This is a genomic window from Pseudomonas antarctica (assembly GCF_900624995.1).
GTDB lineage: Bacteria > Pseudomonadota > Gammaproteobacteria > Pseudomonadales > Pseudomonadaceae > Aquipseudomonas > Aquipseudomonas antarctica.
On the sequence record NZ_UYXQ01000006.1, the window covers coordinates 112954 to 168237 of the forward strand.

Genomic DNA, 55284 nt, shown 5'->3' on the forward strand with positions numbered 1-55284 from the left:
GCCCAATTCCTGGCCGCGCCCTTCAATCAACAAAGCGCATAGGCGTTCGAGCAAGGTCTGGTGCGCTTCGCCGAGGCTGGCCAAGCAAAACAGGCCGTTGAGGGGCTGGCCGAGGTAGCGCATCGGCTTGTCCGGCGTCACGAACGCAAGGCCCGGGCGCTTCACCGTCTGCTCGCTGTGCAGCCACCACAGGCCGTCGCCCAGGGGCAGCGCGTCAACTTGCTGCAATACGGCGGCAAAGCCGTTGCTCACACAGTCGGCTTGGCGCAGCAAACGCGCACCGCGCCATACCAGCTCTTCAAAATCATCGGCGGACACGCCCAGGCTGATCATCTGCGCATCCAGCGCCAGTTCCTGCGGCGCACCTTGCAGCAGTTTCAGCAACGCTTCGGCGGAGCTGGCACGGCGCAGGGCCTGGCCCAGGTCGGTCTCACCGAGGGCACGGGTGAGCAGTTGCAACAGGCGCAGGTGTTCATCGGATTTGGCCGCAATGCCGATCGCCAGGTAGACGATCTGGCCGTCGCCCCAGTCCACCCCTTCGGGGAACTGCAACAGGCGCACGCCGGTGGAAAAAACCTGGTCACGGGTTTCTGGGGTGCCATGAGGGATAGCAATACCTTGGCCGAGAAAGGTCGAGCCTTGGGCTTCACGGGCTTGCAAGCCACTGAGGTAGCCTTCGGCAACCAGGCCGTCAGCCGCCAGTTTGTCAGCGAGCAGGTGCAAGGCAGCAGATTTATCCACAGCCCTCTGGCCCATGGATATCTGCTCTACAGTGAGCTCAAGCATGCCGTTCTCCTAGTTAGTGCGGTGTGTGCACTAGGTATTGTTTTGAATAAATCAGCGCAGGATGTTCAAAAATACTGACTGAGCGGTCAATTGGCAGTAGTCACTCAGCGCCGAACATCGCAAAAATACGCCTGCTGAAACGTTTAATCTAGAATTTATGGCAGATTACGCGCTAATTATGCAAGCTTGAAGGGCCACTCGGCGCTTGAGCTCAGACAATAGTCGCGCGCAGGAATCGGTTACGATTGGACAAAATGTCGGGGCAAGCTCGAAAAAACAAGGAAATCCCGGTTTGAAACTCAGTGATATCGCACGTCTGGCCGGTGTGTCCGTGACCACCGCAAGCTACGTCATCAATGGCAAGGCCGCACAGCAACGCATCAGCCAGGCAACCGTCGAGCGGGTGCGTGCGGTGGTCGAAGCCCATGGTTTTACCCCAAACCCCCAGGCGGCCGGGCTGCGCAGTCGGCATACGCGCACGTTGGGTTTCATCCTGCCAGACCTGGAAAACCCCAGTTACGCACGAATCGCCAAGCTGTTGGAACAAGGTGCGCGAGCACGCGGCTATCAGCTACTGATCGCCAGTTCTGACGATGAGGCGAACAGCGAGCGCCAGTTGTTGCAACTGTTCCGCGCACGGCGCTGCGATGCACTGTTTGTCGCCAGTTGCCTGCCGGCCAGCGATGACAGCTACCGCGAGCTGCACGCCAAGGGCCTGCCGGTAATTGCCATTGACCGGGTGATGGAGCCTGCGCAGTTCTGCTCAGTGGTCAGCGACGACCGCCAGGCCTGCCAGCAACTGACCAGCAGCCTGCTGCAACCGGTGCCCAAGCAGATCGCACTGATAGGGGCACGCCCCGAGCTGAGCATCAGCCAGGAGCGTGCTGCCGGTTTCCGCGAAGCCCTGCAAGGGTTCACCGGTGACGTCATCATCGAAGAGGGTGAAGCCTTCAGCCGTGACTGCGGCCGACAACTGATGGAGCAACTTCTGCAGCAACTGGGGCATTTGCCCGACGCACTGGTGACCACCTCCTACGTGCTGCTGCAAGGCGTGTTTGACGCGCTGCACGATTTCCCACTTAAGTCGCGACCGTTGCGCCTGGGTACCTTTGGTGACACCCAATTGCTGGACTTCCTGCCGTTGCCGGTCAATGCAATGGCCCAGCAACATCAGTTGATTGCCGATACCGCCTTGCGCCTGGCCCTGGCCGCCATCGAAGAAGAACAGTACCAACCGGGCGTGCACGCCATCGGTCGAACCTTCAAGCAGCGTATTCACGAGGCTTAAGCGTGGAACTGATCGACACCCACACCCACCTGGACTTCCCGGACTTCGACATTGATCGTCGGGAAGTGCTGGCGCACAGTCGCCAACTCGGCGTGCAGCGCATGGTGGTGTTGGGGGTGTATCAGCAAAATTGGCAACGGTTGTGGGATCTGGTGCAGACCGATGAAGGCTTGTTCGCCGCCTTCGGCCTGCATCCGGTGTACCTCGATGAGCATCGCCCCGCCGATCTGACGGAGTTGGGCGATTGGCTTTCGCGCCTGCACGGTCACCGCCAACTGTGCGCCGTCGGCGAAATCGGCCTGGACTACTTTCTCGAACAGCTGGACCGTGAGCACCAGCAACGTCTGTTTGAGGCCCAGTTGAAACTGGCGGTGGACGTCCAACTCCCGGCACTGCTGCACGTGCGCCGCAGCCACGCGGCGGTGATCGCCACACTCAAGCGCATTCGACTGCCGCGCGGCGGCATCATCCATGCGTTCGCCGGCAGCCTTGAGGAGGCGCGCGAGTACATCAAGCTCGGGTTCAAACTGGGCCTGGGCGGTGCGGCCACCTGGCCTCAGGCACTGCGCATGCACAAGGTGCTCGCCCAATTGCCCCTTGAGGCGGTAGTGCTGGAAACCGACTCGCCGGATATGGCGCCCGTCATGTACCCAGGCCAGCGCAACAGCCCGCAACACCTGCCGGACATCTGCAGCGCCTTGGCCGAACGCATGGGCATCAGCCCCTTGTTATTGGCCGAGGCGAGCACACGCAATGCGTGCGATGTGTTCAATTGGTAGTGGGTTGACTGCTTGCAAGTTCAACGTCAGCCGCTGCCGGTAACGGGCATAACGCAACACCAGGAAGTGCACCAGCACCACCACCAGTGAAACATTGAGTTGCCCGATCACGCTGAGCAGCCCGAGCCACTCGGCCACCATCGCCACGATCAGCACCGCACAGGTCATGACCATCATGCTCGGGCGCACCATGCCCCAGTGATCCAGCGACTTGAATTGGCGTAGCTGCCTGGGGCAGCTCAACTGCAGGATTTGCTGGCAGTACGGGCAATCAAAGGGCTCATGGATGGCGATGGCGTTCAGTTGCCAAGGCTTGAGTTCAAACGTGATGTCGCAATAGGCGCAATGCCCTTTGATGCCGATAAAAACGCTCATCGTTGTGCCTCCTTGGACCGGGACGAGTTGAAACAAATTCTCACCCATTCCGGCACGGAAAAAAGACACACACGCAAATCAAGACAGGCACCACGCCCAACAAAGACCAAATCCTACGCACCGACCCTACACACGAAACGCCCCGATCAATTGCTTCAACTCGATGACCTGCGTCGACAGCAGCCGGCTGGCCGCTTCGGTCTGATACGCGCCTTGGGCCGCATGCTCGCCGGCACGGTTGATGGCGACGATATTCTGGTCGATATCGTGGGCGACGGCAGTTTGCTGCTCCACGGCAGCGGCGATCTGCTGGTTCTGATCGACGATCATGCCGACCGCACCGAGGATATTTTCCAGCGCCTGCTGGACCTTTTCCGACTGCCCCACGGTGCCATTCGCCACGGCATGGCTGGTGCCCATGGCCTTTACCGCGGCACCGACGCCACTGTGCAATCGGCTGATCATCTGTTCGATTTCTTCGGTGGAATGCTGGGTACGCCGGGCCAGGGTGCGCACCTCATCAGCGACCACCGCAAAACCACGGCCCTGCTCACCGGCACGTGCCGCCTCAATCGCTGCATTCAGCGCCAGTAGGTTGGTTTGTTCGGCGATGCTCTTGATCACTTCCAGCACGCGACTGATCGACTGGCTGTCGGTGGCCAACTGGTTGATGACCCGCACCGACTCATCGATTTCCGAGGCCAGGCGCGCAATGCTGCCTTGCTGGGATTGCACCAGGCCACGGCCGCTGGCGGTTTCATCATTGACGCTATGGGCACTGCTGACCGCTGCCGCCGCGCTACGCGCCACTTCCTGGGCCGTGGAAGACATCTGGTTCATCGCCGTGGCCACCTGCTCGATCTGACTGCGCTGCCCGCAAACCGCCTGATTGCTGTGGGCCGACACCGCCTGCACCTGGTCGGCTTGCAACTCGACCTGACTGACGGTGTGGCCGACGCGCTCGATCAGGTCGTGAATTTTGGCTACGGTGGCGTTGAACACTTGCCCCAAATCCCCCAGTTCATCGCGGCTTTGCGCAACGAAGGTGACGGTCATGTCACCGGCCGCGACCTTGTCCATCATCGCCCCCAGGCGGCGCAAGGTTGTGCGGGTCGAAGCATAGAAACCCGCGTACAAGTAGAAGATCAGTAAAAACACCGCCGCCAGGGCCGAGACCAGCACCACCATGTGCGTACGGTTTTGGGCCAGGCGCTGCTCAAGTTGCTGCTCGAGGAAGGTCAAGGTGGCTTCATTGAGCTGGTAGGTCTGGGCCATCAGCGTGCTGACGTCTTCATAGAAAGCCTGCCAGGGAGCATCCAGGGTTTGCGCCATGACGACCTGCTCTTCAAACACGTCACTGCCTTGCTTGAGGCTCGCATTGCTGGCCTTGGCCAGGTTATCGAGCGCCGTATGCGCGGCGTTGCTGGTGCCCAGAGCATCCTGCAATTTCAACGCGTACTCAGCCTGGAGTTTTTCCAACTGCTGCAGCAGTTCGTCAAAGCGTGTGCTGGAGGATGAATTGAGAAAGCCTTGGCCCAGGGAATACGCCCCCATGGCGCGCCCTTCGCCCAAGGTTTGAGTGACGTGCGGGGTTACGCGGGTGACCAGCTCACTGAGTTGGCGTAAATCAGTCTGGGCATCGCGGCTCAAACCGGACTGGCTGGCGATGATCAGGCTAAGCATCTGGGCTTGATTGAGCAACTTGCCGATCAGCGCGCTTTTACTTAGCAGCGAGGTTTCCTGTTGCTGAGCCTTGAACGCAGCGATCATTTCGTCGCGCTTGCCGTCAAACGCGCTGACCTGCTCAGGGTCGAGGGCCATGGCGTTGAGCCCTTGTAGACGACTTAGCACGCTCTGCTCCAAGGCGCTGATCTTGCTTTCCAGGTCACCGGCCTTACCGGACTGACCAAGTACCGCGTTGATCTGTACTTGGTTGTTGAGGGTTTCCAGGTCACGGCGCAGCGCCACACTGCTGCCGAGCAGATCAAGGCTTTGCAGTTCGACCCGTGTGCCCTGGAATTCAGACCAGGAATCACGCACCAGGAAATAATTGGTCGCCAGCATCGGCAGCAGGAACAGCACGCTGATCAGGCTGAATTTCATACCGAAACTCAGGCGGTTCATCAGCGCGACGGCGGGATAGAGCAAGCTCTTCACAGGTGAACTCCCTTTCTATTATTTTTATTGAGGCGCAAGGGGCGCGGCAGAAAGCCACTATTTGGCGCTCTGTCTGTATAGCTCAATTCGAAAGGGAGTTTTGTAACGTAAGGTTAATGACCGGTGGTGAGCAGGCTTGTTGTGGCGAAGGAGCTTGCTTGCGCTGGGGCGCGAAGCGTCCTAAAAAGCTGGCGACTGCTACGCTGTCGAGCGGGAGCAAGCTCCCTCGCCCAAAAAAACCAAACGCATTACTTGCTACGGCAACACCGTCCAAATCGCAAACCCGGCATACCACAGCACCGCCGCACGCAGCAGCAGTTCCCACAGGCGATCCAGGCTGTTAATACCATCCGCCCCCACCACCGGCGGTGGTATCTCAGCCGCCGCAAGACCTACTTTTTCCATCAACTGTGCAGCGCTAATCTCCCAGCTCAACAGCTCATGCAGCATCACTCGGCTGACCGCGACAAAGTTACCCACCAAGGCAAAACTCGCCGCCAGCAGGCGTACCGGTAGCCAGTCAAACGCATGGCGCATCTGCCCGGCACGCTCGGCAACCAACGGGTTCTGGCTATGCTCGCTGGCCAACGCCAACAGGCGATAAGCCAGCGCAGCGACCGGGCCCAGCAGGAAGTACCAGAAAATCACCGCGAAAAAGCTTTGGTAAGCCTGCCAGAGCAGATGGCCTTGCACGCGCTCCAGCAACTGCTCGCCACTGTCGGTCGCAATCTTCAGATCGCGCTCGGCCACGTGTTCCGCCGCTTGCAGGTCACCGCGCCGCCAGGCATCGCGAAACGGCCCGAGCCCAGCCAACAAGTCGCCACGCCCCAGGCTATAGATCACCACCAGCAAGTGCACCGGTAGCGCCAACAGGCCATAAGCCACCGGTTCCAACACCATCAGCAACAGGGCCAGCAAGGCCACCGGCAACAACACCAGCAGTACCAGAATCAACCAGGGCTGCTTGCCCATGCGCGGGCTCGATTCCAGCTTGGCCAGCTCATGCAACCATCCACCGTCACGCTGCAACCGCCGACGCAGGGCCGAAAATTTCTCGATCCAGACCGCTAGCACTAACACCAGAAAACTCATCGTGCGTGTCCTCCATCCTGCAGGGCGCTGCGAAAGCGCGTCCAATCAAAAGCCGGGCCCGGGTCAGTCTTGCGTCCCGGGGCGATATCACTGTGGCCACAAATACGCTGCTGGGTAATGTCCGGATAAGCCGCCAGCAGCTGGCGAGTCAGGTCGATCAGCGATGCATATTGGGCCGCGGTAAACGGTAGCTCGTCCGTCCCTTCCAGCTCGATGCCCAGCGAAAAGTCGTTGCAGACCTCGCGCCCCTCGAAACGGGATATCCCGGCGTGCCAGGCGCGGTCCAGGCACGATACAAACTGCGTCACAGTGCCGTCACGCTCAATCAGAAAATGCGCAGACACGCGTAGGTCGGCAATGCCTTCATAGTAGGGATGTTCCGTGACATCCAGGCGATTCTGAAAGAACTCATGCACCTTGCCAGTGGCAAACTGCGCCGGGGGCAAACTGATGTTATGCACCACCAACAGTGAGATTTCGCCTGCGGGGCGCTCGTTATGGTTGGGCGAAGGGCAATGACGAATGCCCTGGCACCAACCGCTGGTGGGGTCCAACTGCATACAGGTTCCTTGAATGAGACGAGGTGTTACCAGTATGCCGCGTTCAGCCCTGCGGTTGCGATCACTTGCCGCGATTGAGTTCACGCAGGTTGCCAACCACACACGCCAGCGCACGGTCGAACAACAGCCTATCGTCCAAGGTGCGCAGCGCGCCGTGCTTGAACGCCATCGCTAATTGGTCAGCCGTTTTCTCCAGGACTTTGAGCCCTGTGCGGTTGACAAAAATATAGCTATTGGCTGGCGCCATGATCGCCGTCAGTTTGCACCGCAGGCGGGTGCCTTCGTCTGGACGGAATTCAAACCAGCCGCCGATGCGCAGTTGGTGAGCCTTGAGCAGGTCCGGGTCATCGCTCGGCAGGCTTTCCATGGAATCAGGTAACCCGGCACTGAATGAAAAGGGCTCGCGCACCTTGATCGGCGTGTCGGTGCTCTCGCCTTCGGCAGACTGAACATGCATCGCCTGCAAGCGCACAAAAAACTCACGCATGCTGAAGGAGTCGAACGCCGCACTGGTCAAGCCGTTGCGCAATGCAGTGAGCAGCCCAGGCAGTTGCTCCAGCAAGTGTCGGCCAGCTTCTGTGTCTTTCTGCAGGCCCACGCTCCAGATCAACTCGTCCATGGTGCGCACCGCCGCCTGCGACTGCACCGACTGTTCGCCGTGCTTGAGGCTGGCCAACAACAGCACCTGGCTCCAGGCCTGCTGCAGGAACTGCACCACCGATTGCGGTAATACCTTGCCCAGTAACCGTCGGTTGAGCAGGTCGGCCACACGCTCACGAGCGGCTTGCGTACGCACCCGCCCTTCTTCGGCCTCACGGGTGTGCTGCTCAAGCAGCTCGCTACGGCGACGTTCATCGCCGGTAAACGCAGTGAACTGCGCCAGCAATTGGGAAAAAATCGTCGGGTCTTCGACGAAGTCATTCAGCAAACATTGCACCACCTGCTCAATCTGCAGGTACAGGCTGTCACGCTGGTAGTCAGCGTGTGGGCTCCAGCCCATGGCGGCAGCGGCGATTTCATTGAGCAGTCGCCGCGCCGGATGGTGGGTACGGCTGAAAAAACTCTTGTCCAGCAACGCGACTTTCACCAGCGGGATCTGCAAGCGGGCGATCAACCCCTTAAAGGCGTCCGGCACGGTGCAGTCGTCGAGGATGAACTCGAACAGCAGGGCAATCAGGTTGATCGCATCCTCATCAGCGTCTTCCACCACGCGGGATTTTCCGCTCTTGACGCTGACTCGGGTCAACAGCTGCCCAAGCTGGTTGCGCAGGTCGAAATCGTCTTCAACCTCAGGCTCCGGCACGTATTGCTGCAAGTGGGAGAGCAAACGCAGCAGGTCACGGGGGGCGATGGATTGCGGCTCGGCGCTGGCCTCCAGGGTGGGCGCTACGCTGCCACGCTCGCCAGCGAGCAACTTTTGCAACGCGGCGAAGGCTTCCTGGCCGTTTTCATCCAACGGCTGGTCGACGCTGGCCAAGCGGCCTTCGTGCTGTTGCTCGCGCGCCGCACGCCCGCCAAGGCGACGTGACGGTACGGCCTTGAGTTCAGGCAATACCCCGGTGGCAACCAGTAACTGGTTGGCCTCGCCGAACAGCTGATCAGCGTCACTTAGCACATACTTTTCAAAGAGCTTGAGCATGATCAGCTTGACGCGGATCTCTACCCCCAGGCTGCGCCCTGCGCGCAAAAAGAACTCACACAGCAGTGCCGGCCCCAACGGGTTATCGCGCTCATCCAGGGGCTTGCCCAGCAATGCACTCAAGCGCGCGGTCAATTGCCCCAGCGCCAGGCCATCGCGATGCCGCACCCGGCCGAGCATGGCCTCCAGCGCAACGGCTTTTTCCAGATCGTCTTTGGAAGTGCCAGGCGCCGCTTCGTAGGACACCACCGGTACCAAGTGCGGATCACCGTGCCCGGTGCGGCCCAGGTTGGCGAACGCTGCGAACAGTTGCTCCATAAACACGCGCTCGAAATTCTTGCGCTTGAGGCGCAGATCACGCATGGCTTCAAAGAAAATGTGATGGTCCGCATTGCTGCGGGCTTTGTCGGCCATTTCGAACAAGGTGTCGTCGGCGTTATCGAACAGCTCCTGCAGACCTTGCTGCAGTTGTTGGGCAACCTTGTCGCGAACCTGCAGCAACACCACCGGCAGGCGCGCGAGCGGCGATGGCGTGGTCTGTGCCTTATTGATGGGCACCACCTTTTCGTCAATGTGCATCCTGGCCTCCAGAAACGGCGGTGTTGAAGTGGGCAATAACGGCTACAGGCCAAAAGGGTGGCTGCAAAAACCGATCATCACCAGGACGTCAAAGCTATGACGCCAATTGCAAGGCGCGAGATTATCTTGCAAATGAGGGGAGTTGCGCCAGCAAACTCTGCCGTTGTGCTGTAAATGAATAGGGAGCCTGGGTTCAAAGGCGCACACCCCCTATAATCGAGGCACTTTGTTTGTGGAGCCTGTTATGCCGAATCTCCGTCTTGCCGACCTCACCGCCGAAATCGAAGCCAACGTGCGCCGCGCACTGCTGGAAGACATCGGCAGCGGCGACATCACCGCGCAATTGATCCCGGCCGAACGGCTGGCCAAAGCCACGATCATTACTCGCGAGGCGGCGGTTATCGCCGGAACCGCCTGGGTGGACGCGGTATTCCGCCAGCTCGACCCCAGGGTTGCGGTGCATTGGCAGGTAGCCGACGGTGAGCGCGTCAGCCCTGACCAAGTGCTGTTCCACCTCGAAGGCCCAGCCCGTTCACTGCTGAGCGGCGAACGCTGCGCGCTGAATTTTCTGCAAATGCTGTCAGGCGTCGCCACGCGCGCTCAGTCGCTGGCAGACTTTGTCGCCACGACTCAGGTCAAGCTGCTGGACACCCGTAAAACTCTGCCGGGCCTGCGCCTGGCGCAAAAATACGCGGTGACCTGCGGCGGTTGCCATAACCATCGCATCGGTTTGTATGACGCATTTCTGATCAAGGAAAACCATATCGCCGCGTGTGGCGGCATTGCCCAGGCGATTAAGGCCGCCCACCAGATCGCCCCGGGCAAGCCCGTAGAAATCGAAGTGGAAAGCCTGGATGAACTGCGCGAAGCACTGGCGGCGGGTGCCGACATCATCATGCTCGACGAGTTGAGCCTGGAGGACATGCGTGAGGCCGTGCGCCTGAACGCCGGCAAAGCCAAGCTGGAAGCCAGCGGCGGGATCAATGAAACCACCCTGCTGCCCATCGCAGAAACCGGAGTGAACTACATCTCCATCGGCGCGATGACCAAGGATGTGAAAGCGGTGGATTTGTCGATGCGCCTGAGTATCTGAGGCACATAACCAAAAGCCTTGGTGAAATGCTTGTTGTGGCGAGCGTGCTGGCCACAACAAGCTCGCTGCAGGCTTAGCGCCTAGACCACCAGGTCATTCATCTCGCAATACTCTTCCCATTCGACACCCAGCACCTCGGCGGCCTCTTTGTGCAAGGCTAGCCGTGCGGCTTCGAACGCTTCGGGTGTCGAGGTGTACTTGAGGGTCAGTTCCCAAGGCTGATAGCCCTGGCTTTCGGCCTCATCCTCAAATGCCCACTGAATCTGATCGCGCTGATCATCAGCACTCAGGTCCTTGATCTCGTCTTTAAGCTGCGGCGACTCTTCGAGGTATTTTTCGAGCGCTGCTTGGTGCCGAACTTCCTGGGTCATTTCAGTCGTGGTCATGTTGTTCTCTTAGATCGAGGAATGGGGATGCATCTGGGTCATCAAGGTTGCGCAGATACAAAAGAGCAGGCATGAATACCGGCTCGTCTGGCCTTCAGAACCATTCTGGGATCATCTGAAAACGTTACCTTTGAAACAGTGTTGCCTTTGTGCCCGAGACAGGAATCGAACCTGCGACCTTCGCGTTACGAGTGCGCTGCTCTACCAACTGAGCTACACGGGCGATGGGCTAAAGCTAGCACCGCATTAGGCATGCGGCAACTAACTCGCCTATCGCCCAGCGGCCGTTATGCCCCGTCGGCGCCGCAGCCCTTGGCCACGTATTGCGCGTCGGCGTTGGTTGCGCACTTCCAGCCAGCGGTGGCGCTGCGCGTCAACGTGATGGTTTTGCCCAAGACGGGTGCAGGTGCATCCAGAATTTCACAGCTTATGGAGCCGGCGCCGGTAGCCACATCGCCAGCCACGTCGATCTTGCAATTGGCGGTGGGGCTGGTGCCACCGATCAAGGCCAGGGTCGGCACGGTGCCCTGGTTGAGGGTGTCTTCGAAACCGGCCTTCAACGCGGCGATTTCTGCCAACCCCGCGGTGAACTTGGCCTTGGCCTGGTGCTTGGTGTACAGCGGCAAACACACAGTGGCCAAAATGCCGATGATTGCCACGACGATCAACAACTCGATCAAGGTAAAGCCTTTCTGACGCATCACATTCACTCTCCAGAGATAGAACCCGTAACAAGGCGCGTCCTGCGCCCCGCATTATGCAACGGCGCCAGTGTACTCATCCGCGAGCGGCCAATCGCGTGCAAGACGCACAATCTGACATTTTAACGCCCGCCGCCGACCAGCCCGAATCCGGCACCAGACTAAGCTATAAATCTTCAACGACCTGTGTGCGAAAACGTGAGATGAATGACGCTGCAACGATCTACGCCTGGGAAGGCATCAACCGCAAAGGGCGTAGGGTGTCCGGGCAAACCGTCGGCCATGATCTGGCGCTGATCAAGGCGCAGTTGCGCCAGCAAGGGATCTGCCCCGGCCGCGTGCGCAAAAAAACCACTCACCTGCCAAGCTTCGCCATACCGATAAAACCCGCCGATATTGCCTTGTTCACCCGCCAGTTGGCGACATTGCTGAAGGCTGGCATACCCTTGTTGCAAGCCTTCGACATTATCCGCGAAGGCTTCGACAGCCGACTGATGCGCGAGCTGGTAAAAGGCTTGAAGCAGGAAATCGCCGCCGGCAATAACCTGGCGGCAGCACTGCGCAAGCATCCGCGCTACTTCGATGACCTGTATTGCAACTTGGTCGCTGCCGGCGAACAGGCTGGCGCCTTGGAAACCCTGCTGGAGCGGGTGGCGGTGCACCTGGAAAAAAGCCAGCAGCTCAAAGCGCGAATCAAGAAGGCCATGACCTACCCCCTCGCCGTGATCGTGATCGCATGCCTGGTCAGCAGCGTCCTGCTGATCCATGTGGTGCCGCAGTTCCAGAGCCTGTTTGCCGGCGTCGACGGCAAACTGCCCGGCTTTACCTTGAAGGTGATTGCCTTATCCGAATTCCTGCAACAGGCCTGGTGGATGGTCGCGCTTGGGGCAGGCGCCACAATTGTCGGGGTGCGCCAGGCCTACCGGACATTGCCTGGTTTTCGCCACTGGCTGGACGCCGGTTTGTTGAACGCGCCTCTGGCAGGCACACTGCTGAAAAAATCCGCCGTCGCCCGCTATGCACGCACACTCTCGACGACCTTTGCTGCAGGCGTGCCCTTAGTGCAGGCTCTCGATTCCGTGGCAGGCGCGGTAGGTAATGGGTTGTTCAAACAGGCGATCGAGCATATGCGTCACGATGTATCCACAGGCATGCAGTTGCATCAATCCATGGCCAGTAAGGGGCTGTTTCCCGGCATGGCGATCCAGATGACGGCGATCGGCGAAGAATCGGGCACCCTGGACACCATGCTGGAAAAAGTCGCCAACCACTATGAGGCCGACGTGGACAACCTGGTCGATAACCTCACCAGCCTTATGGAGCCGCTGATTATGGTGGTGTTAGGCGGCATCGTCGGCGCCTTGGTCATCGCTATGTACCTGCCGGTGTTCCAGTTGGGGTCCGCATTTTGAGCCTGCTGCTTCAAGAAGAACCCTGGGTGTTTGTCGGGATCGCGCTGTCACTCGGCCTGATCATCGGCAGCTTCATCAACGTGCTGGTGTGGCGCCTGCCGACGATGCTGCAGCGCGAATGGCGCGCCCAGGCCCAGGAGGTGCTCGGTTTGCCTGCAGACCCTGCGGGCCCCGCCTACACCTTGATGCGGCCCAATTCGTGCTGCCCGCGGTGCAACCAGCCGATTCGCCCGCGGGAAAATATCCCGCTGCTCAGCTACCTGCTGCTCAGAGGGCGCTGCGCTCAATGTCGTGAACCGATCAGCGCGCGCTACCCGTTCACGGAGCTTGCCTGCGCGCTGATCTCGGCGACCGTTGCCTGGCATTTCGGCTTCGGCTGGCAAGCTGGCGCAGTGATGTTGCTGAGCTGGGGGTTGCTGGCAATGAGCCTGATCGATGTCGACCATCAATTGCTGCCCGACGTTCTGGTGCTGCCGCTGCTATGGCTGGGGTTGATCCTAAACAGTGCCGACGTGTTGGCGACACTGCCCGATGCGTTATGGGGCGCCGTCATTGGTTACACGAGCCTGTGGACAGTGTTCTGGCTGTTCAAGGTGGTCACCGGCAAGGACGGCATGGGCTATGGCGACTTCAAGTTATTAGCCCTGCTGGGGGCTTGGGGTGGCTGGCAAATTCTGCCGATGACCCTGCTGATGTCGTCGCTGCTCGGCGTGCTTGCCGGGCTGGTCCTGATGCGTTTGCGTAAGCCCCAGGCTTCGATACCCATGCCGTTTGGTCCATGCCTGGCGATTGCCGGCTGGATTGCATTGCTCTGGGGTGGTCAAATAACCGACTTCTATTTGCAGTCTGTCGGTTTCAAATGACCACTTCTGTTGCAGCACCTTGGATTCTTGGCCTCACCGGCGGCATCGGCAGCGGTAAAAGCGCGGCTGCCCAGCACTTTATCGACCTGGGCATCGACCTGGTAGACGCCGACCATGCTGCCCGCTGGGTGGTCGAGCCCGGGCGGGCGGCCTTGGCGCAGATCGCCGAGCATTTCGGTACTGGCGTATTGCAGCCCGATGGCCAGTTGGACCGCGCCGCGTTGCGCAAGCTCATCTTTGAAGTACCCGAAGAGCGCCGATGGCTCGAGGCTCTGCTGCACCCGCTGATCGGTGAGGAAATTCGCAGCCACCTGGCGCGCGCGCGGTCGCCCTACGCGATTCTGGTGTCGCCGCTGCTGATTGAGTCCGGCCAGTACAGCATGACCCAGCGCATCCTGGTGATCGACGTGCCGCAATCACTGCAGATTCAGCGTACCCTGCAGCGCGACGGCATCAGCGAACAGCAGGTGCAGGCGATTCTGAAGGCTCAGTCCAGCCGCGAAGACCGCCTGAACCATGCCGATGACGTGCTGGTCAATGACCAGGACCTCGCCTGGCTGCACAGCGAGGTCGAGCGACTGCACCACTTTTACCTTACTTTGCGTGGAGGCCGATCATGAGCCAACCTATGACCGTCGACTGCCCAACCTGCGGTGCGCCCGTGGAATGGAAAGCGACCAACCCAAACCGGCCGTTCTGCTCGGACCGTTGCAAACTTATCGACCTGGGCGCCTGGGCGTCGGAAGAACATAAAATCCCGGTCAGCCCGGATGCGGAGGACGACCTGTTCTCCGAAGACCTGCCACCGCGTCACTAAGGCCGCATAAAGGCGTATTCCTGCTGGTCGTCGAGGTTTTCTGCAAGGTATTGCAGCTCGTCGGCCAGGTCTTCGAAACTGCGTACGCCTTTGCTCTGCTGCACTACCGCGCTGAGCATGGCGCGCAGGGTCAGGCCTGGGTCAAAACCGATTTCCTGCGCGGCGTCCTGGCTCCTGCGCAACTCCTGCCTCGCCCATTCGTACACACTCATAATCCAAGCTCCTGGAAGAATTTCGCAGAGCATGGGCCTGTGCCGCTACCTGAGATTTGATATGGATCAACGCTGCGAATCGTCATCCTTCCAGGGGGCCGATAGATAACGCGTGCGGTTGAAGGTTTCAAGCCATTCAGGGCAGAACACCACCAGGGCGCTGACGACCATGCCGTTGATGAACGCCTCGGGGAAGATGATCAGCCATAGATAACCGACAAAATCCTCCAGCCATTCCGGCATTGCAAAACGGCCGTCGAACCACAGCAGGCCCAATGCAGCCAACAGGCAGAGCAGCGCCGACAGCGCGGCGGCAAAAAAGCCCGAGCAGAAGATATACACAAAGGGATTGCGTGGTTGCGCCCGCTCGACCAGCACCGCGCAGGCCTCAGTGACCAGCACAGGCAACACGATCAGCAGCAGGCCGTTGACGCCGACGGCGGCCAAATCCTGGCGCCCCAGCAGAACCAGCCCGAATTGAGCAGCCAACCCGCCGACGATTGCCAAAGGCCAATCGAGCAGCAGGGTGACGGCTGTCATGCCGATAAAGTGGTAGGAAACCCCCGTATCGAAATCTCGCCTTACCAGCCACAGCATGAACAGGGCGAACACCGTACCGAACAACAAATGCTGGCGCCGTCGGTCGGCGAACAGCTCGACCCACGGCGAGCGCAAGATTGCCCATATTACTACTGGCACATACAGCAACCAGCCGATGCTGAGGGTTTCCGGCGCCAGCACCGCGGCGCTGATCACGGCTTAACTTGCTCCAAGGCTTGGCGCAACTCGGCGGCTGAGCTGTATTCGGATTGCGCGACCAGCGTGCCGTTATCGAGTTGCAGCCACAGCACTTTATCCACAGCCCCCGGATAACGCGGGGCGATACGCGCGTCGCGGTCGAGCATGACCCGGTAGTTGTAGGCTCGCATGGCCGGCACGGCAAACAGCTTGGCGATCAGCCGGGGCATGCGCTGGATATCCGCAACAAACACTGTATGCCGCGCTTGGAGGTAGCCCTTGGGCTGACCTTGCAACGCCGCATCGACCAACTTGGCAGCGTCCATACTGCGCGCCACCAACAGAATCTGCGCCTGATCATCCAGGGTGTAGGCCTGATCGAACTGGTCGAGTAAGGTCCACGGCGCGACGCGCTCCCCCACTTCGATGGCGTGGGCCCACAAGGGTAAAAGGCTCAAAAACAGCACCACGAAAAACTTCACCGCAGACTCCTTGGTTTGGATGTTGGTCGAGTGGCCAGTCTACACCGGCGTTTTAAAGCAAGACTTCCTGCCGTCATCATTTGAACGCTAAGCTACCCCTATGGATGACTCAGATTACTTGCGCCTGCTCACGGTAGCGGCCGAACAAGCCAACGCGTTCCTGTCCAATGCCCGCAAATGGGAGCGTGAGCGTTGGGTCTGCCAGCGCCTGCTGCAAGGCTTGAATGTGCCCTATCGGGCCGAAGAGTTTCATGCCGCCGGTCAAGAGCCGCCTGATGTACTGTTTCGCGATGCGAGCTTCGAGGTATTTTTCGTACTGGATGAGGGCCGACGTCTGAACGACGAATGGCGCGATGAGTTGCTGCGCCGGCGCAGTGCATTTTCTCTGAGCCAGTTGGTGCGGCGCGAGGCCAAGCCGCGGCGCATTCCGGCCCATGAATTCCTGCTGCGCCTGGCACCGACGCTGCGCAAAAAAGCGCATAACTATAAAGAGCGCGGCATGGACCTGGGCGAACTGGACCTCATCGCTTTCACCAGCCTCAAGCGCGAGGTGCTGGACCTCAACAGCCATTTCCCGCCCCCCACTGAATACCTGCGCCAGGGCTGGCGCTCGCTGTCCCTGGTAGGGCCGACCTTTGCCCGGGTGCTGTTCGCCCACCCCGACGCACCAGACTTCTTGCGCAACAACCTGGGGCGCAGCATAGTATTCGACGTGGGCATCAGCCTGTGACGCGGGCACAGGCTACGCTTGTGGCAATGCCGCCAATCTCCTGACTGTAACGTGGCGCCCTTTTGCTACGTCTACCTGACGAGGCCTTTATGACCAGCCGCCTGAACCCCGATGACCAACAGCATGTCGAAGAGTACCTGCAACTCTCCCAGAACCAAGTCGAGCGCAAGCCTTTCCGGCCGTGGCTGCTCCTTGGTGTGGTGCTGGTAGTGGTGATCGGGCTGGGTCTGCTGAGCCGCCTTCTGAGTTATCTGACGCTATGAGCTGCCTGGCGCTCGCGAGGGTAACTGCTCCAATTTCTTTTAGCCTTGCGAGATATCCCCATGACCCATCGTATTATTATCGTCGGCGGCGGCGCCGGCGGCTTGGAGTTGGCTACCCGCCTGGGTAAGACTCTGGGCAAGCGCGGCACCGCCAGCATCACGCTGGTGGACACCAACCTGACCCATATCTGGAAACCGCTGCTGCACGAGGTGGCGGCCGGTTCGCTGAATTCTTCGGAGGACGAACTCAATTATGTCGCCCAGGCCAAATGGAACCACTTCGAGTTCCAACTGGGGCGCATGAGCGGGCTTGACCGTGAACAGAAGAAAATCCAGCTGGCCGCCACACTCGATGAAGAAGGCCGAGAGCTGGTGCCTGCACGCGTGCTGGGCTACGACAGCCTGGTGATTGCGGTCGGCAGCACCACCAACGATTTCGGAACCGAAGGCGCGGCGCAGCACTGCCTGTTCCTAGACACGCGCAAGCAGGCCGAGCGTTTTCACCAGCAGTTGCTCAACCACTACCTGCGCGCCCATGCCGGGCAGACCGATACCATTGAGCAAATCAGCGTCGCCATCGTCGGTGCCGGTGCCACCGGTGTTGAACTCGCCGCCGAACTGCATAACGCCGCCCATGAGCTGGCAGCGTATGGCCTGGACCGGATCAAGCCAGAAAACATGCACATCACCCTGATCGAAGCCGGCCCACGGGTATTGCCTGCGCTGCCGGAGCGGATTGGCGGGCCTGTGCATAAAACACTGGAGAAACTCGGTGTCACCGTGCTGACCAATTCAGCGGTCAGCGAAGTGACCGCTGACGCGCTGATCACCAGCAGCGGCCAGGTCATCCCAGCCAGCCTGAAGGTGTGGGCCGCCGGAATTCGCGCGCCAGGTTTCCTCAAGGACATCGATGGCCTGGAAACCAACCGCATCAACCAGCTCCAAGTGCTCCCAACGCTGCAGACCACTCGCGATGAAAACATCTTCGCCTTTGGCGACTGCGCCGCCTGCCCGCAACCAGGCACGGACCGCAATGTGCCGCCACGTGCCCAGGCCGCTCACCAGCAGGCTTCGTTGTTGGCCAAGTCGCTGAAGCTGCGCATTGAGGGCAAGGACCTGCCGTCCTACAAGTACACCGACTACGGTTCGCTGATCTCGCTGTCGCGGTTCTCCGCGGTGGGTAACTTGATGGGCAACTTGACGGGCAGCGTGATGCTCGAAGGTTGGCTGGCGCGAATGTTTTATGTGTCGCTGTATCGCATGCACCAGATGGCGCTGTACGGTTTTTTCCGCACGGCGATGCTGATGCTCGGGAGCAAGATTGGGCGCGGGACTGAGCCTCGGCTCAAGCTGCACTGATCGACTGAACGGCCACAAAAAAATCCCCCTATCGCACGATAGGGGGATTTTTTATTGGGCTAACTCTGCTGGTAGAACTCGGCCATATAGTCGACAAACGCCCGCACCTTTGGTGCCAGGTGCCGAGACTGTGGATAAAGAGCGTAGTAGTGCCGCTCGCCCAATGAGTAATTGGGCAGAATGCGCACCAGTTGGCCCTGCGCCAAGTCATTGTGCACGGTGGCCTGGGTGAAGCACGCAATGCCCGCCCCGGCCAACGTGGCCGCGTGCAGCGCGCTAATGGTGTTGGTGCTGAACCGCCCCGACGGCGTGACGCTGACTACACCGCCACGTGCCGCGCTCAGTTGCCAATCCGAAGATGCCCCCACGAAGCTCAGCAAGTGATGTTTGTCGAGCTCCTGGGCCGAACGCGGTAAACCATGGCGGCCGATGTAGCCCGGCGAAGCCACCAGCACCTGACTGGAAACCGTCAACGTGCGTGCAATCAGCGAGGTGTCCGCCAGCGCGCTGGCGATGCGTATCGCGACATCAAACCCGTCAGCAACCAAATCGACGAATTGATCATCGCAACACAGTTGCAGCTCAATATCAGGATAGCGCCGCTGAAAACCCGGCAGCCAGTGCGGCAGATCCAAGGTGCCCACCACCAGCGGCACACTGACTCTCAGCACGCCTTCAGGGCGTTGGTGCCCGTGGGCGATGGCCTGGGATGCGGCGTCGAGACGGTCGAGGATATCCACGCACGCCGCGTAGTACTGCTCCCCGGCCGCCGTCAGACTGAAGCGCCGCGTGTTGCGGTTGATCAGCTGGGCGCCCAGCTCAATCTCCAACTGCTGCAACTGCCGGGAAATCGTCGAGTGCGTGGTGTCCAGGCGCTCTGCTGCGGCAGAAAACCCTTTGGCGTCAACGATGCACCGAAAGGCGCGCATGGCGGATAACTGGTTCATGCAACAGGCGGTCCCTGCGGGTTTTGGGGAATCAGTTAACCGGCAACGCAATAATTTGCGCGGTGGTCAGCACCGAGCCGAAAGTGTCTTCAATTTCCGCCAGCGCCGAGTTGTGCAACTCATCCTTGGTTACCGAATGGCCATCGGCGCGGGTAATCGCCCGGGTGGCACTGGCATCGGATGCTACCACAACGTCATAACCCAACGGCGCGGCGTCCCGGGCGGCGCCGGCGACACAGGCGTGGGTCATCAGGCCACTGATAATCAGAGTCTTGACGCCGGCCTTCTTTAATTGCGCATCCAGGTCGGTGCTGGCGAATACGCTGACGGTGGTCTTCTGCACGAGCGTGTCTTGCGCACGCGGCTTCATCAGCGGGTGAAAATCAACGGTCTTGCCGTTCTTGGCGAATACCGCCGCGTCATCCGGGGCGATGTGCTGCACGTGAATGACCTGGATTTTTTCTTTGTCAGCGAATTTGATCAGGCGCTGGGTGTTTTCCAGAGCCTTCATGCCGTCCGGGATCGGCATGCGGCCGGTGAAGTATTCATTCTGGAAGTCGATTACCAGCAGGGCGGTGGTTTTCGGGTCCAGGCGTTCTGTGGGTTTGGCACCCAACATGGCGCGAATGGTGGGCTGCTGATTCGCGGCGGTGTCGGCGGCGACCGCGTAGTGGCCGAACCCCATCATCATGCCGAGGCCCACCAGTGTGGACTTGAGCATGGCAGGTAATGAGCGGACGGGATGAGTGGCAATAGCAAGGGTCATGGTGCGAGTTCCTGAGGTGAGTAAATTGACGAGGCCCAGTCTAGGAGACCGTCATCACCGCACCAACGCACTAATCAGCACAATATTTGTTTGGAATTCGCACAAGCAGGCTAACCAACGGGCAAAAAAAATCCCCGTATCTTTCGATACGAGGACTTTTAATATGGTCGGGGTAAGGGGATTCGAACTCCTGACATCCTGCTCCCAAAGCAGGCGCGCTACCGGACTGCGCTATACCCCGGTAAAAAAAAGGCGACCTTTCAGTCGCCTTCTTCGATCAGTGCTTTTGGCCTCTGATCTTAAGATTCGATTCCAGCGTTAACTGGTCTCAAAAATGGTGGGTCGTGTGGGATTCGAACCTACGACCAATTGGTTAAAAGCCAACTGCTCTACCAACTGAGCTAACGACCCAAAAATGGTCGGGGTAAGGGGATTCGAACTCCTGACATCCTGCTCCCAAAGCAGGCGCGCTACCGGACTGCGCTATACCCCGGTTTTGAAATTGGCTCCGTGACCAGGACTCGAACCTGGGACCCAATGATTAACAGTCATTTGCTCTACCGACTGAGCTATCACGGAACTGCATATTTCAAATGTACAACTTTTACTGCTTTGTAACCTTCTCTTCGACCCGTCCGTATCGCTACGTTCATGTCTCTGAGGCGCGCTATTCTACAATCTTAAAAACCCCTGTCAACCCTTTAAATTGCTTTTAAGACAATGATTTGCGCTTCTTTCTGATTTCTTCTTGGGGAGAAGAAACCCGTGGGCTGACGTTGCTGCGGGGCGCACTTTACAAGCCTTTGCCTTACAGTTCAACGCCCTATCGAAAAAAAAGGCCCCGCAATGCGAGGCCTCCTCTTATAACCATACAGTCTGGGCTTAGTGGAAGACGATTTCGTCGTTTTCCACCGTGGCCGCGACGCTGGTCCCCGGCATGAAGCTGCCCGACAGGATCAACTGCGCCAATGGGTTCTCGATCCAGCGCTGGATCGCACGTTTGAGAGGCCGTGCGCCATACACCGGGTCGTAACCCACCGCGATCAGCTTGTCCAACGCCTCGCTGCTCAGTTCCAAGTCCAGCTCGCGTTCGGCCAGGCGGCTGCGCAGGCGGCCCAACTGGATCTCGGTGATGCCCGCTATCTGATCCCGCGCCAAAGGCTCGAAGATCACCACTTCATCGACCCGGTTGATAAATTCCGGGCGGAAGTGCGAGGTCAGCGCATCCATGACGGCAGCACGCTGCGCCTCACGATCACCGACCAGTTCCTGGATTTGCGAGGAGCCCAGGTTGGAGGTCATCACGATCACCGTGTTGCGAAAATCCACCGTACGCCCGTGGCTGTCCGTCAAGCGGCCATCTTCCAGCACCTGCAGCAAGATGTTGAACACATCCGGGTGGGCCTTCTCGACCTCGTCCAGCAAGATCACCGAGTAAGGCTTGCGCCGCACGGCTTCGGTCAGGTAACCGCCCTCCTCGTAGCCCACATAGCCTGGTGGGGCGCCAATCAAGCGCGCCACGGAGTGTTTCTCCATGAATTCGGACATATCGATCCGCACCATGGCCTCTTCGGTATCAAAGAGGAACTCAGCCAAGGCCTTGCACAGCTCGGTCTTACCCACGCCGGTCGGGCCAAGGAACATGAACGAGCCGCTCGGACGGTTCGGGTCGGACAAGCCGGCCCGGGAACGGCGTACCGCGTTGGACACCGCCACCACCGCCTCTTCCTGGCCAATAACGCGCTGGTGCAACAGGCTTTCCATTTTCAGCAGCTTGTCGCGCTCACCTTCGAGCATTTTCGACACGGGGATGCCGGTCCACTTCGAGACGACTTCGGCGATTTCTTCCTCCGTCACCTTGCTGCGCAGCAACTGGTTCTCACTTTTACCGTGCTGATCGACCATTTGCAGGCTGCGCTCCAGGTCCGGGATCACCCCGTACTGCAACTCGGCCATGCGGTTCAGGTCGCCTTTACGCCGCGCGGCTTCAAGTTCCTGACGGGACTGCTCGATCTTTTGCTGGATCTGCGCAGAACCCTGCACCTCGGCTTTCTCCGACGTCCAGATTTCCTCGAGGTCCGAATATTCACGCTCCAGGCGCAGGATTTCTTCCTGGAGTTTTTCCAAGCGTTTCTTCGCCGCCTCATCCTCTTCCTTCTTCAGCGCCTGGGATTCGACTTTCAGTTGAATCAGGCGCCGATCCAGGCGGTCGAGCACTTCCGGCTTGGAGTCGATCTCCATGCGAATGCGGCTGGCCGCTTCGTCGATCAGGTCAATGGCCTTGTCCGGCAACTGACGGTCAGTGATATAGCGATGGCTCAATTTGGCCGCCGCAATGATCGCGCCGTCAGTGATCGCCACCTTGTGGTGGACCTCATAGCGCTCTTTCAGGCCACGCAGGATCGCGATGGTGTCTTCTTCACTCGGTTCTTCCACCAGTACTTTCTGGAAACGACGCTCAAGGGCTGCGTCCTTTTCAATGTACTGGCGGTATTCGTTGAGCGTGGTCGCACCAACGCAATGCAACTCACCCCGAGCCAGGGCTGGCTTGAGCATGTTGCCCGCGTCCATCGAGCCTTCGCCTTTACCGGCGCCGACCATGGTGTGCAGTTCGTCGATAAACAGAATGATCTGCCCGTCCTGCTTCGACAGCTCATTGAGCAGGGATTTCAGGCGCTCTTCGAACTCGCCACGGAACTTGGCACCGGCGATCAGCGAGCCCATGTCCAAAGACAACAGGCGCTTGCCTTTAAGGCCGTCTGGCACTTCACCATTAATGATGCGTTGGGCCAAGCCTTCGGCAATCGCGGTTTTACCCACGCCAGGTTCACCGATCAGCACCGGGTTGTTCTTGGTGCGGCGTTGCAGCACTTGGATAGTGCGACGAATTTCGTCGTCACGGCCGATCACCGGGTCAAGTTTGCCTTCTTCAGCGCGCTTGGTCAGGTCAACCGTGTATTTATCCAGAGCCTGGCGCGACTCCTCATGGTTGGGGTCATTCACCGCTTCGCCGCCGCGCAGGTTGTTGATGGCGTTTTCCAAGGCTTTCTTACTCACGCCCTGGCCCAGCAACAATTTGCCAAGCTTGCTGTTGTCGTCCATTGCGGCGAGCAGCACCAGTTCGCTGGAAATGAACTGGTCACCTTTCTGCTGGGCCAGGCGATCCGCCTGGTTGAGCAGGCGCGCCAAGTCCTGCGACATGTTCACGTCGCCGGTAGGGTTTTGGATTTTCGGCAGTTGGTCGAGCTCTTTGCTCAACTCCTTGCGCAGGCTGTTGACGTCAAAGCCCACTTGCATCAGCAAGGGCTTGATAGAACCCCCTTGCTGCTCCAGAAGCGCCTGCATCAAGTGCGCAGGCTCGATGGCCGGGTGGTCAAGGCCCACCGCCAAGGATTGAGAGTCAGATAAGGCCAATTGCAATTTGCTGGTTAAACGATCAATACGCATTAGTCACCTTCCTTTTGAGCAGGCCGGAGCTATTACGAGCGAGCTCGCTCGCGAGAACACATCCTGAATGAAGAAACCTGCCAGATACCCCTATAGATGGGGTGGATTCTGCAAGATTCAAGCGATCAATGGTCGATATGGACCAGGGTTGACCCAGATCAAGAGAGTCTAGCGGTCAAGCCAGATCAGGGAGGCAAACCGACCGGTGCGAGGGCTGCGGCGGTAAGAAAAGAAGCGCGGATCAGTCACGGTGCAGAAACCGCCACCATATACAGCGGTGACACCGCGCGCGGCCAGGCGCAGGCGTGCCAACTGGTAGATGTCGGCCAAGTACTTGCCGGAGTTGTGGCTTGGAACGAAGGCTTCGGCGGTAATCGGCAGTGGCTGCATGAAGGCTTCACGCACTTCCGGGCCAACTTCAAAGGCTTGCGCGCCGATTGCAGGGCCCAGCCAGACCAACACTTCGCCGGGTTCGGTGTTCAAGCTTTCAAAGGCTGCGTCCAATACGCCTGCTGCCAGCCCGCGCCAACCGGCATGGGCGGCCGCCACGCGAGTACCGGCACGGTTGCAGAACAACGCGGGCAGGCAATCGGCGGTCATTGATGTGCAGGCAATCCCAGGCGTGCTGGTCCAGCTGCCATCGGCTTCGGCGATGCGCGACGGGTCAGCCTCGACCACGGTTGTCCCGTGGACTTGGCGCAGCCACGCAGGCTGAATATCAAAGGCATCGGTCAGACGACGGCGATTCTCAAGGACGGCCTCAAGGCTGTCCTCGACATGATCGCCCAGGTTAAGGCTGTCGAACGGCGCCAGACTGACGCCGCCCGCACGGGTGGTAACGCAGGCTTTCACCCCGGCCGGCGCGGGCCAGTCAGGAATCAGCCAGTCACTCATCCGATAAACGCCTCGCGATCCTGCTTGAGCAGCGACAACAACCAGACCAGATCGTCCGGAAGAGGCGATTCCCAGCTCATCCGCTTACCACTCGTCGGATGATCCAGCTCCAGGAAACGGGCATGCAGTGCCTGGCGCGGGAAAGACTTCAGCGATTCAACCATGGTCTGGCTTGCCGCCGGCGGGATACGGAAGCGACCGCCGTAGGCCGGATCTCCGACCAACGGGAAGTTAATGTGCGCCATGTGCACGCGAATCTGGTGCGTACGACCGGTTTCCAGCTTAACCCGCACGTGAGTGTGGGAGCGGAAACGCTCGAGTACACGGTAGTGGCTGACGGCCTGCTTGCCGCCCTCCATTACCGCCATACGCTGGCGCTGCTGGCCGTGGCGGCCGATAGGGGCGTTGATCTTGCCACCTGCCACCACCACGCCGATCACGATGCACTCGTAGATCCGGCTGACGCTACGGCTTTGCAATTGTGTGACCAACTGCGTCTGGGCCTGGATAGTCTTGGCCACCACCATCAAACCGGTGGTGTCCTTGTCCAGGCGGTGCACGATGCCGCAGCGCGGAACATTGATGATGTCCGGCACGTGGTGCAACAGGGCATTGAGCAAGGTGCCATCAGCGTGCCCGGCTGCCGGGTGAACTACCAGGCCTGCGGGTTTATTGATGACCAGGATGTCGTCGTCTTCATAGACGATATCCAGCTCGATGTCCTGGGCGACCCATTCTCCCTGGGCTTCCTGCTCGGCAGTCAGCTCAAGAATCGCACCGCCATGGACTATGTCTCGCGGGCGGATAACCGCTCCATCCACAGTCAGGCGGCCGTCTTTGATCCAGGCGGAAAGGCGCGAGCGCGAGTGCTCAGCGAATAATTGTGCGGCGACTTGATCGAGGCGTTGGCCGCCCAATTCGGACGGCACCTCTGCGCGAAGTTCAATTTTATCGGACATGCTCAGACTAGGCGTGGCACAGCCTTTGGTTTCGGCTGCGCGCTTGTGGTTAAATACGGCGTCTTTTGCCCCGAGGCTTTCAACGGGGCGCTCATCATAACAGGACGGCCCCGCCCAAGACAGCGGCCGTCATAGGGACGCAAGCCGCCATGCAAGTGAAACACCTGCTGCTGATCGCCATCCTCGCCATGACTGCTGCTTGCTCGTCAACAAAGGAAGTCGTCGACGAAAACCTGAGCGAAGTCGAGCTGTACCAACAAGCTCAAAAAGACTTGGACAATAATAGCTACACCAGCGCCACAGCGAAGCTGAAGGCCCTGGAGTCGCGCTATCCGTTCGGGCGCTACGCCGACCAGGCACAGCTCGAGCTGATTTACGCCAACTACAAGAACGCCGAGCCTGAGGCTGCCAAGTCTGCCGCCGAGCGTTTTATCCGGTTGCACCCGCAGCACCCGAACGTGGACTACGCCTACTACATGAAGGGCCTGACCTCGTTCGACCAGGACGTTGGCCTGCTGGCGCGCTTCCTGCCGCTGGACATGACCAAGCGTGACCCGGGTGCTGCCCGCGACTCCTACAATGAGTTCGCCCAGCTGACCAGCCGCTACCCCAACAGCCGCTACGCGCCGGACGCCAAGCAGCGCATGATCTACCTGCGCAACCTGCTGGCTTCCTACGAAATTCACGTAGCCCACTACTACCTGACCCGTCAGGCGTACGTCGCTGCCGCCAACCGTGGCCGCTATGTCGTGGAAAACTTCCAGGAAACCCCATCCGTGGGTGATGGCCTGGCAGTGATGACCGAGGCTTACCAGCGCCTGCACCTGGACGCCCTGGCGACCACCAGCCTGGAAACCCTGAAACTCAACTACCCGGATCACCCAAGCCTGAAGGACGGCCAGTTCGTGCCTCAGGTTGCTGAAGCGGACAACCGTTCGTGGCTGAGCAAGTACACCTTGGGCCTGATTGAATCCCGTCCACCGCTGCCGCCGGGCGAAACCCGCGCCAACCAGGACGTGATGAAGCAGTACCAGGACGCCAAGGACGCTATTCCTTCGGACCTCAAGCCACATGACGAAAACGGCGATGTGATCGAAGAGCAGGAGCCACAGGCCCTGGGCAACAACCAGGACCGCTCGTGGTTCAGCTACATGACGTTCGGCGTGTTTGACTGATTGCATCCGGCGTCATCAAGAAGGAGCCTCTCGAGGCTCCTTTTTTATTGCCGAGTATTATTGCGCTGTGCGCCTGCTGCCACCTTGGCTAAACTGGCGCATTCCTTGTCGAGAAACTGCCCATCATGCTTCGTCTACTGTTCTGGATTGCCGTTATTGCTGCCGCGGTATGGTTCTGGCGCAAATTCAAAAGCCCGGCCGCCAAGCAGCAACGCGCCAGCGAACCCGACGCCGCTTTGATGGTGCGCTGCGCCCACTGCGGCGTACACCTGCCGCAGGATCGCGCACTGAGCTCACGCCAAGAGTGGTATTGCACCCAGGCGCACCTGGAGCAAGGGCCGAAGTCTATTCAGCGGTGATCCGACCGGCGGGCGCATAGGCCGCCGGATCAATGATCGGTGTACGCCCCAGCAACAAGTCGACAAACAACTGGCAGGATGCCGGTGCGAGTACCAAGCCATTGCGGTAATGCCCGCAATTGAGCCACAACCCTTTTACGCCTGGAACCTCGCCGATGTAAGGGATACCTTCCGGCGAGCCGGGCCGCAAACCAGCCCAGTGACCCACAACCTCGGCGCCCGCCAACGCGGGAATCAACTCCACAGCTGACGCTTTGAGGCTTTCCAACGCCGATTCGGTCGGGGTCTTGTCGAACCCTTCATGCTCCAGCGTACTGCCGATCAGAATGTGCCCATCACGCCGAGGGATCGCATAGCGTCCTTTGGCCAGCACCATGCTCGACAAGAAATCAGACGCACATTTGTACAAAATCATTTGACCTTTGACCGGTTCCACAGGGAGCGACAAGCCCAACTTGCCCAGCAGTTCCCCGCTCCAGGCTCCAGCGGCCAACACGACCTGATCTCCGAGGATCGGCCCCACAGCTGTATTCACGCCCACGACATCTGCGCCCTCATGAACAAACCCGTGCACCTCGCACTGCTCATGAATAGTCACGCCAGGTAACGCCAACAGCGCCGCCTTAAGGGATTTAACCAGGCGCGGGTTGCGTACATTGGCCACGTCCGCCATGTAGATCGCCTGGGAATACCCGCCTCCCAGCGCCGGCACCGCATCGTGGGCAGCCGACACATCCACTTTACTCAATGGCCGGCCTTCACGGGCAGCCCAGGCGAGTGCCTCGGCCTCATCCTCCAGGTCCAGCCAGTACAAACCCGTGGTATGAACCTCCGGATCAACACCCGTGGCGGTAAACAACCGCTGCGCCAGTTGCGGATAAAAATCCTGGGACCAATGCGCCAGCGCAGTGACCGCCGGGCTGTAGCGCCACGGATACAGCGGCGACACGATGCCGCCGCCCGCCCAGGACGACTCCTGCCCAAGCCCCGAGCGCTCCAGCAGAATGACTGCCTGCCCCTGGATGGCCAGGTTGTAGGCCGTCAACAACCCGATTACTCCGCCACCGACAATCACCACTTGCTGTTGCTTAGCCATCATTTGATCCAGCCGATAAAAAGGGAAAAGCGTAACCGGCGCCCATTCATCCAGCACCCTCATCATTGCCCCCAGCACGCCTTGCGCGACATCTCAGGTGATGCGCCGGGATTGCTACGCACGCCGGAGCTGGTCAGGCTGAAGGCAACGCAAGGGTCATCCGCCATGACTGAGCCAACGACAGGCGTGGCCAGCAGGCTGAATGCCTGAGGGTTCAATGCAGCGCTGATTCTATAGCGATCATTGCCCTCACTGACGCCGCTTGCATCAATAAAAGTACCGTTGCGCGTGTAAAAGCGTTCCAGGTAGTGGACTTGCTCGGCCAACAACGCAGCGATTTCTGCGCGATAGACTTTTTTTACATAACCGGTATACGCGGGGTAAGCGATCCCGGCCAGAAACGTGATGATCGCTACAGCGATCAGTAACTCGACCAGGGTAAACCCTTGGCAATCCTTGCCCATTGTTACGCTCCTCATTGAAGTTGCCGCCATAAAACCCGACGAAATCCCGCGCCTACCTCTTCGCTCACCTGTGCATACACCGCCTCCAGAACCGTACGCGATTGGCCACTGAGCCCCACTGCTGTCACGCGGTACAACGAGGCTGGTGTTGCTGGTGGCAAACCCGCCAGCCCCGCTCCCTGCCCCAGCGATTGGACCGCATACAGGCCACCCTTCAAGGCAATCCAGTTGACTGTTGAAGCAGGGTTCGACCCGGCGCCCACCACCGAAAACGATTCCTGTGGCGGTGCGCAGGCGCTGATTGATCGGCACAACGGCAGCCCGGCCCCGGCGTGCAGGGCTGTCGACTCCCCCAGCGTCAGGCCGCTTTCGGCACTTTGAAATGATTGATTGCGATGCCAGACGCCGCCGGCAATCTTTTGCTGGGACACAGCACCTTGCATCGAGGCCATGCCGATCAGTGATAACACCAACAAAAACACCAGGCTGATCAGCAGGACCATGCCCTTCTGCCGCAGGTAAAACCCGTGAAAACTCAGCATAATTACCCTACCCCAACCGATTACGCAGCGCGGCCACGACACTGTAGGCCTGGTCCTTGACGCGCCCGGTCGGGTCTCGCAGTGTCATCTGGATACGCACACTGCGTATCAGCGACTCATCCACCGGGCTGACGTCATAGCGCACCACGCGAGTCGAACCGGTGTTGGCCGCCACGCCAAAACTGATCTCGAACACCTGTACGTTATCCACCAGCACCGTCTTGGCTGGCGCTGCAGGCGTACTGACCTTCAACTGACCGGCTTCAAAGGTGTAGGTGAGCTGGCGTATCGCGAACCGAATCTGGCCAGGCGCCGGTGGCGGCGAGTTCCCCAAATAGGCTTGGGCTGTGCCAATGCAATCAGAGAGCACCGTCCAGTCAGGTTTGCCACCCTCGGCTCCCGAATCGGCCGTGACCACCGTGAGTGACTTGGAACTGCCCGTGGCACTCCAGCCAATCGGTCGATCAAAGGCTGGCGGTGCGTTTTCGATATAGGCCGTCGCCAGGCAACCGAACATACCCGCCTGGCGAACATCCTGAATCATCTTACCCAGCACAAACCGCGCATCATCCTGCAGCAACATAGCGGCCTGCTGGCTGGCGTGAGTGGTTCGAGCGCTGACGACGACCTGGCTGACTCCGAGGATCAACACCAGCCCGACCGCCAGCGCCAGCAACAACTCCACCAGGCTGAAACCCTGTGCGTAGCGATTCATTGCGCCACCGCCAAATCACCGGCAATGCGACTGGTGAGGGTGAAGGTTTCCCGCGCACCGCGGGCGTTCGCTCCCCTGGCGTCATCCCAACTGACACTGACGGTCACTACGCTGCCACTGACCACCACGGAGCCTTTGCCGCTCGTACCGGCAAAACCGACGATATTGGCTTCAAAATCATGCAGGTCCAGGTCACGCACGCTGGCGCTGGCCGTATTGAGTGGCGGGCCTTCGGTTCGACCCCATGAGTAATCCGCGCCAGCGTTGGCACGAACTCGGTCCAGCATGTCGTAGGCAATGAAACTGGCCTGGCTGATCATCCTTGAACTGTCGGTGTACTTGAGTGCATTGAGCTGGATTACCGCAGCGCCCAGCAGGCCAACCGCGAGAATAAGCACCGCTACCAGCACCTCGATCAGGGTCATGCCGACTTGGTGCCGGGGCAAAGCGCAGACAGGGTGTGTATTGGGGCGAGCAAGCATTACCGTCGTCATCCGTGTCGAAGGCCGGAAAAAAGCAGGAGAAACCTGCTGTGCGGCCCAAGACTAGCGCCAGTTTTTGACTGGCGCTGCTCCCGGAACAAAGGGAAATACTTTGGACATAAAAGCCATCATTCAGCGCCAGAAGCAGCGCGCTATACCTATGCCTGTCACCTGAAACATTGAACACGTCCACGGAGGGACGGCCTATGAAACAGCGCGGCTTCACCCTGATCGAACTGCTGCTCAGCCTGGCGCTGAGCGGCATCCTGGCGAACCTGGCGGTACCGAGTTTCAGAGGTTTGCTTGAATCGCAGCAACGACAAACAGCGGCGCAGTCGCTGGCCAGCGGCCTGCGCTACGCACGTACCGAGGCTATCGCACGCAATCGCGCGGTGGTCATTCATGCCCGGGAAGAGGACTGGGGCCTGGGTTGGAGAGTGATCGTGGACGAAAGCGGGCGCGGCCACCAGGACGACAAAAACCCCGTGCTGCTGGAACGACAGGGCAGCGGGCAAATACCGATAGTAGGGAATGGGCCGGTCAAGAGCCAGGTACGCTTCAGCGGGTTGGGCGAACCGATATTTTCAGCAGGTGGTTTCCGCGCAGGCACTGTGCATGTGTGCGACACGGGCCAGGCGCAAAGCCTGTTTCAGGTAGTTCTTGCCCCCAGCGGGCGCATCAGCCTGCGCAGTGACCCAACCGAGCAGGCGTTGTGCCGGAGTGCCTCCGGCACCTTGGGGCTTAAAGCAGCGAGCGAACCCGCAGCTCCTTCGGCATCGAGAACGTGATGTTCTCTTCACGGCCGGCCAACTCATCGGCACCGGTTGCCCCCCAGGCCTGCAGCTGTTGGATCACACCGCGTACCAGGACTTCCGGTGCTGAAGCGCCCGCCGTAATGCCGATGCGCTCGACACCGTCGAACCAGCTGCGCTGCATGTCTTCGGCACCGTCAATCAGGTACGCCGGGGTGGCCATGCGCTCTGCCAATTCGCGCAAGCGGTTGGAGTTGGAGCTGTTCGGGCTGCCGACCACCAGCACTACATCGCACTCATCGGCCAATTGCTTGACCGCGTCCTGGCGGTTTTGCGTGGCATAGCAGATGTCGTCTTTGCGCGGGCCGCCGATGGCCGGGAAGCGCGTGCGCAGGGCATCGATTACCCGGCTGGTGTCGTCCATCGACAAGGTGGTCTGCGTGACAAAGGCCAGCCGCTCAGGGTTTTGCACCTGCAGGTTGGCGACGTCTTTTTCGTCTTCCACCAGGTAGATGGCGCCGCCATTGCTGGCGTCGTATTGGCCCATGGTGCCTTCGACTTCCGGGTGACCGGCATGGCCGATCAGGATGCATTCACGGCCGTCGCGACTGTAACGCGCAACTTCGATGTGCACCTTGGTCACCAGTGGGCAGGTAGCGTCGAATACTTTCAGGCCACGGCCGGCAGCTTCAGTACGCACGGCTTGGGAAACGCCGTGGGCGCTGAAGATGACAATAACGTCGTCTGGCACTTGGTCGAGTTCTTCGACAAAGATAGCGCCGCGCGCGCGCAGGTCTTCAACCACAAATTTGTTGTGGACGACTTCATGGCGCACGTAAATCGGCGGCCCGAAGACTTCCAGGGCGCGATTGACGATTTCGATCGCCCGGTCCACACCGGCGCAAAAGCCACGGGGGTTGGCGAGTTTGATTTGCATGCTGTGCCTCGTGTCTTGCAGGGCAAGAAATTGGATCATTGCAACCGCAGGCGCGGCTGGTCTCTATTTAACAACACGAATCAAATGTGGGAGCGGGCTTGCTCGCGAAAGCGGTGTGTCAGCCAACATATTTACTGAATGTGCCTCAGCATTCGCGAGCAAGCCCGCTCCCACACTTGCTATGTTTCGTCAGTTAGAGCGCTTTAACGTCGAAGATTTCAACGTCAAACGTCAAGGTTTTACCGGACAACGGGTGGTTGAAGTCGATGGTCACTTGCGCGTCATCGAAGGTTTTCACCACACCGGGCAGCTCGGTATTCGCCGCATCGTTGAAGATCACCAGCAAGCCTTCCGACAGGTCCATGTCCTGGAACTGCGAACGCGGGATGATCTGCACGTTTTGCGGGTTGGGTTGGCCAAAGGCATTTTCCGGCAAGATCTGCAGGGTACGCTTGTCGCCAGCCTTGAAACCGAACAAGGCCGCTTCAAAACCCGGCAGCAGGTTGCCGTCGCCGACCTTGAAGGTCGCCGGGGCTTTATCGAACGTGCTGTCGACCGTGTCGCCATTCTCCAGGCGCAGTGCGAAATGCAAAGTGACTTCCGTGTTCTGGCCGATGCGTTGCTCAGCCAATACCTGATCAGTCATTGACGGTCTCTCCGGTTTTCTTACTTTTGAACATGTCCAACGCCAGCATGATTGCACCGACGGTGATGGCGCTGTCGGCAAAGTTGAACGCCGGGAAATACCAACGGTTCTGCCAATGCACCAGGATAAAGTCGATCACATGGCCCAGGGCAATGCGGTCGTAAAGGTTGCCCAACGCGCCACCCAGCACCAAGGCCAGGGCGATGGCCAACCAGGTGTCATCGCGGCCCAGGCGTTTAAGCCAAACCACCAGTACGGCGCTGACCACCACGGCGATCAGGGCGAACAGCCAGCGCTGCCAGCCGCCACCATCAGCGAGGAAGCTGAAGGCGGCGCCGGTGTTGTAAGCCAGGGTCCAGCTGAAGTAGTCGGGAATAACCACGATCTGCTGGTACATCTGTAAGGCGCCTTCGAAGTGAGCCTTGCTGAGCTGGTCAATGACCAGCACCAGCACGCTCAGTACGAGCCAGCCCAGACGTCCGAAACGACCGGCTGCATTAGGCATAGTGGCGAACCTCACCGGCACCGCTGATGTTGTCGACGCAACGACCGCAGATTTCCGGATGCTCAGGGTTCACGCCAACGTCTTCACGGCAGTGCCAGCAACGCGCGCACTTAGGAAAGGCCGACTTAACCACTTTGAGCTTGAGACCCGGTACTTCGGTAGCTAAGGCATCCGCTGGCGCCTGGGCAAACGGTGCCAGGCTTGCGGTCGAGGTGATCAACACAAAGCGCAGTTCGTTGCTCAGCTTGGCCAGGTCGGCGCTCAGGCCTTCCTCGGCAAACAGGGTGACTTCGGCCTGCAAGTTGCCGCCAACGGCCTTGGCCGCGCGCTGCACTTCCAGCTCCTTGTTCACCGCAACTTTGACGGCCATCACGCCTTCCCAGTACTCGCGGCCCAGTTCGAAGTCTGCTGGCAATTCGGTCAAACCTTCGTACCAGGTGTTGAGCATCACCGACTCGTTACGCTCGCCCGGCAGGTACTCCCACAGCTCGTCGGCGGTGAAGGCCAGGATCGGTGCGATCCAGCGCACCAGCGCTTCAGAGATGTGATACAGCGCGGTCTGCGCCGAACGGCGCGCCTTGCTGTTGGCGCCGGTGGTGTACTGGCGGTCCTTGATGATGTCGAGGTAGAAACCACCCAGCTCCTGCACGCAGAAGTTGTGGATCTTGGAGTACACGTTCCAGAAGCGGTATTCGCCGTAGTGCTCCTGCAACTCGCGCTGCAGCAACAGGGTACGGTCCACGGCCCAACGGTCCAGAGCGAGCATGTCCTCGGCCGGGAGGATGTCGGTGGCCGGGTTAAAACCGGTCAGGTTCGACAGCAGGAAGCGTGCGGTATTGCGGATACGGCGGTAGGCATCGGCGCTACGGGCCAGGATCTGATCCGACACAGCGATTTCGCCCGAGTAATCGGTCGAGGCCACCCACAGACGCATGATGTCGGCGCCCAAGGTGTCGTTAATTTTTTTCGGCTCGATCACGTTCTTCAGCGACTTGGACATCTTGCGACCCGTCTCGTCGACGGTGAAGCCGTGGGTCAGCAGTTCGCGGTACGGCGCGTGGTTGTCGATGGCGCAACCGGTCAGCAACGACGAGTGGAACCAGCCACGGTGTTGGTCCGAGCCTTCCAGGTACAGGTCGGCGCGTGGGCCGGTCTCGTGCCCCATCGGGTGCGAGCCGCGCAGCACGTGCCAGTGGGTGGTGCCGGAGTCGAACCACACGTCGAGGGTGTCGCTGATCTTGTCATACAGCGGCGCCTCGTCGCCCAGCAGTTCGGCGGCGTCGAGCTTGAACCAGGCTTCAATGCCTTCCTGCTCAACGCGCAGGGCCACTGCCTCCATCAGTTCGACGGTGCGTGGGTGAAGTTCGCCGCTTTCCTTGTTCAGGAAGAACGGGATTGGCACGCCCCAGTTACGCTGGCGGGAGATGCACCAGTCCGGACGGTTGGCGATCATCGAGTGCAGGCGCGCCTGGCCCCAGGCCGGGACGAACGTGGTGTCTTCGATGGCTTTGAGCGAGCGCACACGCAGGGTGTCGCCGCTGACCGGCTCTTTGTCCATGCCGATGAACCACTGCGCGGTGGCGCGGTAGATCAGCGGGGTTTTGTGGCGCCAGCAGTGCATGTAGCTGTGCTTGATGGTTTCGGTGTGCAGCAGTGCACCGACTTCACGCAGTTTGTCGATGATCGGCTCGTTAGCCTTGAAGATGAACTGGCCGCCGAAGAACTCCAGCGATGGCGCGTATACGCCATTGCTCTGCACCGGGTTGAGGATGTCATCGTTGACCATGCCGTAGGCTTTGCAGGTCACAAAGTCGTCAACGCCGTAGGCCGGTGCGGAGTGAACCACACCAGTACCCGAACCCAGCTCAACGTAGTCAGCCAGGTACACCGGCGACAGACGGTCATAGAACGGGTGACGGAAGTTGATCAGCTCCAGCGCGGTGCCGGTGGTGGTGGCGATCACCGAACCTTGCAGTTCGTAGCGAGCCAGGCAGGCCTCGACCATTTCCTCGGCCAGCACCAGCAGGCGATCACCCACATCCACCAGGGCGTAGGTGAATTCCGGGTGCACGTTCAGCGCCTGGTTGGCCGGGATGGTCCACGGGGTGGTGGTCCAGATCACGATGGCAGCCGGTTTGCTCAGGCTTGCCAGGCCAAAGGCCTCGGCCAGCTTGGCGTCGTCAGCGATCGGGAAGGCCACGTCGATGGTCGAGGACTTCTTGTCTTCGTACTCCACTTCCGCTTCAGCCAGGGCCGAACCGCAGTCGAAGCACCAGTTCACAGGCTTGAGGCCCTTGAACACAAAACCGCCTTCGACGATTTCAGCCAAGGCACGGATTTCACCGGCCTCGTTCTTGAAGTTCATGGTTTTGTACGGATTGTCCCACTCGCCCAACACACCCAGGCGGATGAATTCGGACTTCTGACCTTCGATCTGCTCAGTGGCGTAGGCACGGCACAGTTCGCGAGTTTTATCCGCGCCCAGGTTCTTGCCGTACGTCACTTCGACTTTGTGCTCGATCGGCAGGCCATGACAGTCCCAGCCCGGAACATAAGGCGCGTCGAAACCCGACAGGGTTTTCGAGCGCAGGATCATGTCCTTGAGAATTTTGTTCAGCGCATGACCGATGTGAATCGTGCCGTTGGCATAAGGAGGGCCGTCGTGCAGGACGAACTTCGGACGATCCTTGCCAATTTCGCGCAACTTTCCGTACAGGCCAATACTGTCCCAGCGCTGCAGGATCTGCGGTTCGCGCTGTGGCAGGCCGGCCTTCATTGGGAAGGCGGTGTCCGGAAGGTTTAGCGTGGCTTTATAGTCGGTCATTTAAGGCTCTTCGGTTAGCGATGGGCGCTAGGTGCGGCTAGTGCACGGGCGGCGGCGACATCCGCATTGATCGCCGTTTTCAACGCCTCAAGCGAGGCGAAACGCTGCTCTTCACGCAGCTTCTGGTGGAAAACCACCGTCAAACGCCGGTCATACAAATCACCGGCAAAATCTAAAAGATGAACTTCCAGGTGGGCCTTGCCATCACCCGCAACCGTGGGTCTGACGCCTATATTGGCGACTCCCGGCCACGATTGGCCGTCGATGTCGACACTCACCAGATAAACCCCGGTAAGCGGCACACGACGGCGCTTGAGTTGCACGTTGGCGGTTGGCGTGCCCAGTTGGCGCGCCAGCTTCTGGCCGTGCAGTACCCGCCCGGCAATGCGGAACGGGCGACCGAGCAAACGCTCGGCCAGGGCGAAGTCGGCAGCGGCCAGGGCGTTACGCACCTGGGTACTGCTCACGCGCAGGCCGTCCAGTTCGACGGTTTGCGCGGCTTCGACGGTAAAACCTTGATTCACGCCGGCGTGCTGCAGGAAGTCGAAATCGCCGACGCGGTCGCAACCGAAGCGGAAGTCGTCGCCGACCTCCAGGTGCTGCACGCCCAGGCCATCCACCAGGATACGGTCGACGAACTCGGCAGCGCTGAGGCTTTGCAAGCGCTGGTTGAAAGCCAGGCAAAGCACACGGTCCACACCCTCTTCGGCCAGCAGCTGCAGCTTATCGCGCAAGCGGGCCAGACGTGCCGGCGCCGTTTGCGGGGTAAAGAATTCCCGCGGCTGTGGCTCAAAAATCACCACGCAGCTGGGCACGCCCAACTCGACCGCACGTTCACGCAGCCGGCCCAGGATAGCCTGGTGGCCACGGTGAACACCGTCAAAGTTGCCAATAGTGGCGACGCAGCCCCGATGCTCGGGGCGCAGGTTGTGGAGACCTCGAACCAGCTGCATAACGCGCTTCTTGCTCATAAAGTGGTCGATTATAACCACACCCGGCCCCGGACGACAGGCAACAGCGCAGGCCAAGTGGATCGAATCGATAAAACAACCGTTTTATCGCAGCAAAGTCTCTAGCTTAGCGACCTGCGATTGAAATCCCGCAGGCGGAAGCCCTGCAGCAACAACATCCCGAAGTACACCACCACACCGGCCACCACCAATACGCCCAAGCGCAGGAACCGCTCCAGCATATGGCCTTGGTCCCAGGCCGGCATAAAGTGCATCAGACCAAGCAATACTGCCGACATGGCTGCCACCGCCACCACCAGCTTGAGCGCAAACATGCCCCAACCTGGCAGCGGCTGGAACATCTGCTGCTTGCGCAGTTGATAAAACAACAGGCCGGCATTGATGCAGGCACCGGCACTGATGGCCAGGGCCAAACCGGCATGGGCCAGCGGGCCGATAAACGCCAGGTTGAGCAGTTGCGTGACGATCAGGGTGAAAATCGCGATTTTGACCGGCGTGCGGATGTTTTGCTGGGCATAGAAGCCTGGGGCCAGCACCTTAATCACGATAATGCCGAGCAAGCCGACGGAATAAGCCACCAGCGCGTGCTGGGTCATCAATGCGTCATGTGCGTCGAATTGGCCGTATTGGAACAACGCGACCGTCAGCGGCTCGGCCAGAATCCCCAGCGCCAGCGAGCACGGCAGCACCAGCATAAAGCACAGGCGCAAGCCCCAATCGAGGATGCGCGAGTACTCTTGGCGGTCCTTGCTGGCATAGGTGCGCGCCAGGGTCGGCAACAAAATCGTGCCCAAGGCTACGCCAAGCACGCCGGACGGCAGCTCCATCAGACGATCGGCGTAATACATCCACGAAACCGAGCCCGAGACCAGCAACGAGGCGAATGCGGTATTGATGATCAGGGAAATCTGGCTGACCGAAACGCCAAGGATCGCCGGCAGCATATTGCGCATCACGCGCCATACGCCCGTGTCCTTGAGGTTGAGGCGCGGCAGTACGAGCATGCCGATCTTTTTCAGGTGCGGCAGTTGGTAGAGCAATTGCGCCAGGCCACCAGCCAGTACGGCCCAACCCAGCGCCATTACCGGCGGGTCGAAGTACGGCGTGAGGAACAGCGCGAAAATAATCATGCTGACGTTCAGCAGCGTCGGCACGAAGGCCGGCACCGAGAAGCGGTTCCAGGTGTTGAGGATCGCCCCGGCCAGGGATGACAGGGAAATCAGCAATATATAAGGAAAGGTCACCCGCAGCAGGTCAGTGGTCAGCGCGAATTTTTCCGGCGTGTTGGCAAAACCAGGCGCCGTGGCCCAGATCACCCAGGGCGCAGCGAGCATGCCGGCGATGGTCACCAGCATCAGTACCAAGGTCAGCAGGCCTGAGACATAAGCAATAAATGTGCGGGTCGCTTCCTCGCCCTGCTGAGTTTTGTATTCGGCCAGGATGGGTACGAACGCTTGGGAAAAAGCCCCCTCAGCGAAGATCCGCCGCAGCAGGTTGGGCAGCTTAAAGGCAATAAAGAACGCATCAGTGGCCATGCTGGCGCCAAAAATGCGCGCCAGCAGGGTGTCACGTACGAACCCCAAAACCCGGGAGATCATCGTGATAGAGCTGACGGCAGCCAACGATTTGAGCAGATTCATTGAAAGAGTTTGCGCCTATAGATAAAGAGCAGGCGAACAAAGCGCCCACTTATGCGATACTGCGCGCCTGCAACAGCACAGAGCCAAAGCTCGCGAGTTTACAGGTCAAGCGCCGGAAATAAATCACCCGCCTCTTCAGATCGACCACTCAGCAGTTCGCATCAGCCGCCCTTGACAACCCATCAAGTCATCGGCATGATTCGCGGCCTATTTTGTTTGCTATTTCCTAAAAAGTCTTTCGAGGAGCTCGACGGTGGCCAACACACCTTCCGCCAAAAAACGTGCAAAACAGGCTGAGAAGCGTCGCAGCCACAACGCCAGCCTGCGTTCCATGGTTCGTACCTACATCAAGAATGTAGTTAAAGCCATCGACACCAAAGACGCTGAAAAAGCCCAAGCTGCTTACGTTCTGGCCGTGCCAGTTATCGACCGTATGGCCGATAAAGGCATCATCCACAAGAACAAGGCCGCTCGTCATAAGAGCCGCCTGAATGGCCACATCAAGGCTCTGAACGTCGCTGCAGCAGCCTAAGTGGTAACAACTGCCACGTGACCCAGGTTACGTAACAGTTAAGAAATGCCCCGTACCGAAAGGTCCGGGGCATTTTTGTTTGCGCTTAGAAAGCCACCTTCGAGTGAGCGGGCTTATTGTGGCGAGCTCGATTTACTTTTCAGGCACCCAAAAAAACGCCCCGAACCAGTCGGGGCGTTTTTGCGAGCAACTGATTAAACCATCAATCAGTGCTGATGACCGCCTTCACCGTGAACGTGGCCGTGGGCCACTTCTTCTTGGGAAGCGTCACGGATGGCAACGATCTTCACTTGGAAGTTCAGGCGCTGGCCAGCCAGTGGGTGATTACCGTCGACCGTCACGTCGTCGCCGTCCAGATCACGGATGGTGACGATCTGCATTTGGCCGTCCGGCGCGGAGGCGTGGAACTGCATGCCCACCTCCAGCTCGTCAACGCCTTCGAACATGCTGCGGCTCAGGGTGCTGACCAGTTCGGCGGAGTATTCGCCGTAGGCATCTTCAGGTTCTACGGCGACGGTCAGTTCGTCACCGACGTTCTTGCCTTCCAGAGCCTTTTCCAGGCCAGGGATGATGTTACCTGCGCCTTGCAGGTAGACCAGCGGCGCGCCGCCGGCGGAGCTGTCGATGACCTCACCAGCGTCGTTGGTCAGGGTATAGTCGATGGAGACAGCCTTGTTAGCGGCGATCGTCATGGGGCGAGACCTTTTGCATAAGAATGAAGAACGGACAAGTCTAAACAAGGATTTGCCCGAAAGCGAACACAACCCGGACAGACGGGGTCGATCAACGGCATCCTTCATCATTGGGTTCCACCAGGACGAAGACCAACACTGGGTCGCCGAGCTGTCCTGCGGCCACACCCAACACCTGCGCCATCAGCCGCCCTGGCAGTCCCGCGCCTGGGTACTCGACCCCGCGCAACGCCTGGAAAAAATAGGTCAACCCTTTGCGTGCGGCTGGTGTGCGCAAGAGCGCGAATAACGATAACCTTGGTGCCTGATTCCCGGTAGGTGCTCAAGCATAGAGCGCCACCGAAGCCATGCACCTCCAGAGAATTCGCATGCAGACTTTTTTTATCGCGCCCACCGATTTTGGTGTGGGTCTGACCTCCATCAGCCTTGGGCTGGTGCGTACCCTTGAGCGGGCCGGGCTGAAAGTCGGCTTTTTCAAACCGATTGCCCAGCCACACCCTGGCGATACCGGCCCCGAGCGTTCCACCGAGCTGGTGGCGCGCACCCACGGGCTGAAACCGCCACAACCGCTGGGCCTGGCCCATGTGGAGCGAATGCTCGGCGACGGCCAGCTCGACGAATTGCTCGAAGAAATCATCACCCTGTATCAGCAAGCCGCCGTGGGCAAGGACGTGCTTATTGTCGAAGGCATGGTGCCGACTCGCAGCGCCAGCTATGCGGCGCGGGTCAACCTGCACTTGGCCAAGAGCCTCGACGCGGAAGTAATCCTGGTGTCGGCGCCGGAAAACGAAGTGCTCACCGAGCTCTCCGGCCGCGTGGAATTGCAGGCCCAATTGTTCGGCGGCCCGAAAGATCCGAAAGTGCTGGGCGTGATCCTCAATAAAGTGCGCACCGACGAAAGCATGGAAGCGTTCTCGGCGCGCCTCAAAGAACATTCGCCACTGTTGCGCAGCGGCGATTTCCGCCTGCTCGGCTGCATCCCCTACCAGCCGGAACTGAACGCGCCGCGCACCCGCGACGTGGCCGACCTGATGGGCGCGCAGATCCTCAACGCCGGCGACTATGAAAGCCGACGCATGACCAAGATCATCATCTGCGCGCGCACCATGCGTAACACCGTGGAACTGCTCAAGCCCGGCGTGCTGGTGGTAACCCCCGGCGACCGCGATGACATCATCCTCGCCGTGAGCCTGGCCGCAATCAACGGCGTGCCGCTGGCGGGGCTGCTGCTGACCAGCGACACCCTGCCCGACCCGCGCATCATGGATTTGTGCCGTGGCGCCTTTCAGGCCGGGCTGCCGGTGCTGTCGGTGAGCACCGGCTCCTACGACACCGCCAACCAGCTCAACAGCCTGAACAAGGAAATCCCGATTGATGACCGCGAGCGTGCGGAGATCATCACCGATTTCGTCGCCAGCCACCTTGATGCACGCTGGCTGCACCAACGCTGCGGCACGCCACGGGAGATGCGCCTGTCGCCAGCCGTGTTCCGTTACCAACTGATCCAGCGCGCACAGGTCGCCAACAAACGCATCGTGTTGCCCGAAGGCAGCGAGCCGCTGACCGTGCAAGCCGCCGCCATCTGTCAGGCGCGCGGCATCGCCCGTTGCGTGCTGCTGGCCAAACCCGCGGATGTGGAAGCAGTGGCCCGCGCCCACGGCATCGAACTGCCCGAAGGCCTGGAGATTCTTGACCCGGACCTGATTCGCCAGCGCTATGTCGAACCGATGGTCGCGCTGCGCAAGAGCAAAAGCCTTAACGCGCCAATGGCCGAACAGCAACTGGAAGACACCGTGGTGATCGCCACCATGATGCTCGCACTGGATGAAGTGGACGGCCTGGTTTCCGGGGTTATCCATTCCACCGCCAACACCATCCGCCCTGCCCTGCAGTTGATTAAGACCGCGCCCGGCTGCACCTTGGTGTCGTCGGTATTCTTCATGCTGTTCCCGGAGCAGGTGCTGGTGTATGGCGATTGCGTGATGAACCCGCACCCAAGCGCAGTGGAATTGGCGGAAATCGCCTTGCAAAGCGCCGACTCGGCCGCCGCGTTCGGTATTACGCCGCGCGTGGCGATGATCAGTTACTCCAGTGGCGACTCGGCCAGCGGCGAAGAAGTGGAAAAAGTCCGCGAAGCCACCCTGCTCGCCCACGAGCAGCAAAGCTCGCTGTTGATCGACGGGCCTCTGCAGTACGACGCCGCCGCCAACGAAACCGTGGCCCGGCAGTTGGCGCCCAACAGCCAGGTCGCCGGCAAAGCCACGGTGTTTGTGTTCCCCGACCTGAACACCGGCAATACCACGCACAAAGCCGTGCAACGCAGTGCCGATTGCGTGAGCCTGGGCCCCATGCTGCAAGGCCTGCGCAAGCCGGTAAACGACCTGCCGCGCGGTGCCCAGGTCGACGACATCGTGTACACCATCGCGCTGACTGCGATTCAAGCCGCCAACCGACCTATGGATATCTAAATGCTGGATTTTCTACCTGCTGCCGTGCGCGGGGTGATCGCGTCTTTGTTGTTGGCGTTGAACACGATCCTGCTGTGCTCGTTCCTGTTTATCGTCGCGCTGTTCAAGGCGCTGCCCTTTGCCAAGCGCTTCAGCGAATGGCTGATGAACCACACCCACGAAGCCTGGGTGACCAACAACAAAGGCTGGATGAACCTGGTACGGCGCACGCGCTGGCACCTGACCGGCCTTGAAGGGCTGGACTATGAGCACTCCTATCTGGTGACCAGCAACCACCAGAGCTGGGTCGACATCATGGTGTTGCAGTACGTGCTCAATCGGCGGATTCGCCCGCTGAAGTTCTTCCTCAAGCAAGAGCTGATCTGGGTGCCGGTAATTGGCCTGGCGTGGTGGGCGCTGGGTTTCCCGTTCATGAAGCGCTACACCAAGGCCTACCTGGAGAAGCACCCGGAGAAGAAAGGCAAAGACCTGGAAACCACCCGCAAGACCTGTGCAAAGTTTCGTGACAACCCCGTGGGCATTTTCAACTTTGCCGAAGGCACGCGTTTTACACCGGGCAAACATGCCCAGCAGAAATCGCCGTTCCGCTACCTGCTCAAGCCCAAGGCGGGCGGGATTGCGTTTGTGCTGGATGCCATGGGCGAGCAACTCAAGTCATTGGTGAACGTGACCATCCACTACCCAGCCGGACGCCCAGGTTATTGGGATTTGTTGTGTGGGAATGTGAAGGACGTGGTGGTGCACTTCGAAGAGGTGCAGATTCCAGCCGGGTTTATCGGCAAGAACTATGAGCAGGATGGGGAGTATCGTTTGGCGTTTCAGGGCTGGATCAACCAGCTGTGGGAAGACAAGGATGCGCTTCTAGGCAAGCTTCACACAGATTATCCAAATAACAGGTGATCAAAATGTGGGAGCGGGCTTGCTCGCGAAAGCGGAGTGTCAGCCAATACATGTGTGGCTGATAAACCGCTTTCGCGAGCAAGCCCGCTCCCACACTTGCCCGGATAACTTTCAAGATCCCACAGAAAAGCCCGCCACCGAGTGCTCGGTGGCGGGCTTTTTTGTGGCGGCGAGGTTTAGATCGCGCCGCGCTGACGCAACAGTTCCAGCACTTGCTTGACGCTGTCTTCCAGCGACAAGGCGTGGGTGTCGATCACAAGATCGGCATTCAACGGCACGTCATACGGGAAGGACTCACCTGGGATGTTATCCCCGCCAGCTGCGTACAGGCCTTGCGGATCACGCTCGGCACACACCAGCGGCGACGCTTGCACATAGACCGTGAGCAAGCGGTCGGCACCGATCAGCGCCTTGGCCTGTTCGCGGCCTTCGGCATCCGGGGCCACGAATGCAGCGAGGGTCAGCAGGCCGGCTTCGTTGAACTGGCGCGCCACGTGAGCGGCTCGACGCCAGTTCTCGGTACGCCCGGCACGGTCCTGCGGCAACCCTTTGTTCAGGTCGTGGCGCAGGTTCTGGCCGTCCAGTACGAACACCGCACGCCCCATGTCGAACAGCTTGCGCTCAACCGCGTAGGCCAAGGTGCTTTTGCCCGCGCCCGACAGGCCGCTGAACAACACGGTAGCCGGCTGCTGACCGAAGCGCTGGGCACGTTCTTCGGTGGCCACATGGGCCAACTTGCCGTGATGCGTGGCCGAGCCGTGGTTGACCGGCGGCGCGATGATCATGCCCGCAGCCACGGTGCCGTTGGTCAAACGGTCGATGACGATAAACGCACCGGTGGTGCGGTTGCTGTCGTAACCGTCCAACGCGATGGCGGCGTCAAGGCTGACCTTCACCCGGCCAATCTCGTTCAATTGCAGCGAACTCGCCGGGCCTTCAGCCAAGGTGTTCACGTCCACGCGATGCACGATGCTGGTGATGGAACCCGGCACGTAGCTGGTGGCGCGCTTGATGTCGTATTTCTTGCCCGGCAGCATCGGCTCTTCGGCCATCCACACCAGCATGGCGTCGAAGGCGTCGGTCACTTGCGGTACGTTGTCGGCATGCACCAACAGGTCGCCACGGGAGATGTCGATCTCGTCTTCCATGGTCAAGGTCACGGCCTGGCCTGGGCCCGCGTGCTCCAGCTCACCTTCGAAGGTGACGATGGATTTGACGCGGCTGCTCTTGCCTGACGGCAGCACTACCACTTCATCGCCCTTGTGCACGATGCCGCTGGCCAAGGTGCCGGCGAAACCACGGAAGTTCAGGTTCGGACGGTTGACGTACTGCACCGGGAAACGCAGGTCGGTGTAGTTGCGGTCGTTGGCGATCTCGACGGTTTCGAGAATCTCCATCAGCGACTGGCCGGTGTACCAGGGCGAACGTTCGCTCTTGTTCACCACGTTGTCGCCCTTGAGCGCCGACATCGGTACGAACGCCATGGTGCTCGGTTTGAAGGCGATGCCGTCGGCGAACTTCAGATAATCAGCCTTGATCTGCTCGAAGATACTTTGGTCAAAGCCATTGATGTCCATCTTGTTGACGGCCACCACGATGTGCTTGATACCCAGCAACGAGGCGATAAAGCTGTGACGACGCGTCTGGGTCTGCACGCCGTAGCGGGCGTCGATCAGGATGATCGCCAGGTCACAGGTGGAAGCACCGGTGGCCATGTTGCGGGTGTACTGCTCATGGCCGGGGGTGTCGGCGATGATGAATTTGCGCTTGGCGGTGGAGAAGTAGCGGTAGGCAACATCAATGGTGATGCCCTGCTCGCGCTCAGCCTGCAGGCCGTCGACCAGTAAGGCCAAGTCGATGTCGTCACCGGTGGTGCCGGACTTCTTCGAATCGCGGGTGATGGCTTCCAGGTGATCTTCGTAGATCATCTTGGAGTCGTGCAGCAGGCGCCCGATCAGGGTGCTCTTGCCGTCGTCGACGTTGCCGCAGGTCAGGAAGCGCAACATTTCCTTGCGCTCGTGCTGGCCCAGGTAGGCGAGGATGTCCTCGCTGATCAAATCAGATACGTGCGACATGACAGCCCCTTAGAAATAGCCTTGACGTTTTTTATCTTCCATCGAGCCTGCACCATCGTGGTCGATGACACGGCCCTGGCGCTCGGAAGTTCGCGTCAGGAGCATTTCCTGAATGATGTCCGTCAGCGTTTCGGCTTCGGACTCCACCGCGCCCGTCAACGGGTAGCAGCCAAGGGTACGGAAACGTACTTTCTTTTTGACGATTCGGGCTTTGTCTTCATCGGACAAGTGCTCGAGGATGCGGTCGTCGTCGATCATGATCAACGTGCCGTTCTTCTCGATCACGTCGCGCTCGGCGGCGAAGTACAGCGGCACAATCGGGATGCCTTCCAGGTAGATGTACTGCCAGATGTCCAGCTCGGTCCAGTTGGACAGCGGGAACACACGGATCGACTCACCCTTGTTAACGTTGCCGTTGTAGACGTTCCACAGCTCCGGGCGCTGGTTCTTAGGGTCCCAACGGTGTTTGCTGTCGCGGAACGAGTACACGCGCTCTTTGGCGCGGGATTTCTCTTCATCACGACGGGCACCGCCGAATGCTGCGTCGAAACCATGCTTGTCCAAGGCCTGCTTGAGGCCTTCGGTCTTCATGATGTCGGTGTGCTTGGCGCTGCCGTGGGTGAACGGGTTGATGCCCTGCGCCACGCCATCCGGGTTAACGTGGGTGATCAGGTCCAGGCCAAGTTCTTCGACCATTTTGTCGCGGAACGTGTACATCTCCTGGAATTTCCAGCGGGTGTCGACGTGCATCACCGGGAACGGCAGCTTGCCCGGGAAGAAAGCCTTGCGCGCCAGGTGCAGCATCACGGCGGAGTCTTTACCGATCGAGTAGAGCATCACCGGGTTGTCGAACTCGGCGGCGACCTCGCGGATGATGTGGATGCTTTCCGCCTCCAGCTGTTTCAGATGCGTCAGTTTGTCGACCATGGCTACTCACGGAAAAACGATCTTATGGACGGCCAGCGGGCCGTGTTCGAGCGGGGCATGCTAGCACAGCACCTGCTTCTATTCAGGGAGCCATCTAGATCGAAACGGCATATGAATATGCCGCGAGGTTTGGCCCAACTCGGTCGAATGTGGGAGCGGGTTTGTGTGGGAGCTGGCTTGCGTGCGATGCAGGCACCTCGGTGTATCAGTGACACACAGTTGATGCCATCGCAGGCAGGCCAGCTCCCACATGTTGTCCCTCGCCGAGGTTAGATCGGGTTCGGGCAATCGATGAACAAATGCTCCAGGGCAAACCGCCGAGCCAGGTAATCGCCCAGCGCTTGGACGCCGTAGCGCTCAGTGGCGTGATGCCCGGCAGCAATAAAGCTGATGTTGTTTTCCCGCGCGCTGTGGAAGGTTTGCTCGCAGGCTTCACCGCTCAGGTACAGGTCGACACCGGCGGCAATCGCCTGGTCGATGTAGCCTTGGCCACCACCGGTGCACCAGCCGACGCGGCGGATCATCTCGCTGCCTTCGATCAACAACGGCTCACGGCCCATGACCTCCTGCACACGACGGGCGAAGTCACGGGGCGACAACGGCTCGGCGAGGGAACCGACCAGGCCAACGATTTTCGGGTTGCTCGGGTCCAGCGGGCCTTCGACGGTGATGTCCAACTGGCGGGCGAGTTGCACGTTATTGCCCACGTCCGGGTGCAGGTCCAGCGGCAGGTGGTAGGCGAGCAGGCTGATGTCGTGCTTGAGCAGGGTTTTCAGGCGGCGCTGCTTCATGCCGGTGATACAGGGGTTTTCGCCCTTCCAGAAATAACCGTGATGCACCAGCACCAGGTCGGCCTGGGCCTCGACGGCGGCGTCCAGCAGGGCCTGGCTTGCAGTCACGCCGCTGACGATGCGCATCACCTGCGGGCGACCCTCGACCTGCAGGCCATTGGGGCAATAATCGGCAATTTTTGCACTGCCGAGGTAGCGGTCCGCTTCCTCGACGAGGGTGGTAAGGGGGACGGCCATAAAAGACTCCTAAATATCCCGTTCGCAGGCGTCGCAGCCTCGTATAATGCGCGACATTATGGGCGCTCTCGCGCCCCCTGCAACCTGTCAGGACTTACTTGATGCTCAAGGCACTGCGTTTTTTTGGATGGCCATTGTTGGCTGGCGTGCTGATCGCGATGCTGATTATTCAGCGTTATCCCCAATGGGTGGGCTTACCCAGCCTTGATGTGAACCTGCAACAGGCCCCGCAAAGCAATTCGGTGGTGCAAGGCCCGGTGACCTATGCCGACGCCGTGGTCATCGCCGCGCCCGCCGTGGTCAACCTGTACACCACCAAGGTCATCAACAAACCGGCGCATCCGTTGTTTGAAGACCCACAATTTCGCCGCTATTTCGGCGACAACGGGCCCAAGCAGCGCCGCATGGAATCCAGCCTCGGTTCCGGAGTGATCATGAGCCCGGAAGGCTACATCCTTACCAACAACCACGTGACCACCGGCGCCGACCAGATTGTGGTGGCCCTGCGTGACGGCCGTGAAACCCTGGCCCGTGTGGTCGGCAGCGACCCGGAAACCGACCTCGCGGTACTGAAGATCGACCTCAAGAACCTGCCCTCGATCACCATTGGCCGCTCCGAAGGGCTGCGCGTCGGTGACGTCGCGCTGGCCATCGGCAACCCGTTCGGCGTCGGCCAGACAGTAACCATGGGCATCATCAGCGCCACCGGCCGTAACCAGTTGGGGCTCAACAGCTACGAAGACTTTATCCAGACCGATGCGGCGATCAACCCGGGCAACTCCGGCGGCGCGCTGGTGGACGCAAATGGCAACCTGACCGGCATCAACACGGCGATTTTCTCCAAGTCCGGCGGCTCCCAGGGCATCGGTTTTGCGATCCCGGTGAAGCTGGCGATGGAAGTGATGAAGTCGATCATTGAGCACGGCCAGGTGATTCGCGGCTGGCTGGGCATTGAAGTACAGCCGCTGACCAAGGAGTTGGCCGAGTCGTTCGGCTTGACCGGGCGCCCAGGCATCGTGGTCGCGGGGATCTTCCGCGACGGCCCGGCGCAGAAAGCCGGCCTGCAATTGGGCGATGTGATCCTGAGCATCGACGGTGAACCGGCCGGTGATGGCCGCAAGTCGATGAACCAGGTGGCGCGGATCAAGCCGACCGACAAGGTGACGATCCTGGTAATGCGCAACGGCAAAGAGATCAAGCTGTCGGCAGAGATCGGCCTGCGCCCACCGCCCGCCCCGGTCAAAGAAGAGGGATAACGGCTGCGGGAGCCCGTTCGCGGGCTCCTGTTACCTAATATTTCAAAAGAAATCGATTCTCATCAGTCATGTTATATTGTTTCAATATCGCTATTGGAACGCTCTATCATGCCGTCTCGAAGATTCGCCCCCGTGGCTGGCCTGGCCTTGGGTTTGCTGCTGGACCCCGCCTACGCCGACGACAACACTGTCGAACTGGGTACCATCAGCGTCACCTCCGACGCCTATGAATCCGCCACCGGCCCCGTCAAAGGCTACCGCGCCACACGTTCCGCCAGCGCGACCAAAACTGACACCGATCTACGCGACATCCCACAATCGGTCAGCGTGATTCCTGCCACGGTGCTCAAAGACCTCGGCAGCACCAGCGTGGAACGCGCCCTGGAATTTGCCGGCGGCGTGTCCAAGCAGAACAACTTCGGCGGCCTGACGCTTTACGAATACAGCGTGCGCGGCTTCACCACATCGGAGTTCTACCAAGACGGTTTCAGCGCCAACCGTGGCTACCCGAGCACGCCGGACGCGGCCAACATCGAGCGCATTGAAGTGCTCAAAGGCCCCGCTGCCAGCCTGTACGGGCGTGGCGACCCCGGCGGCACAGTGAATATCGTCACCAAGAAACCCCAGCCGCAAGCCTTCACCACCGTGCAAACCAGTGCCGGCAGTTGGGACCGCTATCGCACCGCGCTGGATGTGAACACCCCGCTGGACAGCGAAGGCCGCGTACTGTCGCGCGTGAACCTGGCGGTGGAAGACAACCACAGCTTCCGTGATCACGTCGACGCCAAGCGTGTATTCGTCGCGCCGTCGTTCAGCTGGCAGTTGGACCCGGACACCAGCCTTCTCGTAGAAAGCGAGTTCGTGCGCCACAGCTCCACCTTCGACCGTGGCATCGTCGCCAACCAAGGCATGTCCCGCTCCACCTTCCTCGGCGAGCCCAACGACGGCAATATCCGCAACCACAACAACCGCATCCAGGCCGCGTTGGAGCATCACCTTAATGACGCCTGGAAACTGCGCCTGGCCAGCCACTACAAACAAGGCAGCCTGTGGGGTGACGCCTCGGAAAGTCGTGCGCTGAATGCCGACGGCCATACCGTCAACCGCCGTCTGCGCGAACGCTCCACCGGTTGGCACGACAGCATCACCCAACTGGAACTGCGCGGCCTGTTCGACATTGGCAGCTGGCAGCACGAACTGTTAATCGGCAGCGAATACGAGGACTACCGCAAGAAGGAACGCGTGTCGGCGATTGCCGGCAGCCTCTACCCCATCGATATCTATAAACCGATCTACGGCCAGACCAAACCCAACGGCGCGCGCACCGGCACCGACGTCTTCGAACAGACGAAAAGCCAGGCGCTGAACCTGCAAGACCAAATCGTCTTCACCGACCGCCTGCGCGGCATGCTGGGTGCGCGCTTGGAGCACGTCGAGCAAAGCACCGACGACTTCACCCGCAACCACGCCAAGAGCCGGCAAACCCACAATGCCCTGACACAACGCGCCGGTCTGCTCTATCAGCTAACACCGCAAGTCGGGGTGTTCGCCAATGCCTCAACCTCGTTCAAGCCGAACAATGGCTTGGACGCGGGCGCAAAATCCTTCAAGCCGGAAGAAGGCGTGGGCTATGAAGTGGGGATCAAGAGCGAGCTGTTCGACGACCGCCTGAGCACCACCCTCGCCGCCTTCCATATCGAAAAAGAAAATGTCCTGGCCCTGGACCCGGCCACCATCAACAACAGCCGCGCCATAGGCAAGGCACGCAGCCAGGGCTTTGACCTGCAATTGAGCGGGCAAGTGACTGACGCGGTAAGGATCATCGGCGCCTTCGCCTACATCGACGCCGAAGTGACCAAGGGCGACAAAGCCATCCCCACCGGCAGCCGGATTCTCGGCGTGGCCAAGCGCAGCGCCAGCCTGCTAGGCGTGTATGAATTCCAGGATGGCGCGCTGCGCGGCTCGGACCTCGGCGCGGCGTTCACCTACGTCGGTGATCGCTCCGGCGAAGCCGGCAGCCCGTTCGAACTGCCCGCCTACCACACCGTCGACCTGCTGGCGCATTACAAGGCCAGCGACAGCGTCACCGTGGGCCTGAACCTCAACAACCTATTCGACGAAAAGTACTACGAGCGCTCCTACAGCAATTACTGGGTCACGCCCGGCGAGCCGCGCAACTTCACTGTCAGCCTGACCCTCAACCTGTAAAAGGACGCCCCCATGCAAGCTTTCAAATCCTTGGCCGTGATCGGCCTGCTGTTTGCCAGCCACGTCTCGGCCCACGGCCTGTGGACCGAACAACGGCGCGGCAATATCGAAGTGATCTACGGCCACGGCGCCGAAGACAATGCCTTCAAGGCACAGAAAATCAGCGGTGCCTGGGCGTATGACGCCAGCGGCAAGATGATCCCGGTCACCGTGGAGCGCCTCGCCGACCACGCACGCCTCAAGCCGCTCAAATCGCCCGCCGTTTTAGCCGTGGCGTTGGATAACGGGATGTGGTCGCAGACGCCGGACAAGAAGTGGATCAACCAGGGCCGTAGCCAAGTGCCTGGCGCGATTGAGTCGACCCAGACCTTCAAATACAGTCTGGCGATTTACCAGCCGGGGGCGAAGTTGCCGAAGCTGGATCAGATCAAGCTGCTGATCCTGCCGGAAGTTGATCCGCTGACCGTAGGACCGGGCAGGTCACTGCCGGTGCGGGTGCTGCTGGATGGCAAGCCGGCGGCGGGGATCAAGTTGGTGGGCGATTATCGCAATGCGCCGAACACCTTGAGCACCGAGACCGACAAGGATGGCCGGGCCGAGGTGCTGGTGCGTAATGAAGGGTTGAATGTGATTACGGCGCAGGTGGAGCTGCCGCTAAAAGATGCTGATGTGGCAACGCGCGGGTTGTTCACTTCGCTGACGTTCCTCGGTGAACCGCACCACGAATAACACCAAAATCTAGAGTGGGCACAGTCAGTGTGGGAACAGGCTTGCTCGCGAAGGCGGTGGATCAGCCAATACATTAGGTGGCTGACACACTGCATTCGCGAGCAAGCCAGCTCCCACATTTAGTCCTCACTCGGCTTGGTTAAAGTGCCAACGGCGCCCTTTCGCACAAGGTGTTCAGCGCCGCCGCCCACTGCGGGTCAGCATTCAAGCACGGCACCAACACCAACTCCTCGCCACCCGCTTCGCGGAACTGCTCCAACCCGCGGTCACCAATCTCTTCCAGCGTCTCAATGCAGTCCGCCACAAACGCCGGGCACATCACCAACAGCTTTTTCACGCCCTGCTGGGCCAACGCCTCAAGGCGAGCTTCGGTGTAGGGCTCGATCCACTTCGCTCGACCCAGGCGCGACTGGAAGGCCACCGACCATTTGCCGTCCGGCAGCCCCATGCGTGCGGCAAAATCCCGTGCGACGCTGAAGCATTGTGCGCGGTAACAGGTGGCAAGCACCTCAGGCGAGGCGTTCTGGCAGCAGTCGGCATCCTTGAAACAATGCCCGCCGGTGGGGTCGAGTTTTTTCAAATGGCGTTCGGGCAGGCCGTGAAAGCTCAGTAGTAAGTGATCGTAATCCTGTTCCACATAAGGCCGGGCACTCGCAACCAGCGCGTCGAGGTACTCCGGCTGGTCGTAGAACGGCTGCAAGATGGAGAATTGCACCTTGAGCTTTTTGTCGCGCACCACACGTTTGGCTTCTTCGATCACTGTGGTTACGGTGCTGTCGGCAAACTGCGGGTACAACGGCGCCAAAGTGACTTTCTCGATACCTTGGGCAGCCAGGCGCGTCAACGTCGTTTCTAGAGACGGCTCGCCATAACGCATTGCCAGCTCCACCGGGCCGTGTGTCCACTGCGCAGTCATTTGCTGTTGTAAGCGACGGCTTAGCACCACCAGCGGTGAACCCTCATCCCACCAGATCGAGGCGTAGGCATGCGCCGACTGCTCAGGGCGCTTGATCAGAATCAGCGACACCAGCAAACGCCGCACCGGCCAGGGCAGGTCGATCACGTAAGGGTCCATCAGGAACTGATTGAGGTAGCTGCGCACATCGGCCACCGAAGTGGACGCCGGTGAACCCAGGTTGACCAGTAACAACGCGTGATCCGTCATGCAACATCCTATGGCTAGAGGCGGCTGGACAAGTCTTCCAGGGCCGCGTGCAACTCAGTGAACTGAAAGGTGAAACCGGCATCCAGTAGCCGTTCGGGAAGGGCCTTCTGACCGCCCAGCAACAACCCGGACAATTCGCCCAGCCCGACCTTTAATGCAAACGCCGGCATCGGCATAAACGCCGGACGGTGCAGCACCTGGCCCAGCGTCTTGGCGAACTCGCGGTTACGCACCGGGTGTGGCGCGCAGGCATTATAAGGACCGCTGGCGTCGTCCTTGTGCAGAAGAAAATCAATCAGGGCGATTTGATCCTTGATATGTACCCATGGCATCCACTGCCGACCATGACCGATAGGCCCGCCCAGCGCCAGTTTGAACGGCAGCAGCAGCCGCGACAAAAAGCCGCCCTTGGCCGCCAACACCAGGCCGGTGCGCACCAGCACCACGCGGATGCCCATGGCTTCGGCGCGCAGGGCGGTTTCTTCCCAGGCAATACACAACTGGCTGGGAAAGTCGTCCTGCACCGGGCCGCTGGCCTCGGTCAATTCGCGCTCGCCGCCGTCGCCGTACCAACCCACCGCCGAACCGGAAATCAGTACCGCCGGTTTTTGCGTCAACCCGTCCATCCACGCCAGCAGCGTTTCAGTGAGGCTGATGCGGCTGCTCCACAGTAACGCCTTGCGCTTTTTGGTCCACGGGCGATCGGCGATGGGTGCGCCGGCCAGGTTGACCACCGCATCCACGTTGCCGATCACGTCCTGTAAGCGGCCGACACCCAACACCTGCGGGCCGCACCATTTGGCGACGGTGTCCGGTTCGCGGCTCCACACGGTCAGGCGATGCCCTTGGGCAAGCCAACGTTGGCAGAGCTGACGACCGATTAAGCCTGTACCGCCGGTCAGCAAAATGTGCATGGGACACTCCTCATGTAACGTTCGCCGCCGATCACTGGTCTATTTTATAAGCAGAGATCATTTTTAATTCGGCGCGGCTTTTCGTTTAAGCCCAAGCTTTAACCATAGGCCACGTCGTAAGAACAGGTACGCCAAAACTTATACCAAAAAACAATATTGTACAGCTATTGGTGTCGGCGTAGTCTGTACCCAACGGTAAAACGAGGCCTCCCATGACTGTTCCCATCGCGATCATTGGCACCGGCATCGCCGGTCTCTGCGCTGCCCGAGCGTTGCAAGACGCGGGGCACGCTGTAAAACTCTTCGATAAAAGCCGCGGCAGTGGTGGCCGCATGTCCAGCAAACGCAGCGATGCCGGCGCGCTGGACATGGGCGCGCAGTACTTCACCGCCCGCGACCGGCGCTTCGTCAACGAAGTGCAACGCTGGCAAAGCAACGGCTGGGCCGAGCAGTGGAAGCCGCAGCTGTACAACTTCAAGTCCGGTCAACTCACGCCCTCTCCCGATGAGCAGATCCGCTGGGTCGGCACGCCGCGCATGAGTGCGATCACCCGTGCCTTGCTTGACGATTTGCCGGTGGAATTCGGTTGCCGCATCACCGAAGTGTTCCAAGGCAAACAGCACTGGAACCTGCTCGACGCCGACGGCGGCAACCACGGCCCGTTCAGCCACGTGGTCATCGCCACGCCGGCGGCCCAGGCCACTGCCCTACTGGCCGCCGCACCCAAACTGGCAAGTGCTGCCGCCGGCGTGAAGATGGACCCGACCTGGGCCATCGCCCTGGCGTTCGACCAACCCTTGGATACACCAATGGAAGGCTGCTTCGTGCAAGACAGCCCGCTCGACTGGCTGGCGCGCAACCGCAGTAAACCCGGGCGCGACACCACCCTCGACACGTGGGTACTGCACGCCACCAGCGCGTGGAGCAAAGCGCACTTGGACCTGCCCAAGGAAGCCGTGATCGAACACCTGCACGGTGCTTTCGCCGAATTGCTGCACAGCGCCATGCCCGCACCGTCCTTCAGCCTGGCGCATCGCTGGCTCTACGCGCGACCGTCCAGCGCGCATGAATTCGGCGTACTGGCCGACGCCGACCTGGGGCTGTACGTGTGCGGCGACTGGTGCTTGTCCGGCCGGGTCGAAGGTGCCTGGCTCAGCGGCCAGGAAGCCGCGCGCCGCCTGATCGAGCACCTGCAATGAACCGCATCAATCCGGCCAAACTGCTGTTGTCGAAGTGGACAGCAGCCCACCCTCGTAACAAGGAGAAGCACTTCTTGGTCACAGAGCTGTTTCGTGACGAGGAAGGCACCGTGCTGGAAATCGAGCTGCAAGCCGTGATGACCCGCCGCACTGAACGCCTCACCTGGCAAGCCCTGCAAAATGCTGAAGCTTGGCGAATCGGCTGGAAATAGCCTTGCCGCAAATACTTGTACAAAATGTTTGACTTGTACAGGATCAAACCTATGATGAGATTTAGTTATACAAGCTTTCTAGCTTGTATAGGAATCTTGCAGAGGTTCGGCTATGTCCAGCACCGTCAAACCGAAGATCGCCATCAGCGCCTGCCTGCTCGGCGAAAACGTACGCTTTAACGGCGGACACAAACAATCCCTGCTGTGCAGCCAAACCCTCGCCGACTACTTCGACTTCGTACCGCTTTGCCCTGAAGTCGCAATCGGCCTGGGCATTCCCCGCGAGCCGATCCGCCTGGTGGGCGACCCTGCTCAGCCGCAAGCCGTCGGCACTGTGAACCGTGAGCTGAATGTCACCCGGCCGCTGGATGACTACGGTCAGCAGATGGCCCGGGAACACACGGACCTGTGCGGCTATATCTTCATGCAGAAATCACCGTCCTGCGGTCTCGAACGGGTCAAGGTCTATCGCGACAACGGCACGCCCGTTGACGGCGGCGGGCGCGGCATCTACGCCCAAGCCTTTTGCGCGCGTCACCCCAACCTG

General features: G+C 59.9%; 56 protein-coding genes, 5 tRNA genes and 1 pseudogene (2 of these 62 cut by a window edge). 23 read left to right on the forward strand and 39 right to left on the reverse strand.

The window, feature by feature from the left end; genetic code table 11:
• A protein-coding gene (gene ptsP, locus E0F99_RS06680) for a phosphoenolpyruvate--protein phosphotransferase (protein WP_083360191.1) crosses the window boundary here: on the reverse strand, positions 1-786 show its 5' end (the start). The gene continues 2046 nt to the left of window position 1, outside the view; 786 of the gene's 2832 nt are visible here — the first part of the coding sequence; it begins with the start codon at positions 784-786; the stop codon falls past the left edge of the window.
• A gap of 292 nt (positions 787-1078) precedes the next feature.
• Between ptsP and cra the strand changes: the two genes are divergently transcribed.
• Positions 1079-2074 (forward strand): catabolite repressor/activator, encoded by a 996-nt coding sequence (gene cra / locus E0F99_RS06685; protein WP_083360192.1) that lies wholly within the window; start codon positions 1079-1081, stop codon positions 2072-2074.
• A 2-nt stretch (positions 2075-2076) separates the two neighbouring features.
• Complete coding sequence (locus tag E0F99_RS06690) at positions 2077-2853, forward strand: TatD family hydrolase (protein ID WP_083360193.1); 777 nt, start codon at positions 2077-2079, stop codon at positions 2851-2853.
• On the opposite strand, the gene E0F99_RS06695 is transcribed toward E0F99_RS06690, so the two are convergent.
• The 6 genes and pseudogenes from E0F99_RS06695 to E0F99_RS06715 all read right to left on the reverse strand — a co-directional run bounded on the left by E0F99_RS06695 (position 2803) and on the right by E0F99_RS06715 (position 9255).
• Complete coding sequence (locus tag E0F99_RS06695; RefSeq protein WP_083360194.1) at positions 2803-3228, reverse strand: hypothetical protein; 426 nt, start codon at positions 3226-3228, stop codon at positions 2803-2805. The two genes, E0F99_RS06690 and E0F99_RS06695, sit on opposite strands and share 51 nt — an antisense overlap.
• Before the next feature lie 126 nt (positions 3229-3354).
• The gene (locus E0F99_RS31065; RefSeq protein WP_408003455.1) at positions 3355-4068 is read right to left on the reverse strand and encodes a methyl-accepting chemotaxis protein; all 714 of its coding nucleotides are present in this window, start codon (positions 4066-4068) and stop codon (positions 3355-3357) included.
• A gap of 144 nt (positions 4069-4212) precedes the next feature.
• A pseudogene (locus tag E0F99_RS31070) lies at positions 4213-5352 on the reverse strand (HAMP domain-containing protein); the annotation flags it as partial.
• Positions 5353-5640: 288 nt separating this feature from the next.
• Positions 5641-6477, reverse strand: a complete 837-nt coding sequence (gene ampE / locus E0F99_RS06705; RefSeq protein WP_083360196.1) for a regulatory signaling modulator protein AmpE — start codon at positions 6475-6477, stop codon at positions 5641-5643.
• Entirely contained in the window at positions 6474-7037 is a 564-nt protein-coding gene (gene ampD, locus E0F99_RS06710) for a 1,6-anhydro-N-acetylmuramyl-L-alanine amidase AmpD (protein WP_083360197.1), read from the reverse strand. Before ampD ends, ampE begins: the two co-directional genes overlap by 4 nt.
• Positions 7038-7098: 61 nt before the next feature.
• Complete coding sequence (locus E0F99_RS06715; protein ID WP_083360198.1) at positions 7099-9255, reverse strand: DUF1631 domain-containing protein; 2157 nt, start codon at positions 9253-9255, stop codon at positions 7099-7101.
• Between the two features lie 244 nt (positions 9256-9499).
• Here E0F99_RS06715 and nadC point away from each other — a divergent pair, with 244 nt between their 5' ends.
• The gene (nadC, locus tag E0F99_RS06720) at positions 9500-10348 is read left to right on the forward strand and encodes a carboxylating nicotinate-nucleotide diphosphorylase (protein WP_083360199.1); all 849 of its coding nucleotides are present in this window, start codon (positions 9500-9502) and stop codon (positions 10346-10348) included.
• An 80-nt stretch (positions 10349-10428) separates the two neighbouring features.
• Here nadC and E0F99_RS06725 read toward each other — a convergent pair whose 3' ends face one another.
• The 3 genes from E0F99_RS06725 to E0F99_RS06735 form a co-directional block, all read right to left on the reverse strand.
• Complete coding sequence (locus tag E0F99_RS06725; RefSeq protein WP_083360200.1) at positions 10429-10734, reverse strand: DUF6388 family protein; 306 nt, start codon at positions 10732-10734, stop codon at positions 10429-10431.
• Positions 10735-10884: 150 nt separating this feature from the next.
• A tRNA-Thr gene (locus E0F99_RS06730) sits at positions 10885-10957 on the reverse strand.
• 64 nt (positions 10958-11021) lie between these two features.
• Complete coding sequence (locus E0F99_RS06735; RefSeq protein WP_083360201.1) at positions 11022-11435, reverse strand: pilin; 414 nt, start codon at positions 11433-11435, stop codon at positions 11022-11024.
• 203 nt (positions 11436-11638) lie between these two features.
• On the opposite strand from E0F99_RS06735, the gene E0F99_RS06740 reads away from it, so the two are divergent.
• From E0F99_RS06740 to yacG, 4 genes are read left to right on the forward strand one after another with little or no spacing between them, the layout of a single operon-like run.
• Positions 11639-12847 carry a type II secretion system F family protein gene (locus E0F99_RS06740; protein ID WP_083360202.1) on the forward strand — a complete coding sequence of 403 codons (1209 nt, stop codon included), beginning with the start codon at positions 11639-11641 and terminating at the stop codon, positions 12845-12847.
• Positions 12844-13710 (forward strand): prepilin peptidase, encoded by an 867-nt coding sequence (locus tag E0F99_RS06745; RefSeq protein WP_083360203.1) that lies wholly within the window; start codon positions 12844-12846, stop codon positions 13708-13710. Before E0F99_RS06740 ends, E0F99_RS06745 begins: the two co-directional genes overlap by 4 nt.
• Positions 13707-14330: a dephospho-CoA kinase gene (coaE, locus tag E0F99_RS06750; protein WP_083360204.1), complete on the forward strand. Its 624-nt coding sequence runs from the start codon at positions 13707-13709 to the stop codon at positions 14328-14330. The genes E0F99_RS06745 and coaE overlap by 4 nt, the downstream gene beginning before the upstream one ends.
• The gene (gene yacG / locus E0F99_RS06755) at positions 14327-14527 is read left to right on the forward strand and encodes a DNA gyrase inhibitor YacG (protein WP_083360205.1); all 201 of its coding nucleotides are present in this window, start codon (positions 14327-14329) and stop codon (positions 14525-14527) included. Before coaE ends, yacG begins: the two co-directional genes overlap by 4 nt.
• Here the strand turns inward: yacG and E0F99_RS06760 are convergent.
• The 3 genes from E0F99_RS06760 to E0F99_RS06770 form a co-directional block, all read right to left on the reverse strand.
• On the reverse strand, positions 14524-14739 hold the full coding sequence (locus E0F99_RS06760) for a hypothetical protein (RefSeq protein ID WP_003171680.1): 216 nt from the start codon (positions 14737-14739) through the stop codon (positions 14524-14526). The two genes, yacG and E0F99_RS06760, sit on opposite strands and share 4 nt — an antisense overlap.
• Before the next feature lie 66 nt (positions 14740-14805).
• Positions 14806-15495, reverse strand: a complete 690-nt coding sequence (locus E0F99_RS06765; RefSeq protein WP_083360206.1) for an energy-coupling factor ABC transporter permease — start codon at positions 15493-15495, stop codon at positions 14806-14808.
• Complete coding sequence (locus E0F99_RS06770) at positions 15492-15959, reverse strand: FAD/FMN-containing dehydrogenase (protein WP_083360207.1); 468 nt, start codon at positions 15957-15959, stop codon at positions 15492-15494. The genes E0F99_RS06765 and E0F99_RS06770 overlap by 4 nt, the downstream gene beginning before the upstream one ends.
• Before the next feature lie 100 nt (positions 15960-16059).
• Here E0F99_RS06770 and E0F99_RS06775 point away from each other — a divergent pair, with 100 nt between their 5' ends.
• From E0F99_RS06775 to E0F99_RS06785, 3 genes are all read left to right on the forward strand, one after another.
• Complete coding sequence (locus E0F99_RS06775; protein ID WP_083360208.1) at positions 16060-16689, forward strand: DUF1780 domain-containing protein; 630 nt, start codon at positions 16060-16062, stop codon at positions 16687-16689.
• An 89-nt stretch (positions 16690-16778) separates the two neighbouring features.
• Positions 16779-16952 carry a DUF3094 family protein gene (locus tag E0F99_RS06780; RefSeq protein ID WP_048724181.1) on the forward strand — a complete coding sequence of 58 codons (174 nt, stop codon included), beginning with the start codon at positions 16779-16781 and terminating at the stop codon, positions 16950-16952.
• A 60-nt stretch (positions 16953-17012) separates the two neighbouring features.
• A complete protein-coding gene (locus E0F99_RS06785; protein WP_083360209.1) occupies positions 17013-18311 on the forward strand; it encodes an NAD(P)/FAD-dependent oxidoreductase in 1299 nt (432 codons plus the stop codon).
• Positions 18312-18370: 59 nt separating this feature from the next.
• On the opposite strand, the gene E0F99_RS06790 is transcribed toward E0F99_RS06785, so the two are convergent.
• From E0F99_RS06790 to rluD, 9 genes are all read right to left on the reverse strand, one after another.
• A complete protein-coding gene (locus E0F99_RS06790) occupies positions 18371-19258 on the reverse strand; it encodes a LysR family transcriptional regulator (RefSeq protein WP_165447607.1) in 888 nt (295 codons plus the stop codon).
• 31 nt (positions 19259-19289) lie between these two features.
• A complete protein-coding gene (locus tag E0F99_RS06795; protein ID WP_083360210.1) occupies positions 19290-20024 on the reverse strand; it encodes a cysteine hydrolase family protein in 735 nt (244 codons plus the stop codon).
• Positions 20025-20188: 164 nt separating this feature from the next.
• A tRNA-Pro gene (locus E0F99_RS06800) sits at positions 20189-20265 on the reverse strand.
• Between the two features lie 94 nt (positions 20266-20359).
• Positions 20360-20435 (reverse strand) — tRNA-Lys (locus E0F99_RS06805).
• A 5-nt stretch (positions 20436-20440) separates the two neighbouring features.
• Positions 20441-20517 (reverse strand) — tRNA-Pro (locus tag E0F99_RS06810).
• Positions 20518-20527: 10 nt separating this feature from the next.
• A tRNA-Asn gene (locus tag E0F99_RS06815) sits at positions 20528-20603 on the reverse strand.
• Positions 20604-20906: 303 nt separating this feature from the next.
• Positions 20907-23471 carry an ATP-dependent chaperone ClpB gene (gene clpB / locus E0F99_RS06820; protein ID WP_083360211.1) on the reverse strand — a complete coding sequence of 855 codons (2565 nt, stop codon included), beginning with the start codon at positions 23469-23471 and terminating at the stop codon, positions 20907-20909.
• Positions 23472-23639: 168 nt separating this feature from the next.
• Positions 23640-24365 (reverse strand): peptidoglycan editing factor PgeF, encoded by a 726-nt coding sequence (pgeF, locus tag E0F99_RS06825; protein WP_083360212.1) that lies wholly within the window; start codon positions 24363-24365, stop codon positions 23640-23642.
• The gene (gene rluD, locus E0F99_RS06830; protein ID WP_005784662.1) at positions 24362-25324 is read right to left on the reverse strand and encodes a 23S rRNA pseudouridine(1911/1915/1917) synthase RluD; all 963 of its coding nucleotides are present in this window, start codon (positions 25322-25324) and stop codon (positions 24362-24364) included. The genes pgeF and rluD overlap by 4 nt, the downstream gene beginning before the upstream one ends.
• Before the next feature lie 149 nt (positions 25325-25473).
• On the opposite strand from rluD, the gene E0F99_RS06835 reads away from it, so the two are divergent.
• Both E0F99_RS06835 and E0F99_RS06840 read left to right on the forward strand, forming a co-directional pair.
• Positions 25474-26499, forward strand: a complete 1026-nt coding sequence (locus E0F99_RS06835; protein WP_083360213.1) for an outer membrane protein assembly factor BamD — start codon at positions 25474-25476, stop codon at positions 26497-26499.
• 125 nt (positions 26500-26624) lie between these two features.
• The gene (locus E0F99_RS06840; RefSeq protein WP_010213250.1) at positions 26625-26858 is read left to right on the forward strand and encodes a PP0621 family protein; all 234 of its coding nucleotides are present in this window, start codon (positions 26625-26627) and stop codon (positions 26856-26858) included.
• Here the strand turns inward: E0F99_RS06840 and thiO are convergent.
• From thiO to pilV, 5 genes are all read right to left on the reverse strand, one after another.
• The gene (gene thiO / locus E0F99_RS06845; protein ID WP_083360502.1) at positions 26845-27954 is read right to left on the reverse strand and encodes a glycine oxidase ThiO; all 1110 of its coding nucleotides are present in this window, start codon (positions 27952-27954) and stop codon (positions 26845-26847) included. The two genes, E0F99_RS06840 and thiO, sit on opposite strands and share 14 nt — an antisense overlap.
• Before the next feature lie 62 nt (positions 27955-28016).
• Positions 28017-28418, reverse strand: a complete 402-nt coding sequence (locus E0F99_RS06850; RefSeq protein ID WP_083360214.1) for a type IV pilin protein — start codon at positions 28416-28418, stop codon at positions 28017-28019.
• An 11-nt stretch (positions 28419-28429) separates the two neighbouring features.
• Positions 28430-28960: a pilus assembly PilX family protein gene (locus E0F99_RS06855; RefSeq protein ID WP_083360215.1), complete on the reverse strand. Its 531-nt coding sequence runs from the start codon at positions 28958-28960 to the stop codon at positions 28430-28432.
• 7 nt (positions 28961-28967) lie between these two features.
• The gene (locus tag E0F99_RS06860) at positions 28968-29675 is read right to left on the reverse strand and encodes a PilW family protein (protein WP_083360216.1); all 708 of its coding nucleotides are present in this window, start codon (positions 29673-29675) and stop codon (positions 28968-28970) included.
• Positions 29672-30157, reverse strand: coding sequence for a type IV pilus modification protein PilV (gene pilV / locus E0F99_RS06865; protein WP_083360217.1), 486 nt, complete (start codon positions 30155-30157; stop codon positions 29672-29674). The genes E0F99_RS06860 and pilV overlap by 4 nt, the downstream gene beginning before the upstream one ends.
• A gap of 206 nt (positions 30158-30363) precedes the next feature.
• On the opposite strand from pilV, the gene E0F99_RS06870 reads away from it, so the two are divergent.
• Positions 30364-30945 carry a GspH/FimT family pseudopilin gene (locus tag E0F99_RS06870; protein ID WP_083360218.1) on the forward strand — a complete coding sequence of 194 codons (582 nt, stop codon included), beginning with the start codon at positions 30364-30366 and terminating at the stop codon, positions 30943-30945.
• Here E0F99_RS06870 and ispH read toward each other — a convergent pair.
• The 6 genes from ispH to murJ form a co-directional block, all read right to left on the reverse strand.
• Positions 30899-31846 carry a 4-hydroxy-3-methylbut-2-enyl diphosphate reductase gene (gene ispH, locus E0F99_RS06875; RefSeq protein WP_083360219.1) on the reverse strand — a complete coding sequence of 316 codons (948 nt, stop codon included), beginning with the start codon at positions 31844-31846 and terminating at the stop codon, positions 30899-30901. The genes E0F99_RS06870 and ispH overlap by 47 nt on opposite strands.
• A 193-nt stretch (positions 31847-32039) precedes the next feature.
• Positions 32040-32477 carry an FKBP-type peptidyl-prolyl cis-trans isomerase gene (locus tag E0F99_RS06880; protein ID WP_173667163.1) on the reverse strand — a complete coding sequence of 146 codons (438 nt, stop codon included), beginning with the start codon at positions 32475-32477 and terminating at the stop codon, positions 32040-32042.
• A gap of 7 nt (positions 32478-32484) precedes the next feature.
• Positions 32485-32997, reverse strand: coding sequence for a signal peptidase II (lspA, locus tag E0F99_RS06885; protein ID WP_083360221.1), 513 nt, complete (start codon positions 32995-32997; stop codon positions 32485-32487).
• Positions 32990-35821: an isoleucine--tRNA ligase gene (gene ileS / locus E0F99_RS06890; RefSeq protein WP_083360222.1), complete on the reverse strand. Its 2832-nt coding sequence runs from the start codon at positions 35819-35821 to the stop codon at positions 32990-32992. Before ileS ends, lspA begins: the two co-directional genes overlap by 8 nt.
• A gap of 14 nt (positions 35822-35835) precedes the next feature.
• Entirely contained in the window at positions 35836-36774 is a 939-nt protein-coding gene (gene ribF, locus E0F99_RS06895) for a bifunctional riboflavin kinase/FAD synthetase (protein WP_083360223.1), read from the reverse strand.
• Positions 36775-36893: 119 nt separating this feature from the next.
• Positions 36894-38432: a murein biosynthesis integral membrane protein MurJ gene (gene murJ / locus E0F99_RS06900; protein WP_083360224.1), complete on the reverse strand. Its 1539-nt coding sequence runs from the start codon at positions 38430-38432 to the stop codon at positions 36894-36896.
• 253 nt (positions 38433-38685) lie between these two features.
• On the opposite strand from murJ, the gene rpsT reads away from it, so the two are divergent.
• Positions 38686-38964 carry a 30S ribosomal protein S20 gene (gene rpsT, locus E0F99_RS06905; protein ID WP_003171647.1) on the forward strand — a complete coding sequence of 93 codons (279 nt, stop codon included), beginning with the start codon at positions 38686-38688 and terminating at the stop codon, positions 38962-38964.
• Between the two features lie 206 nt (positions 38965-39170).
• On the opposite strand, the gene E0F99_RS06910 is transcribed toward rpsT, so the two are convergent.
• The gene (locus E0F99_RS06910; protein WP_016976314.1) at positions 39171-39656 is read right to left on the reverse strand and encodes an FKBP-type peptidyl-prolyl cis-trans isomerase; all 486 of its coding nucleotides are present in this window, start codon (positions 39654-39656) and stop codon (positions 39171-39173) included.
• Between E0F99_RS06910 and E0F99_RS06915 the strand changes: the two genes are divergently transcribed.
• The 3 genes from E0F99_RS06915 (at position 39655) to E0F99_RS06925 (ending at position 43024) form a co-directional block, all read left to right on the forward strand.
• Complete coding sequence (locus E0F99_RS06915) at positions 39655-39945, forward strand: DUF3565 domain-containing protein (RefSeq protein WP_083360225.1); 291 nt, start codon at positions 39655-39657, stop codon at positions 39943-39945. The genes E0F99_RS06910 and E0F99_RS06915 overlap by 2 nt on opposite strands.
• Positions 39946-40024: 79 nt before the next feature.
• Positions 40025-42124 carry a phosphate acetyltransferase gene (pta, locus tag E0F99_RS06920; RefSeq protein ID WP_083360226.1) on the forward strand — a complete coding sequence of 700 codons (2100 nt, stop codon included), beginning with the start codon at positions 40025-40027 and terminating at the stop codon, positions 42122-42124.
• A complete protein-coding gene (locus E0F99_RS06925) occupies positions 42125-43024 on the forward strand; it encodes an acyltransferase (protein WP_083360227.1) in 900 nt (299 codons plus the stop codon).
• A gap of 176 nt (positions 43025-43200) precedes the next feature.
• Here E0F99_RS06925 and cysN read toward each other — a convergent pair whose 3' ends face one another.
• The 3 genes from cysN to E0F99_RS06945 form a co-directional block, all read right to left on the reverse strand.
• The gene (gene cysN / locus E0F99_RS06930; RefSeq protein ID WP_083360228.1) at positions 43201-45099 is read right to left on the reverse strand and encodes a sulfate adenylyltransferase subunit CysN; all 1899 of its coding nucleotides are present in this window, start codon (positions 45097-45099) and stop codon (positions 43201-43203) included.
• Positions 45100-45108: 9 nt separating this feature from the next.
• Entirely contained in the window at positions 45109-46026 is a 918-nt protein-coding gene (cysD, locus tag E0F99_RS06935; RefSeq protein ID WP_012722132.1) for a sulfate adenylyltransferase subunit CysD, read from the reverse strand.
• Positions 46027-46295: 269 nt separating this feature from the next.
• Positions 46296-47054, reverse strand: coding sequence for a Nif3-like dinuclear metal center hexameric protein (locus tag E0F99_RS06945; protein ID WP_083360230.1), 759 nt, complete (start codon positions 47052-47054; stop codon positions 46296-46298).
• Positions 47055-47155: 101 nt separating this feature from the next.
• On the opposite strand from E0F99_RS06945, the gene algW reads away from it, so the two are divergent.
• From algW to E0F99_RS06960, 3 genes are all read left to right on the forward strand, one after another.
• Positions 47156-48310, forward strand: coding sequence for a Do family serine endopeptidase AlgW (algW, locus tag E0F99_RS06950; protein WP_083360231.1), 1155 nt, complete (start codon positions 47156-47158; stop codon positions 48308-48310).
• A gap of 108 nt (positions 48311-48418) precedes the next feature.
• Positions 48419-50518, forward strand: coding sequence for a TonB-dependent siderophore receptor (locus E0F99_RS06955; RefSeq protein ID WP_083360232.1), 2100 nt, complete (start codon positions 48419-48421; stop codon positions 50516-50518).
• A gap of 12 nt (positions 50519-50530) precedes the next feature.
• On the forward strand, positions 50531-51247 hold the full coding sequence (locus E0F99_RS06960) for a DUF4198 domain-containing protein (RefSeq protein WP_083360233.1): 717 nt from the start codon (positions 50531-50533) through the stop codon (positions 51245-51247).
• Between the two features lie 139 nt (positions 51248-51386).
• On the opposite strand, the gene hemH is transcribed toward E0F99_RS06960, so the two are convergent.
• Positions 51387-52412 carry a ferrochelatase gene (hemH, locus tag E0F99_RS06965; protein ID WP_083360234.1) on the reverse strand — a complete coding sequence of 342 codons (1026 nt, stop codon included), beginning with the start codon at positions 52410-52412 and terminating at the stop codon, positions 51387-51389.
• 14 nt (positions 52413-52426) lie between these two features.
• Positions 52427-53326, reverse strand: a complete 900-nt coding sequence (locus E0F99_RS06970; RefSeq protein ID WP_083360235.1) for a TIGR01777 family oxidoreductase — start codon at positions 53324-53326, stop codon at positions 52427-52429.
• A 212-nt stretch (positions 53327-53538) separates the two neighbouring features.
• Between E0F99_RS06970 and E0F99_RS06975 the strand changes: the two genes are divergently transcribed.
• The 3 genes from E0F99_RS06975 to E0F99_RS06985 all read left to right on the forward strand — a co-directional run.
• Positions 53539-54525, forward strand: a complete 987-nt coding sequence (locus E0F99_RS06975; protein ID WP_083360236.1) for an NAD(P)/FAD-dependent oxidoreductase — start codon at positions 53539-53541, stop codon at positions 54523-54525.
• Positions 54522-54737 carry a TIGR02450 family Trp-rich protein gene (locus tag E0F99_RS06980; protein ID WP_083360237.1) on the forward strand — a complete coding sequence of 72 codons (216 nt, stop codon included), beginning with the start codon at positions 54522-54524 and terminating at the stop codon, positions 54735-54737. Before E0F99_RS06975 ends, E0F99_RS06980 begins: the two co-directional genes overlap by 4 nt.
• Before the next feature lie 112 nt (positions 54738-54849).
• Positions 54850-55284: the 5' portion of a YbgA family protein gene (locus E0F99_RS06985; protein ID WP_083360238.1), read on the forward strand. The gene runs 525 nt beyond the window's last position; only the first 435 of its 960 coding nucleotides appear in the window; its start codon is at positions 54850-54852; its stop codon lies off the right edge, out of view.

Bases quoted from the DNA above. Each gene is read 5' to 3' on its own strand.
- E0F99_RS06695 (WP_083360194.1), bottom strand. From the start codon at position 3,228: ATGAGCGTTTTTATCGGCATCAAAGGGCATTGCGCCTATTGCGACATC.
- E0F99_RS31065 (WP_408003455.1), bottom strand. From the start codon at position 4,068: ATGAACCAGATGTCTTCCACGGCCCAGGAAGTGGCGCGTAGCGCGGCG.
- ampE (WP_083360196.1), bottom strand. From the start codon at position 6,477: ATGAGTTTTCTGGTGTTAGTGCTAGCGGTCTGGATCGAGAAATTTTCG.
- ampD (WP_083360197.1), bottom strand. From the start codon at position 7,037: ATGCAGTTGGACCCCACCAGCGGTTGGTGCCAGGGCATTCGTCATTGC.
- E0F99_RS06715 (WP_083360198.1), bottom strand. From the start codon at position 9,255: ATGCACATTGACGAAAAGGTGGTGCCCATCAATAAGGCACAGACCACG.
- nadC (WP_083360199.1), top strand. From the start codon at position 9,500: ATGCCGAATCTCCGTCTTGCCGACCTCACCGCCGAAATCGAAGCCAAC.
- E0F99_RS06725 (WP_083360200.1), bottom strand. From the start codon at position 10,734: ATGACCACGACTGAAATGACCCAGGAAGTTCGGCACCAAGCAGCGCTC.
- E0F99_RS06735 (WP_083360201.1), bottom strand. From the start codon at position 11,435: ATGCGTCAGAAAGGCTTTACCTTGATCGAGTTGTTGATCGTCGTGGCA.
- E0F99_RS06740 (WP_083360202.1), top strand. From the start codon at position 11,639: ATGAATGACGCTGCAACGATCTACGCCTGGGAAGGCATCAACCGCAAA.
- coaE (WP_083360204.1), top strand. From the start codon at position 13,707: ATGACCACTTCTGTTGCAGCACCTTGGATTCTTGGCCTCACCGGCGGC.
- yacG (WP_083360205.1), top strand. From the start codon at position 14,327: ATGAGCCAACCTATGACCGTCGACTGCCCAACCTGCGGTGCGCCCGTG.
- E0F99_RS06760 (WP_003171680.1), bottom strand. From the start codon at position 14,739: ATGAGTGTGTACGAATGGGCGAGGCAGGAGTTGCGCAGGAGCCAGGAC.
- E0F99_RS06775 (WP_083360208.1), top strand. From the start codon at position 16,060: ATGGATGACTCAGATTACTTGCGCCTGCTCACGGTAGCGGCCGAACAA.
- E0F99_RS06780 (WP_048724181.1), top strand. From the start codon at position 16,779: ATGACCAGCCGCCTGAACCCCGATGACCAACAGCATGTCGAAGAGTAC.
- E0F99_RS06785 (WP_083360209.1), top strand. From the start codon at position 17,013: ATGACCCATCGTATTATTATCGTCGGCGGCGGCGCCGGCGGCTTGGAG.
- E0F99_RS06790 (WP_165447607.1), bottom strand. From the start codon at position 19,258: ATGAACCAGTTATCCGCCATGCGCGCCTTTCGGTGCATCGTTGACGCC.
- E0F99_RS06795 (WP_083360210.1), bottom strand. From the start codon at position 20,024: ATGACCCTTGCTATTGCCACTCATCCCGTCCGCTCATTACCTGCCATG.
- clpB (WP_083360211.1), bottom strand. From the start codon at position 23,471: ATGCGTATTGATCGTTTAACCAGCAAATTGCAATTGGCCTTATCTGAC.
- pgeF (WP_083360212.1), bottom strand. From the start codon at position 24,365: ATGAGTGACTGGCTGATTCCTGACTGGCCCGCGCCGGCCGGGGTGAAA.
- rluD (WP_005784662.1), bottom strand. From the start codon at position 25,324: ATGTCCGATAAAATTGAACTTCGCGCAGAGGTGCCGTCCGAATTGGGC.
- E0F99_RS06835 (WP_083360213.1), top strand. From the start codon at position 25,474: ATGCAAGTGAAACACCTGCTGCTGATCGCCATCCTCGCCATGACTGCT.
- E0F99_RS06840 (WP_010213250.1), top strand. From the start codon at position 26,625: ATGCTTCGTCTACTGTTCTGGATTGCCGTTATTGCTGCCGCGGTATGG.
- thiO (WP_083360502.1), bottom strand. From the start codon at position 27,954: ATGGCTAAGCAACAGCAAGTGGTGATTGTCGGTGGCGGAGTAATCGGG.
- E0F99_RS06850 (WP_083360214.1), bottom strand. From the start codon at position 28,418: ATGGGCAAGGATTGCCAAGGGTTTACCCTGGTCGAGTTACTGATCGCT.
- E0F99_RS06855 (WP_083360215.1), bottom strand. From the start codon at position 28,960: ATGCTGAGTTTTCACGGGTTTTACCTGCGGCAGAAGGGCATGGTCCTG.
- E0F99_RS06860 (WP_083360216.1), bottom strand. From the start codon at position 29,675: ATGAATCGCTACGCACAGGGTTTCAGCCTGGTGGAGTTGTTGCTGGCG.
- pilV (WP_083360217.1), bottom strand. From the start codon at position 30,157: ATGCTTGCTCGCCCCAATACACACCCTGTCTGCGCTTTGCCCCGGCAC.
- E0F99_RS06870 (WP_083360218.1), top strand. From the start codon at position 30,364: ATGAAACAGCGCGGCTTCACCCTGATCGAACTGCTGCTCAGCCTGGCG.
- ispH (WP_083360219.1), bottom strand. From the start codon at position 31,846: ATGCAAATCAAACTCGCCAACCCCCGTGGCTTTTGCGCCGGTGTGGAC.
- lspA (WP_083360221.1), bottom strand. From the start codon at position 32,997: ATGCCTAATGCAGCCGGTCGTTTCGGACGTCTGGGCTGGCTCGTACTG.
- ileS (WP_083360222.1), bottom strand. From the start codon at position 35,821: ATGACCGACTATAAAGCCACGCTAAACCTTCCGGACACCGCCTTCCCA.
- ribF (WP_083360223.1), bottom strand. From the start codon at position 36,774: ATGCAGCTGGTTCGAGGTCTCCACAACCTGCGCCCCGAGCATCGGGGC.
- murJ (WP_083360224.1), bottom strand. From the start codon at position 38,432: ATGAATCTGCTCAAATCGTTGGCTGCCGTCAGCTCTATCACGATGATC.
- E0F99_RS06915 (WP_083360225.1), top strand. From the start codon at position 39,655: ATGGGGCGAGACCTTTTGCATAAGAATGAAGAACGGACAAGTCTAAAC.
- E0F99_RS06910 (WP_016976314.1), bottom strand. From the start codon at position 39,656: ATGACGATCGCCGCTAACAAGGCTGTCTCCATCGACTATACCCTGACC.
- pta (WP_083360226.1), top strand. From the start codon at position 40,025: ATGCAGACTTTTTTTATCGCGCCCACCGATTTTGGTGTGGGTCTGACC.
- E0F99_RS06925 (WP_083360227.1), top strand. From the start codon at position 42,125: ATGCTGGATTTTCTACCTGCTGCCGTGCGCGGGGTGATCGCGTCTTTG.
- cysN (WP_083360228.1), bottom strand. From the start codon at position 45,099: ATGTCGCACGTATCTGATTTGATCAGCGAGGACATCCTCGCCTACCTG.
- cysD (WP_012722132.1), bottom strand. From the start codon at position 46,026: ATGGTCGACAAACTGACGCATCTGAAACAGCTGGAGGCGGAAAGCATC.
- E0F99_RS06945 (WP_083360230.1), bottom strand. From the start codon at position 47,054: ATGGCCGTCCCCCTTACCACCCTCGTCGAGGAAGCGGACCGCTACCTC.
- algW (WP_083360231.1), top strand. From the start codon at position 47,156: ATGCTCAAGGCACTGCGTTTTTTTGGATGGCCATTGTTGGCTGGCGTG.
- E0F99_RS06955 (WP_083360232.1), top strand. From the start codon at position 48,419: ATGCCGTCTCGAAGATTCGCCCCCGTGGCTGGCCTGGCCTTGGGTTTG.
- E0F99_RS06960 (WP_083360233.1), top strand. From the start codon at position 50,531: ATGCAAGCTTTCAAATCCTTGGCCGTGATCGGCCTGCTGTTTGCCAGC.
- hemH (WP_083360234.1), bottom strand. From the start codon at position 52,412: ATGACGGATCACGCGTTGTTACTGGTCAACCTGGGTTCACCGGCGTCC.
- E0F99_RS06970 (WP_083360235.1), bottom strand. From the start codon at position 53,326: ATGCACATTTTGCTGACCGGCGGTACAGGCTTAATCGGTCGTCAGCTC.
- E0F99_RS06975 (WP_083360236.1), top strand. From the start codon at position 53,539: ATGACTGTTCCCATCGCGATCATTGGCACCGGCATCGCCGGTCTCTGC.
- E0F99_RS06980 (WP_083360237.1), top strand. From the start codon at position 54,522: ATGAACCGCATCAATCCGGCCAAACTGCTGTTGTCGAAGTGGACAGCA.